The sequence below is a fragment of the Streptococcus sp. CCUG 71758 genome (genome assembly GCF_011714815.1).
Taxonomy (GTDB): Bacteria; Bacillota; Bacilli; order Lactobacillales; family Streptococcaceae; genus Streptococcus; species Streptococcus halitosis.
The window spans coordinates 57313-114983 of the sequence record NZ_RXXO01000004.1; the positions used below are offsets into that span (position 1 = coordinate 57313).

Consider the following 57671-nt stretch of genomic DNA (forward strand, 5'->3'; position numbering starts at 1 on the left):
TACAGAGCTAGACAAATTAATTTTCTTTTCCTATAAATACAAATAAAGAATGAGGAAATTCTGACAAAGAGAAGTTTTTTGTAGATATACGCCTAAATATTCTGAAAATTCGTTTACTTTTTAGAAGATATATGTTATAATTTCCAATAAGCCTAAATTTTTCAAGAGGAGTTATATACATGAAAAAAAGCAGAGTATTGGTTGTAGCAGGGGTTGCCTTATTAGCGACTGGCGTACTAGCTGCCTGCAGTTCTAAATCATCTGATTCAACGGCGCCAAAAAATTATGGTTATATCTATTCAGCTGACCCAGAAACGTTGGATTACCTCATTTCAGGTAAACAAAGTACTAAGATTGCCACTTCAAACGGTATTGATGGTCTCTTCACAAATGACAAATATGGGAATTTGACTCCCGCAGTTGCAGAAGACTGGTCAGTCTCAAAAGATGGTTTGACTTATACTTACAAAATCCGTAAAGGTGTTAAATGGATGACATCTGATGGAGAAGAGTACGCTGAAGTAACAGCTAAAGATTTCGTAAATGGTTTGAAACACGCAGCAGATAAGAAATCCGAAGCTCTATATCTAGCAGAAATTTCTGTTAAAGGATTGTCTGATTATTTGTCTGGAAATTCAAAAGACTTTTCTACGGTAGGTGTGAAGGCAGTTGATGATTATACTCTTGAGTATACCTTGAACCAACCAGAACCATATTGGAACTCTAAGATGGCTTATTCAATCTTCTGGCCATTGAACGAAGATTTTGAAAAATCAAAAGGATCAGATTTTGCCAAAGCAACAGATCCTACGTCCTTGCTTTATAATGGTCCGTTCTTGCTAAAAGGTTTGACTACTAAATCTTCTATCGAATTTGCTAAGAATGAGCAGTACTGGGATAAGGATAATGTTCACCTTGATAAAGTTACCCTTGCTTTCTATGATGGGTCAGACCAAGAGTCCATTGAACGTAACTTTACAAGTGGAGCATACAGCTATGCTCGCCTTTTCCCAACAAGTTCAAACTATTCTAAAGTAGCAGAAAGCTATAAGGATAACATCTTCTACACTCCATCAGGACCAGGGATTGCTGGTTTGGGTGTGAATATTGACCGTCAAGGTTACAAATACACTTCTAAGACAACTGATGAAGAGAAGACTTCTACTAAGAAAGCTCTTCTTAACAAGGATTTCCGTCAGGCTTTGAACTTTGCCTTTGACCGTACTTCTTACTCAGCACAAATCAATGGTAAAGAAGGTGCTCCTCTTGCAGTTCGTAACCTCTTTGTGAAACCAGGTTTTGTCTCTGCAGGTGAAAAAACTTTCGGTGACTTGGTAACTGAAAAGATGGCTACTTATGGTGATGAGTGGAAGAATGTAAACTTTGCGGATGGTCAAGATGGACTCTTCAACGCCGATAAAGCCAAAGCCGAATTTACCAAAGCTAAAACTGCATTGGAAGCAGAAGGTGTGAAATTCCCTATCCACTTGGATATTCCAGTAGACCAAACATCTAAAAACTATATCGCACGTATCCAATCTTTCAAACAATCAGTTGAAACAGTACTTGGCGAAGGCAATGTAATCATTGATATCCAACAAGTTTCTAAAGATGAGTTGAACAATATCACTTACTATGCTGCAAGCGCTGCGGCAGAAGATTGGGATCTCTCAGGAGCAGTTGGGTGGAACCCAGACTACGAAGATCCATCAACTTACCTTGATATCTTAAAAACAACGAATGCTGAACAAACAAAAACATATATGGGTTACGAAGGTGCAGATAACGCTGCGGCTGCTCAAGTTGGTTTGAAAGAATACGATAAGCTAGTTGATGAAGCTGCTAAAGAAACAAGCGATTTGAATGTTCGTTATGAAAAATACGCGGCTGCTCAAGCTTGGTTGACAGATAGCTCACTCTTCTTGCCAGCTATGTCATCAAGTGGTGCTGCACCATTCATTTCTCGTGTTGTACCATTCTCTGCATCATACAGCCAGTCTGGAGATAAGAGCTCAGATGTATACTTCAAGTATATTCAGTTGCAAGACAAGGTTGTAACGAAAGCTGATTACGAACAAGCTCGTGAGAAATGGCTCAAAGAGAAAAAAGAATCAAACGAAAAAGTTCAAAAAGAATTGACGAATCACGTTAAATAAATAACTCTCAAGAGAACTTTCTCTCCATGAGGAGAAGGTTCTTTTGGGATTTTAAAAGGAAACGATATGAAAAAATATATTTTTATGCGTGTCTTGCGCTCATTGTTGTCTATTTTCTTGGTGACAACCTTGACCTACACGATTATCTATACGATGGTTCCTCGAAAACTGATTTTCAAGCAGGATACCAACTACAACAAGATTGCAACGACTCCAGATAAGCGGGATAATTATGAGAATACCGTTTATGAACGTATGGGCTATATTGAGTATTACGATACCAAGGAGTTGCAAGAAAAAGCTAGCACAATGGACTCATCTGTAACAGTAGATGCCAATGACACCAATAAGGCAATCTACGAAAAATACATCAACCAACTCGGTAATGGTTGGACGTTAGGTGTCTTTTCAGAGAGTGGTCAGTTCTATGCTACGCGTGAAATTCCAATTTTTGAACGTGTTTTCAAATTCTATGCGAACTTACTTGATATTGATCATACAAACAAGATTCAAGACCCTGAAAATCCAAACTTGGAACGTTATCTTCGTTTTGAAAATGACCCTGCTATCGGTTGGTCATTGGTTGGTTCAGGTACCAAACATAAATACCTTTTGTATTTCAACAATCAATTCCCGTTTGTACACCAAAACTTTGTGAACATTAACTTGGGTGACTCTTACCCAACTTATGCGAACACGCCAGTGCTTCAAGTTATCACACAAGGTCAAGGACAAACTAAGACATCAGAAGTTCAATTCCCTACTGGTAAAAAGACTTCGTCTGTAGATATTTACTCTCGTACCTACAAATCTCCAAGTCAAGCAGATGCGCGTGAAATAGCTAACTATGGTAAAGACGATCCATATACAGCTACAGAAAGTAACTACCAATATCCATCTATGATTGCAAGTTCAGCTGTTGCTGGTTTGATTGGTTTGATTATTTCTTATGCTATTGCGATTCCTCTTGGATCTGCTATGGCTCGCCACAAGAATACTTGGATTGATAGCTTCTCAACAGGTGTTCTAACCTTCTTGCTTGCCCTTCCAACGATTGCCTTGGTTTATATCGTGCGTTTGATTGGCTCATCTATTGGTCTTCCAGACTCATTCCCTATCCTAGGTGCTGGAGATTGGCGTTCCTATGTCTTGCCAGCAGTCATTCTAGGTTTGCTGGGAGCACCAAGTACAGCAATCTGGATTCGTCGTTACATGATTGACTTGCAATCTCAGGACTTTGTCCGTTTTGCTCGTGCAAAAGGTTTATCTGAAAAAGAAATTTCAAATAAACACGTCTTTAAAAATGCCATGGTTCCTTTGGTTTCAGGTATTCCAGGTGCCGTAATCGGGGTTATTGGTGGTGCAACATTGACAGAAACAGTCTTCGCCTTCCCAGGTATGGGTAAAATGTTGATTGACTCTGTTAAGGCATCAAATAACTCAATGGTAGTTGGTCTCGTCTTCATCTTTACATGTATTTCTATCTTCTCACTCTTTGTAGGAGATATCTGGATGACTATGCTTGACCCACGTATTAAATTGACAGAGAAAGGAGGCAAATAATGTCAACAATTGATAAAGAAAAATTTCAGTTCGTAAAACGTGATGATTTTGCCTCTGAAACGATTGATGCTCCTGCCTATTCATACTGGGGTTCTGTATTTAGACAGTTTTTAAAGAAAAAATCAACAGTCATTATGTTGGGAATATTGGTAGCTATTATTTTGATGAGTTTTATCTATCCGATGTTTTCAGACTTTGACTTTAACGATGTAAGTAAGGTTAATGACTTTAGCGCTCGTTTTATTAAGCCCAATGCCGAACACTGGTTTGGTACGGATAGCAATGGTAAATCCTTGTTTGATGGCGTTTGGTTTGGTGCGCGTAATTCTATCCTCATTTCTGTAATTGCTACTTTTATCAACCTTGTGATTGGGGTTATTGTTGGTGGAATTTGGGGGATTTCAAAATCTGTTGACCGCGTCATGATGGAAGTTTATAACATTATTTCAAACATTCCATCTCTCTTGATTGTTATCGTCTTGACTTACTCAATTGGCGCTGGTTTCTGGAATTTGATCTTCGCTATGAGTGTGACGACTTGGATTGGTATTGCTTATTCAATTCGTATTCAAATCATGCGTTACCGTGACTTGGAATACAACCTTGCTTCTCAAACACTTGGAACACCAACCTTTAAAATCATCGTGAAAAATATCATGCCACAATTGGTATCTGTTATTGTTTCTACGATGACCTTGATGTTGCCAAGCTTTATCTCTTATGAGGCTTTCCTCTCCTTCTTTGGATTGGGGTTGCCTGTAACAGTGCCAAGTTTGGGACGTTTGATCTCAGATTACTCACAAAACGTTACGACCAACGCTTACTTGTTCTGGATTCCGTTGACAACCTTGATCTTGGTATCCCTATCTCTCTTCGTTGTTGGTCAAAACCTAGCGGATGCTAGTGATCCACGTACACATAGATAGGAGTAGACATGACAAAAGAAAGTAATGTAATTTTGACTGCTCGCGATATTGTCGTGGAATTTGACGTTCGTGACAAGGTTCTGACGGCTATCCGAGGAGTTTCTCTGGACCTGATTGAAGGAGAAGTTCTTGCCTTGGTAGGTGAGTCTGGTTCTGGTAAATCTGTATTAACAAAAACCTTTACAGGGATGTTAGAAGATAATGGACGCATTGCCCAAGGAAGTATTGACTATCGTGGACAAGACTTGACAGCCTTGACTTCGAACAAAGAATGGGAGAAAATCCGCGGTGCTAAAATTGCGACCATCTTCCAAGACCCAATGACAAGTTTGGATCCAATTAATACAATCGGTAGCCAAATCACAGAAGTTATCGTTAAACACCAAGGGAAAACAGCTAAGGAAGCCAAAGAAATGGCAATCGACTATATGAACAAGGTCGGAATTCCAGACGCTGAAAAACGTTTTGATGAGTATCCTTTCCAATATTCTGGAGGGATGCGTCAACGTATCGTTATCGCGATTGCCCTTGCATGTCGCCCAGATATTTTGATCTGTGACGAGCCAACGACGGCCCTTGATGTAACCATTCAAGCGCAAATCATTGATTTGCTTAAAACCTTGCAAGATGAGTACCACTTCACCATTATCTTTATCACCCATGACCTTGGTGTGGTAGCAAGTATTGCGGATAAGGTGGCAGTTATGTATGCTGGGGAAATTGTAGAGTATGGAACGGTTGAGGAAGTCTTCTACGACCCACGTCATCCATACACTTGGAGTCTCTTGTCTAGCTTGCCACAGCTCGCTGATGATAAAGGGGAATTGTACTCTATCCCAGGAACACCACCATCTCTTTATACTGAGTTGAAAGGTGATGCCTTTGCCCTTCGTTCAGATTATGCGATGCAAATTGACTTTGAACAGAAAGCGCCTCAGTTTTCAGTCACTGATACTCACTGGGCTAAGACTTGGTTGCTTCATGAGAATGCTCCTAAGGTTGAAAAACCAGAAATCATCGCAGATTTACATGATAAAATTCGTGATAAAATGGGCTTTGCTCATCTAGAAGACTAGGAGGAAGGAAATGTCTGAAAAATTAGTAGAAATTAAAGATTTAGAAATTTCCTTCGGTGAAGGAAGCAAGAAGTTTGTTGCCGTTAAAAACGCTAACTTCTTTATCAACAAGGGAGAAACTTTTTCTCTTGTTGGTGAATCTGGTAGTGGGAAAACGACGATTGGTCGTGCCATTATTGGTTTGAATAATACTAGTAAAGGTGAAATCATCTTTGACGGTCATAAGATCAATGGGAAAAAATCTCACAAGGAATCTTCAGAGTTGATCCGCCGTATCCAGATGATTTTCCAAGACCCTGCAGCCAGTTTAAATGAACGTGCGACGGTTGACTATATCATCTCTGAAGGTCTTTACAACTATCACTTGTTCAAAGATGAAGAAGAGCGAAAAGCAAAAGTTCAAAAGATGATTCATGAAGTCGGTCTTTTAAAAGAGCACTTGACCCGTTACCCACACGAGTTTTCTGGTGGTCAACGTCAACGTATTGGGATTGCTCGTGCTCTTGTGATGGAACCTGATTTCGTTATTGCGGATGAGCCGATTTCAGCCTTGGACGTGTCTGTTCGTGCGCAAGTCTTGAACTTGCTCAAGAAGTTTCAAAAAGAATTGGGCTTGACCTATCTCTTTATCGCGCATGACTTGTCAGTTGTTCGCTTTATCTCAGATCGTATCGCAGTTATCTATAAGGGTGTTATCGTTGAAGTAGCGGAAACAGAGGAGTTGTTTAACAATCCTGTTCATCCGTACACTCAAGCACTTCTATCTGCTGTACCGATTCCAGATCCAATCTTGGAACGTAAGAAGGTCTTGAAAGTCTATGATCCTAGCCAACATGACTATGAGACAGACAAGCCGTCTATGGTGGAAATTCGTCCAGGTCACTATGTTTGGGCCAATCAAGCAGAACTTGCTCGTTACAAGGAAGCTCTTAAAAAATAAACAGATTAAGAGAGGACCGAAAGGTCTTCTCATTTTTAATAGAAAAATTCCCCTTTCACTAGCTTGTAAAAGGGGAGCTTTATTGTGATTAGCGTTTGGACCAGGTACGTTTCATAAAGAGAAGCAAAATGGGATAAATCTCTAGACGACCTGCAATCATTGCAAATGAGAGAAGGATTTTAGAGATGGGGCTAAAGATAGCAAAACTAGAAGTTGTACCTAGAATAGGTCCGATGTTATTGAAACAGCTGAAGACAGCACTGGTAACAACTAGAAAATCATTGTTATCTAGACTGACAATGAAGATAAGTGACAGTAAAATCATCACATAAATGACAAAATATTTTAGGACCTTGTGCTGGGTATCCTTATCAATCACAGTTTTATTGACATGTAGAGTCAATACGCGATGAGGAGATAAGATGGACAAGATCTGATTTTTTGCAATTTTTGAAAGGATGAGCCCTCTGATAACTTTGAGTCCACCTGCGGTTGATCCAGCAGAGCCGCCGATTCCCATGAGGAAGAGGAGGATAAATTGGGAGAAGAGGGGCCAGTTGGTAATATCTCCATAACCAAAACCAGTTGTTGTGATGATATTGGACACCTGGAAGAGGGCCATTTCAAAGCTCTTAGAGACACCTTGGTAGAGATGGAGCGTATTGAGCGTAATCAAGCCGGTAGAAACTAGGACAATGATTACATACGTGCGAAGTTCTTCATCACCAAAGAAAGCCTTAACTCGACGGAGCATGAGGTAGTAGTAGAGATTGAAGTTAACCCCAAAAACCAGAACTCCGATACTAACTAGATAGGTGATGAGTGAGCTGCCGTAGTGGGCAATCCCGTCGTTATAGACGGTGAAGCCTCCGGTTCCTGCCGTTCCCATAGCGATGACAAAGCTATCAAATAGAGGCATACCAGCTAGATAGTAGATGACTACAAAAAGTGAGAAGAGCCCTAAGTAAAGCAGATAGAGGATCTGGGCAGTATTTTTTAGTTTGGATACAACCTTACCGAAGACAGGCCCAGGGACCTCAGCCTTCATCACCTCTAAATGACTATTCTTGGCATTGTCCATAATGGCAAGCGCGAAGACGAGTACCCCCATCCCTCCAATCAAGTGAGTAAAACTTCGCCAGAAGAGGAGGGAACGGCTGAGAACGGAGACATCTGTCAGAATGGTTGCTCCTGTAGTTGTAAAACCAGAACTGATTTCAAACAAGGCATCGATGACACTTGGGATTTGTCCTGAAAAGACAAAGGGAAGCGCTCCAAAGAAAGACCATAGAATCCAACAGAGGGCGACGATTAAGACTCCCTCCTTAGTATAAATTCGCTGATTTTTGGGTTTCCGTAAAATTCCCAAGCTACCAAGAAGTATTAAAATTCCAATTGTTGTAAAGAGAGCTGTAAATACTTGGCTGGATTCTTGGTAATAGATTGCTACACTAACAGGCACTAGGAGGAGAACCGCCTCAATCAAGAGAAGTTTTGAGAGGAGGTAACGAATCATACTTTTATTCATCTTTTACCTCTCAATCAGATCATAAATCTTGGTGATATTTGTCAATAAGGTCGTCACGAGTAACTGATCTCCTACCTCAAGTCTGTCCTCTCCAGTAGGGAAGATTGTTTTTCCTTTTCGGATAATGGCTGCGATGAGAACCCCTTTTTTCAATTTCAACTGTGAAAGAGGTTTGGCAGTCATTTTATTAGCTTCCTTGATTTGGAATTGAAGAGTTTCAATTTGACCGTTTGCTAGATGGTGCATGGCTTGAAGGTCTGAGTATTGAGCGTTTACTCGACCACGGATAAAGTGCATAATGGTATCCACTGCAATGCTTTTTGGTGTGATGATACTTGAAAAATCAGGTGCATGGATAATCTCTAAAAGGCTAGTTCGATTCACCTTGGTGATATTCTTATGGACACCAACACGGTCTAAGAACATAGAGGTAATGATGTTTTCCTCATCAACCCCAGTCAAAGTTGCAACTGCATCATAGTTGGGAGCACTTTCCTCAAGCAAGATATCTTTGGCAGTTCCATCTCCCTGTACGATATAGAGATTTGGAAATTTTTCACTGAAGAGACGAGCTCTCTCAGGATTAATCTCGATAACTTTAGTGTCAATACGGCTATCTTTTAAAATGCCAAGTAGGTAATAAGCAATTTTTCCAGCACCAACGATGAGCAAGCTTTTCACTGCACGTGATTTGAAATAGTTATGGAAGAGCATCATATCCACACGATTCCCAGTAACAAAAATCCTATCTCTGTCCTGAATGGTGATATCACCGCTCGGAATCATAAGTTGATGGTCTCGTTCCATAGCGCAGACAATGATATTGCCAAATTTTTTACGAAAATCTGAGATTGGCATTTGACAGAGACCACTGGAATCTTTGACAACAAACTCCATCAGGTTGACCCGTCCCCCTGAGAACCGCTCAACTGAGAGTGCATTCGGGAAATCAATGATATTTGAGATAGCACGGGCGGCTAGGAGTTCTGGGTTAACGATAAGTGAGAATCCAAGAATATTTTTCTCTTTGAAATAGGCATTGGAGTATTCAGGATTTCGCACTCGAACGATGGTTTCTTTAGCGCCCATTTTTTTAGCAAGTACTGCTGAAATCATATTCACTTCATCGTGTTCCGTTAGAGCAATAAAGATATCACACTCTTGAACGCCGGCTTGCTCTAAGATAGCAAAGTCTGCTCCATTTCCAAGGAGTCCCATGATATCAAAGCGACTGACAATATGATCGAGAACAGCCTCATCTTGTTCGATGAGGACAACGTCGTGTTTTTCTGCAACCAGTGAACGACAGAGGGCGAAACCGACTTTCCCTCCACCAACAAGGACAATTTTCATATAAAAACCCTACTTTTTCATGATGTAACTATCATACCCTTTTTTCGCAAAAAATGCACTTACCAAGCCATTTTAGAGGATAAGAAAAGACTTTTTGTAAGTTTTCAAAGATAAAATTGCTCACCTTTCATAGAAATGTCTATTATATGAAGTGATTTCGCTCATTTAATATCCTTTCTCAGAAAAAGAATGACTAAGTATGGAAATATTATCAAAAAAAGTAAAAAAATCAAGTCATTTCTATTGACAATGATTCTGAAAGTGTTATACTAAGAAAGTAGTTTCGCTGATTTACTTCAAACCTGTTGTGAGGTAAGTTAACGATGCCTTAACCACGCTGTTTGCTGAGCTTGACTCCGGGCAGTGTGGCTATTTTTTTGCAATGATAAAAGGAAGCCAGTCATGACAAATCACATTGTATTATTTGAACCTCAGATTCCACAAAATACAGGTAACATTGCGCGTACTTGCGCTGCGACCAATTCTCCCCTCCATATCATTAAACCAATGGGCTTTCCCATTGATGATCGCAAGATGAAACGGGCTGGTTTGGATTATTGGGATAAGTTAGAAATTCATTTTTATGACAGTTTGGAAGATTTCATGTCTCAGATGAGGGGTAAACTCTATCTGATTTCAAAATTTGCGGAAAAGGTCTATTCTGAAGCAGATTTATCGACGGACGAGGACCATTATTTTCTCTTTGGACGTGAAGACAAGGGCTTGCCTGAGAATTTCATGCGTGAACATCCTGAGAAGGCTCTCCGTATTCCTATGAATGATGAACATGTCCGCAGTCTCAATGTTTCCAATACCGTCTGCATGATTGTATATGAGGCTCTTCGTCAGCAGAATTTTGCAGGTCTTGAGCTTGTTCACACCTATGAAGCAGATAAATTGAAATAATCAAAATGCTTGCACTTGCAAGCGTTTTTTGTTATGATAAAGGGGTCTTCAGGGCTGGGTGTAATTCCCGACCGGCGGTGACTTTAACTAGCTATTTTGGCTTACTCTTCGTTGTCTTGTCTCGATATACTTAAGTATTATCTTCGACTGCGACGCCTAGATTAATCCAAAATATCTTAGTTAAAGAAGTCCGCGAGCGCAAGCTGATGTGGTGCGATTCCACAACCGACAGTATAGTCTGGATGGGAGAAGACGAAAGAATGGCTTTGTCTGTTCTGATGAGTTTATTGATGAATTGCAACCGCTTGCTCAAAAGAGTGAGGGGGAACTTTTGGGATATAAAAAGTGAGAATAGATAGAGGGATCCTTTCCAACTTCTTCTGATTTTATAGAAAATTGGAGGAACCTGTTATGACAAACACACGTCGAATTTCGACCATTGCGATTTTATCAGCCATTTCATTTGTGCTGATGTACTTTGACTTTCCGCTCTTGCCAGCGGCAACCTTCCTCAAGATCGAGTTTAGTATCTTGCCAGTCCTTGTGGGCTTGGTGGTGATGGATTTGCCAGCTGCCCTAGGAATTCTCTTGATGCGCTCACTCTTGAAGTTGCTTCTGAATAGCCAAGGAGTGAACACTTACATTGGCTTGCCAATGAATATCGTAGCCTTGGGAGTTTTTGTCATCGTCTTTGGTTTGATTTGGAAAAAGGAACGCAGCACCCTTCGTTTCCTACTAGCATCTCTAGCGGGAACTTTTGGATTGACTTCTGCGATGTTGGTTCTCAACTATGTCTATGCGGTTCCTTTATACGCGCAGTTTGCCAACTTTGATATTAGAGAAATTATAGGACTTTCTAACTACTTGATGACTATGGTTTTACCTTTTAACCTGATTGAAGGTATCATCTTTGCCGTTTCATTCTGGTTGTTATACCTCCTCTTGAAACCAACCTTAAAACATTATGAGAGATAAACAAACATTTTTAATGAAGGGCAGTTTTGCCCTTTTACTTTTCGTCCTTCTTGGCTATATGGTTAAGTTCTATCCTGAGACACTGGTCGGTTTTGATCAACCGATTCAGACTGCCCTTCGTGGGGACTTGCCAGATTATTTGACAGTTCTGTTCCGTGCCCTTACACATTTGATTGATATCCCAGTGATTATCACCTGGGTTGCCATCGCAGCTGTTATCTTTTATCGTAAGCAGTGGAAGATAGAAAGCTACTTCATGGCGGGCAATCTAGCCTTAGCTGGTCTTTTAATCGTGACCTTTAAAAATATTTACCAGCGCCCACGACCAGCTATCTTACATTTAGTCGAGGAGAAGGGATTTTCCTTCCCAAGTGGCCATTCTCTGGCAGTGACGCTGATGGTAGGGACTTTGATTGTCATCCTCAGTCAACGAATTAAAGATCCAGTCTGGAGAAAAATCGTACAAATCGTGCTAGGTCTCTACCTAGTCAGTGTCTTGGTGTCAAGAGTCTATCTGGGAGTTCACTATCCATCAGATGTCCTTGCCAGTCTCTGTGTGGGCTTGGGAGTCCTGTTTATAGAGTTTCCTTTTTACGATAAGCTCCGCTTCCAATGGCGATTTAAAGGCAAGCAGAAGTGAGATAGGTCTTGCAAGAATGGTAAAAATCTGATAAACTAAGTAGTAATTGAATAGAAATCCGCAAGACTAGTAACTCAAGGGAAGTATATCAGGGAGGAGAGCCGTGACTGCAAGCTCTCTATATGAAAGCTGGGTGAATTCACTTGCGCATGGATTTAGAAATGAAGGTCTGACTTGTCAGATGAAAACGGATGGTACCGCGTGTCAACGCTCCGAGTGGAGTTTTTGGCATGTGGTTTTCTTTTTATCTACGAGGGACTGATGGAGGAATTATGTCAACTATTGAAGAACAATTAAAAGCGCTTCGCGAAGAAACGCTGGCTAGCTTGAAGCAGATTACTGCTGAAAATGAAAAAGAGATGCAAGATTTGCGTGTCTCTGTCCTTGGTAAAAAAGGGTCGCTTACGGAAATCCTCAAAGGGATGAAAGATGTCTCTGCTGACATGCGCCCAATCATCGGGAAACACGTTAATGAAGCGCGTGATGTCTTGACAGCAGCCTTTGAAGAAACAGCTAAGCTCTTGGAAGAAAAGAAAGTCGCAGCTCAACTAGCTAGCGAGAGTATCGATGTGACGCTTCCAGGTCGCCCAGTTGCGACTGGTCACCGTCATGTTCTTACACAAACCAGTGAAGAAATCGAAGATATTTTTATCGGGATGGGTTACCAAGTCGTGGATGGTTTTGAAGTGGAGCAAGACTACTATAACTTCGAGCGTATGAACCTTCCAAAAGATCACCCAGCTCGCGATATGCAGGATACTTTCTACATCACAGAAGAAATCTTACTCCGTACTCACACGTCTCCAGTTCAGGCGCGTGCTATGGACGCCCATGATTTTTCAAAAGGTCCTTTGAAAATGATCTCACCTGGGCGTGTATTCCGTCGTGATACGGACGATGCGACCCACAGTCACCAGTTCCACCAAATCGAAGGTTTGGTTGTTGGGAAAAACATCTCTATGGCTGACCTTCAAGGAACCCTCCAGTTGATTGTACAAAAAATGTTTGGTGAAGAGCGTCAAATCCGTTTGCGTCCATCTTACTTCCCGTTCACAGAGCCTTCTGTTGAGGTTGATGTTTCTTGCTTTAAGTGTGGTGGAGAAGGCTGTAACGTATGTAAGAAAACAGGTTGGATCGAGATTATGGGTGCTGGTATGGTTCACCCACGTGTCCTTGAAATGAGTGGTATTGATGCGACTGTTTACTCTGGCTTTGCCTTTGGTCTTGGTCAAGAGCGTGTAGCTATGCTCCGTTACGGAATCAACGATATCCGTGGATTCTACCAAGGAGATGTCCGCTTCTCAGAACAGTTTAAATAAGATTGAAACCTGAAACACAGTCCTATACAGTCCTAGTCATTTTCTCTCGATGAGAACGGTGAGGACTGACTCGAAGAAAAAGAAAGGAATTGAAAAGGTCTTACTTGGTGAGATCTTACAATCAGAATTATGCTTGTATCTTATAAATGGTTAAAAGAATTGGTGGACATTGATGTGCCATCACAAGAGTTGGCTGAAAAAATGTCAACTACAGGGATTGAGGTCGAAGGTGTCGAATCCCCTGCTGCTAGTCTCTCAAAAATTGTCGTCGGTGAGGTCTTGTCTTGCGAAGATGTACCAGAAACTCACCTCCATGTTTGTCAGGTTAATGTCGGCGAAGAAGAAGCCCGTCAGATCGTTTGTGGTGCCCCAAATGTGCGTGCTGGTATCAAGGTCATGGTGGCTCTTCCAGGAGCTCGTATCGCGGACAATTACAAAATCAAAAAAGGGAAAATCCGTGGCTTAGAGTCTCTCGGAATGATTTGCTCACTTGGTGAATTAGGTATTTCTGACTCAGTTGTGCCAAAGGAATTCGCAGATGGTATCCAAATCTTGCCTCAAGATGCTATTCCTGGGGACGAAGTCTTTTCTTACCTAGACTTGGATGATGAAATTATCGAACTTTCAATCACTCCAAACCGTGCAGATGCTCTATCTATGCGTGGAGTAGCGCACGAAGTGGCAGCTATCTATGACAAGGCAGTTAGCTTTAAGAAATTCAGTTTAACAGAAACAAATGAAAGTGCAGCAGATGCTCTTTCTGTAGGGATTGAAACAGATAAGGCGCCATATTATGCGGCCCGTATCTTGGACAGTGTGACCATCGCACCAAGTCCACAATGGTTGCAAAACCTTCTTATGAACGAAGGCATCCGTCCGATTAACAATGTGGTCGACGTGACCAACTATATCCTACTCTACTTTGGTCAGCCTATGCATGCCTTTGACTTGGATACCTTTGAAGGCAATGACATCCGTGTGCGTGAAGCGCGTGCTGGTGAAAAGTTGGTGACCTTGGACGGTGAAGAACGTGAGTTGGAAACAAATGATTTAGTGATTACTGTCGCTGACAAACCAGTCGCCCTTGCAGGTGTCATGGGTGGAGAGGCTACAGAAATCTCTGAAAAATCTAGTCGTGTTGTGTTAGAAGCTGCTGTTTTCAATGGCACATCCATTCGTAAGACTAGCGGACGCCTTAACCTTCGTTCGGAATCATCTTCTCGTTTTGAAAAAGGGATCAATGTGGCAACAGTCAATGAGGCCTTGGATGCTGCAGCTAGCATGATTGCAGAACTTGCAGGTGCGACGGTGCGTAAGGGCATCGTTTCAGCGGGTGAGCTTGACACTTCAGATGTAGAAGTATCTTCAACTCTTGCCGATGTCAACCGTGTCCTTGGAACAGAACTTTCATACGCTGATGTCGAAGATGTCTTCCGTCGTCTTGGCTTTGGTCTTTCTGGAAATGAAGACAGCTTTACCGTTAGCGTTCCACGTCGTCGTTGGGATATCGCCATCGAAGCGGACCTCTTTGAAGAAATCGCTCGTATCTATGGTTATGACCGTTTGCCAACCAGTCTTCCAAAAGATGATGGTACAGCAGGTGAATTGACTGCAACACAAAAATTGCGTCGCCAAGTCCGTACGATTGCTGAAGGGGCAGGCTTGACAGAAATCATTACCTACGCTCTAACAACTCCTGAAAAAGCAGTTGAGTTCACAGCTCAACCAAGTAACCTTACAGAACTTATGTGGCCAATGACAGTGGATCGCTCCGTTCTTCGTCAAAATATGGTCTCAGGTATCCTTGATACGGTTGCCTACAATGTGGCTCGTAAGAACAAAAACTTGGCTCTTTACGAGATTGGAAAAGTCTTTGAACAAACAGGCAATCCAAAAGAAGATCTACCAAATGAGATCAATAGCTTTGCCTTTGCCTTAACCGGCTTGGTTGCTGAAAAAGATTTCCAAACGGCAGCAGTTCCAGTTGATTTCTTCTATGCTAAGGGAATCCTTGAAGCGCTCTTTACTCGCTTGGGACTAGAAGTGACCTATGCAGCAACAGCTGAGATTGCAAGTCTCCACCCAGGACGTACAGCCGTGATTTCACTCGGCGACCAAGTTCTTGGTTTCCTTGGCCAAGTGCATCCAGTCACTGCCAAGGCTTACGATATTCCAGAGACTTATGTAGCTGAACTGAACCTTTCAGCCATCGAAGCTGCGCTCCAACCTGCTGCCCCATTTGTGGAAATCACGAAATTCCCAGCGGTTAGTCGTGATATTGCTCTACTTCTCAATGCAGAAGTCACTCACCAAGAAGTTGTAGATGCTATCCGAGCTGCCGGCGTGAAACGATTGACAGATATCAAACTCTTTGACGTCTTCTCAGGCGAAAAACTGGGAGTTGGTATGAAGTCAATGGCTTACAGCCTGACCTTCCAAAATCCAGAAGATAGCTTGACGGACGAGGAAGTCGCACGCTACATGGAAAAAATCCAAGCATCACTCGAAGAAAAAGTGAATGCAGAAGTACGTTAACTCATCAATCCATCCTTCGGGGTGGATTTTTAGTTTCAAAAGGACAGTTCAGAAGAGAAAAGCAACAGTTGAGAGAGGAATCATCTCAGAAAGCCTTTAATGAGCTATACTTAAGTTATCACTGAACCGCTTAAAAAACTTAGATTTGGTAGATTTTTACTATAAATAATATCGATAAAAATGGACATAAAATGTTGTAAATGCTATCAAAAAGGAGTATAATAAGTGCAACATATCTCGGAGGTGGAAGATGCTAGAAGTAAGAAATCTAGAGAAAAGTTTCGGTTCCAAGCAAGTCTTGTTTGGTGTCGATTTTCAGGCAAGTCCAGGACGGATTCTGGGCTTGGTAGGAAAAAATGGTGCTGGGAAAACAACGATTTTCCACAGTATGTTAAAATTTTTAGAGTATCAAGGAGAAATCAGTCTGGATGGACAGGAGATTCGTCAGGAGACCTATGCTCGGATTGGCTATCTGCCTGAGGAACGCAGCCTCATGCCTAAGCTAACAGTCCTTGAACAAGTTCGCTATTTGGCGACTCTAAAGGGCATGGATGCTAAGGAGGTCAAGGAAAAACTCCCTCAATGGATGGAAAAATTGGAAGTAAAGGGCAAATTGACCGACAAAATCAAGAGCCTCTCCAAAGGGAATCAGCAGAAAATTCAGCTCATTATCACCCTGATCCATGAGCCAGACTTGATTATCCTGGATGAGCCTTTTAGTGGTTTGGACCCAGTCAATACCGAGTTGCTCAAACAGGTCATCTTGAAAGAGAAAGAGCGTGGTGCAATCATTATCTTTTCTGACCATGTCATGACCAATGTTGAGGAACTTTGCGATGATATTCTGATGATTCGAGATGGGCGTGTGGTCTTGCATGGACCTGTTCAGGATGTCCGTAATCAATATGGGAAAACACGTCTTTTCGTTTCAAGTGAACAAAGCAAGGAAGAACTGGAAAAACTTCCTCACGTCAAACAGGTGAGCTTGACTAAGCAAGGCAGTTGGAAATTAATCCTGGATGATGAGGACGCTGGAAGGGAACTCTTCCCCATCCTCACTCAAGGTCAATATATCGCGACCTTTGACCAACAAGCTCCAACAATCGATGAAATCTTTAAACTAGAATCAGGGGTGGAAGTATGAGAAATATGTGGGTTGTAATGAAGGAAACCTATCTTCGACATGTCAAGTCGTGGAGTTTCTTCTTCATGGTGATTTCGCCGTTCCTCTTTTTAGGATTATCTGTAGGAATCGGCTATCTCCAAGGGTCTTCTATGGCCAAGAATAGCAAGATAGCAGTAGTAACAACTATGCCATCTGTGGAAGAAGGGCTCAAGGGTACCAATGGTATCAACTTTGATTATAAAGATGAAGCCAGTGCTCAAGCTGCTATCAAGGATGAGAAAATCAAGGGATACCTAACCATTGACCAAGAGGACAGCGTTCTCAAGGCCGTCTATCACGGTGAAACTTCTCTTGAAACAGGCATCAAACTAGCAGTAACCAATAAGTTAAACGAACTGCAATACCAACTCAATCGTTCGGCAGCCAATTTGTCTCAAGAACAGGAAAAACGCCTGGCTCAAACTGTTGACTTTACTGAGAAGATTGATGAATCCAAAGAAAATAAAAAGATGGTCCAAACCATTGCGGCTGCGGGGCTTGGTTTCTTCCTTTATATGATCTTGATTACTTATGCTAGTGTCACTGCTCAGGAAGTGGCTAGCGAGAAAGGAACCAAAATCATGGAAGTGGTCTTCTCTAGTATCCGAGCTAGTCATTATTTCTATGCTCGCATGCTGGCTCTGCTTCTTGTGATTTTGACCCATATTGGCATTTACGTCGTGGGTGGGCTGGCTGCGATTCTGCTCTTTAAAGACCTACCAATCTTGGCTCAATCTGGTATTTTAAATCATCTAGGAGATGCCTTCTCGCTCAATACCTTATTGTTTGTATTGGTTAGTCTCTTTATGTATGTTGTTTTGGCAGCCTTCCTAGGTTCTATGGTTTCTCGCCCTGAGGATTCAGGAAAGGCCTTGTCACCACTGATGATCTTGATTATCGCAGGATTCGTTGGAGTGACCGCTCTAGGTGCTGCAGGGGACAATTTAGTTCTGAAAATTGGTTCCTATATTCCTTTCATCTCGACCTTCTTTATGCCATTTCGAGCTATAAATGGGTATGCGAGTGGTCTAGAAGCTTGGATTTCCCTTGCTATAACGGTTGTCTTTGCAGTCACTGCGACAGCCTTTATCGGCCGCATGTATGCTAGTCTAGTCCTTCAAACAGATGATTTGGGAATCTGGAAAACCTTTAAACGTGCCTTAGCTTATAAATAGGAGAGCCTCGCAAAAGCGAGGTTTTTCTAGATGTTAAACACTGAAATCGGCAAAAATATTTTTCATATCTATTGACTTTTAGTAGTAAAATTTGGTATGATAGTAGACGGTATTGTTTACCCCATTTGTAAGGCCCCGGAACCTTTCAAATACCCCGCGGACCGGAACATCCGCCCTGTAAACAAAAACGATATTCATATAGGAGAAATCATGAACAAAACTACATTCATGGCTAAACCAGGCCAAGTAGAACGCAAATGGTACGTTGTTGACGCAACTGATGTACCTCTTGGACGCCTTTCAGCAGTTGTTGCTAGCGTACTTCGCGGAAAAAACAAACCAACATTTACACCACATACTGATACAGGTGACTTCGTAATCGTTATCAATGCTGAAAAAGTTAAATTGACTGGTAAAAAAGCAACTGATAAGATCTACTACACTCACTCAAACCACCCAGGTGGATTAAAATCAATCTCTGCTGGTGAACTTCGTTCTAAAAATGCAGTACGTTTGATCGAAAAATCAGTTAAAGGTATGCTTCCACACAATACTCTTGGCCGCGCTCAAGGTATGAAATTGAAAGTATTCGTTGGAGCTGAGCACACTCACGCTGCACAACAACCAGAAGTTCTTGATATTTCAGGACTTATCTAAGGAAAGGAACAATAAAGTATGTCACAAGCACAATATGCAGGTACTGGACGTCGTAAAAACGCTGTTGCACGCGTTCGCCTTGTTCCAGGAACTGGTAAAATCACTGTTAACAAAAAAGATGTTGAAGAGTACATCCCACACGCTGACCTTCGTCTTGTTATCAACCAACCATTCGCAGTTACTTCAACTGTAGGTTCATACGATGTTTTCGTTAACGTTGTAGGTGGTGGATACGCTGGTCAAGCAGGAGCTATCCGTCACGGTATCGCTCGTGCCCTTCTTCAAGTAGACCCAGACTTCCGCGATTCATTGAAACGCGCAGGACTTCTTACACGTGACTCACGTAAAGTTGAACGTAAGAAACCAGGTCTTAAGAAAGCTCGTAAAGCATCACAATTTAGTAAACGTTAAAACTTATTTACACTTATTGAAAGCATTTCGTATCAAAAATACGGGATGCTTTTTCTGTTCACCCCAAATATTTGAACCTTGAATTTCCGTTAATACGTTCCGTTACGACTGTTGGCTTTAAAATAATTAGCTTTATCGTAAGGCTCATACCCTAAAAAGGCTGATAACTCTGCTTGAAGCAGATCGTTCATAACTGTTTCAAGGAATGAACGAAAAAATTCATCAATATCTTGCTTTTGGGCTAAGAAGTTAAGTAGTTTTGTAGTAAACTGTGTCATAGGAATAAACCTCGTTCCAGTAATGTTTCGTAACTCTACTATAACGGATTTCTTCCTGTTTGTGTTTACACGGCTTATTTTACACTACCAAAAGAACTTTAGCTATTGGGTATACAAGCTAAAGTTCTTGGCTCTATAATTTCTGTAGTGGGTAAAGCCACCATAGGAATTATAGAGCCTTTTCTTTCAACATTTTCTGAAAAAGGAGTATAATGAGGGTGTAAATATGAAATCGCTTTAATAATTTAGAATCGAGGAAAGGATCATGAGTGATTCTAGACAGAAGGGGACTACATTAGGAACCTGTTCCCCTGATCAGGTTTATCAAGTGTTGCAAACAAGTCCTCAAGGGTTAAACTCACAAGAAGTAAAAAAGAGGCAAGCAACTTATGGTCCTAACCAGTTGAAAGAAAGTAAGAAAGAACCTATTTGGTTGACCTTTGTCAAACATTTTACCAGTCTCATGGCCCTCTTATTGTGGGTTGGTGGCTTTATTGCTGTGATTTCCCATAGCTTGGAGTTGGGAATTGCGATTTGGCTGGTCAATATCATTAATGGTCTCTTTAGTTTTATTCAAGAATATAAGGCTAGTCAAGCCACGGCAGCACTGAATAAGCTTCTTCCATCCTATACCCGAGTTCTTCGTGATGGAAAGGAAGATAAAATCCTTGCACAGGACTTGGTGCCAGGTGATTTGGTTTTCATTGAAGAAGGTGACCGTATTTCTGCAGATGGACGTTTGGTTGCTGTGACAGACTTGCAGGTAAATCAGTCTGCCCTCACTGGTGAGTCTAATCCCATTTATAAATCAGACCAAGCAGATTTGACTCCTGATAAGACTGAATTGGAATATGACAATATGGTGTTTGCAGGGACCACAGTTTCCTCTGGGTCAGGACATTTTATAGTATCTGCTATCGGTATGGAAACTGAGTTTGGACAAATTGCAGACTTGACGCAAAACCTAGCTCAGGAAAAGAGCCCACTGCAAAAGGAACTGGACCATTTGACCAAACAGATTTCGGTTATCGCAGTATCTGTAGGTCTCTTCTTTATGATTGCAGCAACACTATTTGTCCATCAGCCTCTTTCTCAAGCTTTCATCTTTGCCTTGGGAATGATTGTTGCCTTTATCCCTGAGGGGTTACTTCCTACAGTTACCCTCTCTCTAGCTATGGCTGTACAACGCATGGCTAAAGAACATGCTTTAGTGAAGAAATTATCTTCTGTTGAGACTCTTGGAGCAACTTCTGTTATTTGCTCAGATAAAACAGGGACCCTAACTCAAAATGCCATGACAGTTAATCATTTATGGACCTTGTCGGGTAATTATGAGGTGACTGGGCTAGGTTATGCACCAGAAGGGCATATTGAGAAGGATGGTGACCCTGTTTCTCTGAAGGGAAATGATCTCCTGAATCGTTTGGTTCGCTTTTCTCACTTGGCTAGTAATGCTCAAGTGGTTGCGCCAAGTGCTGACAATCCCGATTATACGGTCTTGGGAGACCCGACTGAAGCTTGTCTTAATGTTCTTGCAGAAAAAGCAGGTATTGATTTAAATGACAACCACAACTGGGCTCCTCGTATCAAAGAAATTCCCTTTGATTCGGATCGTAAACGAATGACAACGGTACATAGTCTCGAAAAAAGTCTGGATGGCAGTCACCATATTTCCATCACTAAGGGTGCGCCTAAAGAAGTGGTGGAACTTTGCTCAGACTATTATGATGGTCAAGGAGCAATCAAATCTATGACTGCTACAGAACGTCAAGCAATTCTTGCTGCTAACGATCAATTTGCTCGTGACGGCTTGCGTGTTTTAGCTGTCGCTTATCGTCCTTTGGAAAGCGAAGATATTAGAGAAGACAAGTGGGATATGCGGACCCTCGAAGAAGATATGGTCTTTGTGGGACTTGTTGCCATGAGTGACCCTCCACGTCAGGGTGTACGTGAAGCTATTGCAAAATGTCACCGTGCCAGTATTCGTATTATCATGGTCACAGGTGACTATGGTTTGACAGCTCTTAGTATTGCCAAGAAAATCGGAATTGTAAAAGGTAACAATGCACGAGTGATATCAGGGCTTGAACTGGCAGATATGACCGACGAAGAGCTCAAAGTAGCTCTTAAAGGCGAGATTGTTTTTGCTCGTGTGGCTCCTGAACAAAAATATCGTGTAGTCAATGCACTTCAGGAACTTGGTGAAGTTGTTGCTGTTACTGGTGATGGAGTAAATGATGCCCCTGCTCTGAAAAAGGCTGATATCGGGGTAGCTATGGGAATATCTGGAACTGACGTCGCCAAGGAATCTGCCGATATGATTTTAACGGATGATCACTTTGCTTCTATTGTCCATGCTGTTGAAGAGGGACGTGCCGTTTATCGAAATATTCAAAAATTCCTGACCTATATTTTTAATTCCAATACACCGGAAGCTGTACCATCTGCCTTCTTCTTGTTCTCTTTGGGGCGCATTCCTCTTCCTTTAACCGTTATGCAAATTCTAGCTATTGACTTAGGAACAGATATGGTACCTGCTTTGGGATTGGGGGTTGAACCACCTGAAGAAGGAGTGATGGACAAGCCACCAAGACGTTTATCGGACCGCTTACTCAATCGCCAACTATTGCTTAAAGCTTTTGTCTGGTATGGATTGATTGAAGCAACCTTGGCTATGGGTGCTTTCTTCCTTAATTATTGGGTAAATCAAGGAAATTTGAACCATCTGGCTAGTTCAGGACCTCTTTATCGAGAGGCAACAACCATGACTTTGGGAGCTATCATCTTCACGCAGATTGGTATGGCTATGAATAGTCGCAAAGGTAGAGGATCTATTTTCAAAATCAAACCATTTGCAAATAAGATTATTAGTCTGGGGATTATCTTAGAAATCATTCTCTTTATTATCCTGTCCTATGTACCTCTTTTCCACACTCTCTTTAATACAGCTCCGATTGGTTTTGATGATTGGCTCTATTTGCTCGTCTGTCCATTTATCATTATGGCTCTAGAGGAAATAAGGCACCGACTATTTGATTAAGAGTAAGCCGATGGCTTACTTTTTAGGCTCTATAATATTTGTAGTGGGTAAATCCCCTATGGATATTATAGAGCCTATTTTATTGTAGAAAAAAAGTCTCATAAGACCTATAATGAAAAGAGACTAAACAACTCATTAGAAAGAATCATATGGAACAATTACATTTTATCACAAAACTGCTTGATATCAAAGATCCAAACATCAAGATTGTAGATATCATCAATATGGATACACACAAGGAAATCATCGCTAAACTGGACTATGAGGCTCCATCTTGTCCTGATTGCGGAAAGCAAATGAAGAAATATGACTTTCAAAAACTTTCTAAGATTCCTTACCTTGAAACGACTGGTATGCCTACTAGAATTCTTCTTAGAAAGCGTCGTTTTAAGTGCTATCATTGTTCGAAAATGATGGTCGCTGAGACTTCTATCGTCAAGAAGAATCACCAAATCCCTCGTATCATCAACCAAAAGATCGCTCAGAAGCTAATTGAAAAGACTTCTATGACCGATATTGCTCAGCAGATGGCCATTTCAACTTCAACTGTCATTTGAAAGCTCAATGACTTCCACTTTAAGCATGATTTTTCGCATCTTCCTGAGATTATATCGTGGGATGTTGAAACAGTTAGGGAAGTGACTGTTTCAATCGGGAGATGAAGATGAGTTTCATTGCGCAAGATTTTGAAAAGCTCGATATCATCACTGTTCTTGAAGGAAGAACACAAGCTGTCATCCGAAATCACTTTCTTCGCTACAATCGAGCTGTTCGTTGTCAGGTGAAAATCATTACTATGGATATGTTTAGTCCCTACTATGACTTGGCTAAACGACTTCGCTTTCGAATTTCTAGGCTCAGGCTGAAACAGTCTCCCAGACTGTTTCACTCCCAAATGCTAAAATCGTTCTAGATCGCTTTCACCCTTCGTTATTATATTTCTGAACTCAGGCTAAAACAGTCCACTGGACTGTTTTACTCCAACACTTAAACCGTGCTATGAGTCGTGTGCGTGTCCAAATCATGAATCAGTTTGAGCGAAAATCTCATGAATATAAAGCCATCAAACATTACCGGAAGCTCATTCAACAGGATAGCCGTAAATTGAGTGATAAGCGATTTTATCGCTCTAAACATCAAAAAAGAAAGGACGAATTTCGTCCTTTCTCGAGCTTAGCTTTTCTTCAATCTACTACAGTTGACAAAGAGCCAAGTTCTTTTGGTTTGTATAGTTTAATAAAATTAAATAAATCCTCTACTTCTGATGACAGCGTAGCTGATTTGAGATAAGCGTAATAAACTGTAAATGTTATCTGGTCCTCCGGTATTAGAGGGATTTTTATTAAATCATCATCTTTATCAGAAAGTGCGATATCAGCCAGTAAACTAACGCCAATCCCTTTCTTTAAAAGTTCTTTAAGAATGACAATGTCGTCACTCTTGAAGAATATTTCTGCCTTGTTTTGATGCTTTTGATTAAGTAGTTCAAAAGCTTTCAGGTGAACAAAGTGTTCGTCTAAAAGTATAAAGGATTGATCTACTAAATCTTCAAAAGTGAGGGAAAGAGCAGTAGCAAGAGGATGGTTCTTAGATAAAACAACATACAGTTCTTTATGAAAGAGTTCATGTGTCTCTATTGAAGGATGATTGAGTGGTTCAATCAATCCGAGTAAGCTCGCATCTAGTTCACCCTTAAGGAGAAGATTTAATAATTCTACGGATCCACCACGAATAGGACGTACCTTTTTTAAAAAATCAAATTCAGTTTCTTTATTTAAGACAGAGAAAAGATACTGAATGATAATAGGAGGGAATCCTACAGTAGAGCAATGCGCCAAAGAGCGATTAATTTCTTTGCGAGTAGAAATGACCTCAGGTAAAATTAGTTCTGTATGCTTCAGAAGGATTTGTCCTTGATTAGTTAGTTTAAAGGAGCGATGTGAAGGATCATGGTGAATCAATTTGCAATTAAAAGATTCCTCTAAGCGCTTGATGGCATAAGAAATAGATGGTTGGCTGACTTTATGTTGTTTTGCTACTTCCGTATAGGATTGAAGCTGGCAGAGGTCATAAAAATATTGTAGATCTTTTAAATTCATATGGCTCACTTTCATTAGTTGGAGAAGGAAAATAAGTGGAAATCACCAGATAAATACTTTTTATCCGTATCCTACAATTTGACTATACGAGTATTCACCGGTTAAAATGTAAGTGAGTCAGGGATATCAAAGGCTATCTAAGATACTTTCAAAAATGACTAACATCTTTTCTCGTTTATCAATAGGGAGCTGTTTAATCTTCATGTTGATTCTTTTGAGTGAAAGATTGTCGGTCTTATCAGAGGTTGATTCAAGGCTATCAAAATTGAAAAATTCTTCTGGGGTCATCTCTAGGGCGACAATCACTTTTTCAAGACTGTGAATGGTCAGATTCACATTTTGGTTTTCAAGTTGATTGATATACTTAAGCCCGAGCCCCGCTTGTTCCGAAAGTTCTTCCTGGCTCATTTTTTTCTGTGTTCGAAAATATTTCACTTTTTGGGAAATATATTGTTGTAAATAGTTTTTATTCGTCATATAAATAGAATACAAGTTTTGCATGACAAAAAACATCTTAAAAAATACAAAGTACTGTATAACAAACTTATATAATATTTATTTTAATTCGGATTGCCAATTTGTATGATTAGTTTCTTTTACTCGAAACTTTTAGTAAAGAGTGATCATCGAGAGTTTTATGAGTTCAGAACTTTATAAAATATAACAACTTAAAGTGCCATTAACAGTAGTGTTTTAAGTATAAAGAGCTTATTAGAAAATTGTCTTCGTAGACTCATTATAACATATGCGTACACGATTGTATTTTTAAAACAACAAAGTTTTCTAAACAATTCGTTTTAAGTGGTATAATATAAGTAAAAAGGAGGTTGCACTATGACTGCACATGATATTTTAAACAACCCTTTCCTCAATAAAGGTACTGCCTTTACCTTAGAGGAGCGGAAGGAACTAGGTCTTATTGGTTTATTGCCACCTTACGTTCAAACCATCGAGGAGCAAGCAGTGCAAACCTATGCACAAATGCAAACAAAGGTCAATGATCTGGAAAAACGTTTGTTCTTAATGGAAATCTTTAATACAAACCGTACTCTCTTCTATTACCTCTTTTCTCAACATTTGGAAGAATTCAATCCAATTGTATACGACCCAACCATTGCAGATACCATTGAAGGCTATAGTAATCTCTTTGTAGATCCACAATATGCGGGATATCTTGATATCAATCATCCTGAAAATATTGAAGCCACTTTGAAAAATGCTGCTGGTAATCGCGAGATTCGTCTCATTGTTGTAACAGATGCAGAAGGAATCCTTGGAATCGGTGACTGGGGAACAAATGGTGTCGATATTTCTGTTGGGAAATTGATGGTCTACACGGGTGCTGCTGGAATCGATCCTTCTATGGTCCTTCCTTTAGTCATTGATGCAGGGACTAACCGTGAAGAACTTCGTAACAACCCTAATTACTTAGGGAATCGTCACGAACGAGTTCGCGGAGATCGTTACCACGACTTCATTGACCAATTTGTTCAAACAGCAGAACGTCTCTTTCCTAAACTCTACCTTCACTGGGAAGACTTCGGCCGCTTGAATGCTGCCAATATTCTTGAAAAATACCGGAAACAAATTCCAACTTTTAATGATGATATTCAAGGCACAGGAATCGTTACCTTGGGTGGTATCTTTGGTTCACTGGATATTAGTGGTGAAAAATTAACAGATCAAGTTTATCTCTGCTATGGTGGTGGTACTGCGGGTGCAGGAATTGCCTCTCGTGTTTTTCGTGAAATGGTGAGTGAAGGTCTTTCTGAAGAAGAAGCTTATAAACGTTTCTTTATGGTTGATAAACAAGGTCTTCTCTTTGATGACATGGATGACCTAACTCCTGAACAAAAACCGTTTGCTAAGAAACGTGCTGACTTTAGTAACGCAGACAAGTTGACTGACCTGCTTGAAGTAGTGAAGACTGTGAAGCCAACTATTCTTGTAGGAACTTCTACTCAGCCTAATACCTTCACTAAAGAAATAGTAGAGGCTATGTGTGAAAATATAGAGCGTCCGATGATCTTCCCTTTGTCAAATCCAACCAAACTAGCTGAAGCTAGTGCCAAAGATTTGATTGAATGGTCAGATGGAAAAGCTTTTGTCGCAACAGGAATTCCTGCTGATACGGTTTCTTATAAAGGTGTGGACTATGTGATTGGTCAAGCCAATAATGCCTTGATTTACCCAGGTCTTGGTCTAGGTATGCTGGCTTCTGAAGCAAGTCTTTTAACTGATGAAATGATTGGAGCAGCGGCTCATTCATTGAGTGGTATTGTCAATCCAGGCCAACCAGGAGCTCCTGTTTTGCCGCCGTTCAAATATGTAGCAGATGTTTCTATTAAAGTAGCAGAAGCAGTCGCTAAAAAAGCACAAGAGCAAGGTCTTGCGCGTGCTAAGGAAACAGATATGACCAAAGCAGTTCGTGATTTGAAGTGGTATCCAGAGTATAAATAATTCATTGCTGCTGTCTATCCTTCACTAGCGACAGATTTGTATGGGCTGTGGACTTAAGTAATTTAGAAAGGATACCTATGTCACTCTTTTTAACCTCGATTACGAGTATCATTCCGATTATCGCTATCATTGTTTTGGGGTATATTCTTCAGGTGAAGGGATGGTTTGGAGATGCCTTTGGACCTAACCTATCTCGTTTGATCATGAATGTAGCCTTGCCAGCGTCAATCTTTGTGTCGGTGATGAAATACCTAACACTAGATAAACTAATCAGTCTTTCTGGAGGTCTCCTTTATACATTTGTGGCCTTTATCTTGGGCTATATCGTAGCTTATATTGCAGTTGTGGTTTTCAAGGTTCGTCCAGGACGGCGAGGAACCATGATTAATACCTTTGTGAATGCCAATACTATTTTTATTGGTTTACCTTTAAACGTTGCTCTTTTTGGGGATCAGGCTCTTCCTTATTTCTTGATTTACTATATCACCAATACGATTTCCACCTGGACATTGGGCGTGTATTTGATGACGAGCGACAGTAAATCGGGTCAAAGCAAGGAGACAACTAAATTTGACTGGAAGAAATTGCTACCAGCTCCGCTTGTAGGTTTTCTTGTCGCCCTACTATTTTTGATTCTTCGAATTCCTATTCCAGATTTTGCAACGAATACCTTAACCTATGTTGGAAATATCGTCACTCCCTTATCTCTGATTTATATTGGTATTGTTCTTGCTAAGGCAGGCTTGAATACGATTACTTTTGATAAAGATACAATTGTCACCTTGGTGGGACGCTTTATCCTAGCTCCTCTGATCATGCTTCTTGTATTGAAGTTCTTTGCACCAAATATGGCAACAGTAGAATTTAAGACCTTTATGATTCAGTCTGCTACACCAGCTCTGGCTGTTCTTCCGATCCTTGCTAATCAGGGAAAAGGAGATGTGGAGTTCTCTACGAATGTGGTGACTCTAAGTACGGTTCTATTTATCGTTGTTATTCCAATATTACAAACTTTATTAGGATAAGAAGGAAGAGGGGAGGATTGAAAGTTATGCGTTAAGAAATTTCACTATTTTAGATCCATCTATTCCTATTTCTTGAAATAAAAATCGGAAGAAACTCTTCGGACGTTTCCTATCAAGCGCTTTTGAGCTGTCCTAAAAGCCAGACTTTTCAAACCAGGTCTTAAGAAAGCTCGTAAAGCTAGTCAGTTCTCAAAACGTTAATCAATACGATACTATCAACGTTTCAAAGCACTCAAAAGTTTACCTTGTGGGTGCTTTTTTCGTGTTTTTTTTGAAAAGTTTACCTCAAAGTTCACCTTATTTTTACCTTATTGTTTTAGAGACTTTAAAGCAAATTTTCCAACAGCCATTGGAATCACATTAGAAGTGTTAACATAGGTCTTAGTTGTAATCGTATCACTATGGGTTAGCGCTTCAGAAATTTCTTCAAGCGAAACTCCAGCTTGTTTTGCTGGTGTGGCGCTTGAACATTATGCTTATCCATAGTATTTTGTGTTATAATGTAGAAACTATACAGAAAATAAAAGAATCTCTTTAAATTCTGTAAATTTCACTTTGTGTAAACATGAGAAAATGTTGAATGTAGATAATGATGGGAGAGGATTTGTAATGATCAGTTTAGAGATGTTGTCTGAAGAAAATAGTCTAGACGTCTATTCTTTTGAAAAAGAAAATCGAGAGTATTTTGAACGAAATTTACCTCCTAGACCAGCTAACTATTTTGATTTAGAAGGTTTTAAAGAAATTACAAGGGAATTGTTAACGGAACAAAGGAATCGTGCTGTTTACATGCATCTTATTAGAAATTCGCAAGGTGTTATGGTTGGGAGAATCAATTTAAGTGTCTTAGAGAGTGATCGAAATACAGCAGAACTTGGGTATAGGATTGGGGAAAATGTTAACAATTTAGGTTATGCCAGCGAAGCGGTTAAACTCGTTTTAGAAAAAGCCTTCACGACTTATGGTTTCAATAGAATCATTGCAGGAACGGCAACAGGTGATCTAGCCTCTCAGAGGGTGCTTTTAAAAAATGGCTTCACCTTTAGTAGGGTTATAGAAAATGACTTACAAATTCATAATGAGTGGGTTCATACAGCAGTATTTGAGATAAGGAGACCATAATATCATCAATTCCGGTCTATTAACAAGGTTAATGGAGGCATCAATCTTTCCAGACATTTAAGAATTTACTCTTGGATGTCTTTTTTTGTTCAAAATAGATAAGTGTTGCTGTTTAAACTTGATTTTCCCAGTGGACAATCGTCCACTTTTTTTATATAATAAAACTAAACCTAATTGGTTGAATTTCGGAAATGTAAGCTCAATCATCAATTGATCTTTCTAAGGGAGATAATGTCCATTAAAGCATCACACTAGGAGGTGAATCATGTACCAACCAGAAAAACTCAAGGCTCGGAGAAAAGAGCTAAAATTGACACAGAAGGAAATTGCAGAGGAATTAGGGATTAGTTTTCAGGCTTACTCCGCTTGGGAACGCGGGATTAAGGAACCATCCAAGGAGAAGGTTGCTCAACTAGAGAAGATTTTAAAAGTGGAAAAAGGCTATTTTACTCAGATTGAGATCGTCCGTCTCTACAATAGCCTTTCCAAGCAAGGGAAGGACAAGGTTGTGCTTTATGCTCGCAACCTAGCTCAAGAGGAACAAGCCCAGAAGGTTATGGATATGCCAAAACGACTCTACGAATATCGTGTCTATGAACGCATGTCAGCAGGGATCGGGGCTTCGGTCTATGATGATCGGAATTTTGATACGGTTTACTTTAATGAGGAACTAGCCCACGATTTTGCTTCCTGGGTGGCTGGGGACTCCATGGAACCTAAATATCAAAATGGTTCCGTGGCTTTGATTCGAGAGACCGGATTTGATTATGATGGGGCGGTTTATGCAGTGGTTTGCAACAACCAGACCTATATCAAACGGGTCTATCGTGAGGAAGATGGCTTGCGTCTGGTCTCTATCAATCCCAAATACAAGGATATTTTCATCTCCTATGAGGAAGATCCTCGGATTGTGGGGATTATCGTTGGGAATTTTGTGCCGATGGAGGGCTAGCTCATGGGCTACTTTGATTATTCCAGAGAGCCCCAAAGTGATATTGCCTTTGTCGATATGAAATCCTTTTATGCCAGTGTCGAGTGTGTGAAAAGGGGCTTGCATCCGCTGAAGACCTCACTTTGTGTCATGAGTCGCGCGGATAATTCAACTGGCCTTATCCTAGCCTCCTCTCCCATGTTTAAGAAGATTTTTGGCAAGTCCAATGTTGGTCGGGCCTATGATCTGCCCTTTGATATCAAGACCCGCAAATTTTCCTACTATAACGCCAGAAAGCAGGGGTTGCCTACAGATTCAGACTATGTGCGCTATATTGAAGATTGGGCTCAAGTCACCTTGATTGTCCCTCCTCGGATGGACGAGTATATCGCAGTCAATATGGAAATCCAGCGAATCTTTCAAAACTATGGGAGTCCAGAGGATATTTATCCTTACTCTATCGATGAGGGCTTTATTGACCTGACTAGTTCGCTCAACTATTTCATCCCAGACAAGAATCTCTCTCGCAAAGACAAGCTAGATATGCTTTCTGCTCGTATCCAGAGGGATATTTGGAGGCAGACAGGGATCTACTCTACGGTGGGTATGTCCAATGCCAATCCCTTACTGGCCAAGTTGGCTCTGGATAATGAGGCCAAGCACACCCCGACCATGAGGGCCAATTGGTCTTATCAGGATGTGGAAGAGAAAGTCTGGGCCATTTCCGAGATGACGGACTTTTGGGGGATTGGCAGGCGGATGGAGAAACGCTTGCATGCTCTGGGGATTTTTTCCATCAAGGAATTGGCCACCAGCAATCCAGACCAGCTAAAGAAAGCTCTGGGTCAGGCTGGCCTGCGTTTGTGGTTTCATGCTAACGGGATTGATGAAAGCAATGTTCATAAGCCCTATAAAGCCAAGTCCCAGGGATTGGGGAATTCTCAAATCTTGCCGAGAGACTACGTGAAGCTACGGGATATTGAAATTATTCTCCGAGAAATGGCAGAGCAAGTGGCTATTAGATTGAGAAGGGCGGGAAAGAAAACAACCCTTGTCTCTATCTATGTCGGTTTCTCTAAACAGGAGGTTAGGCCGTCTATTCACACACAAATGAAGGTCGAACCTACCAATAATACAGCTGTCTTAACGGATTATGTTTTGAAGCTATTTCATAATAAATACACTTCTGGAGCGGTCAGAAGTGTCGGAGTCAACTATTCAGGATTTGTGGACGAGTCCTTTGGTTTGATCTCTCTTTTTGATGATGTTGACAAGTTAGAAAAAGAAGAAAGGCTCCAGACGGCTATTGACTCCATTCGGGAACAATTTGGCTTCACTTCTCTCTTAAAGGCCAATGCACTGGAAGAAGCCTCTAGGAGTCTTGCCAGAAGCAAGCTGATTGGTGGGCATTCTGCTGGAGGATTAGATGGATTACAATGATTGATCGTTCTTACTTACCTTTTCAATCTGCGCGAGACTATCAAGATCCAGGGATGCAGAAGTGGATGGGCTTTTTCCTCTCAGAGCATACTAGCTCGCTTGGTGAAGAAAAAAATCGTGTTGATTTTTCGACGAATTTGAATTTAGTTGAGAAGCTACGCCTGCTTTCTCAGCTTTATGTTGGTCAATTAAAGGGATGTTTTGTTGTCAAGGAAAGAAAGCAAAAAATGACGATCATCGGTAAAGTGAGCGAATTATCACCTCAAACTCTATCTATTAGGACAAATGAGGGATATAGGCTGGTAGAGATTGTAGATATCCTCGAAATTCGACTGTGGGAGGAGGAAGTTTATGACTAGAAAAGAGCTGTATGAAAACAAACTACAGATGGATTATTTTTCAGATAGTTACATCCGCTTTGAAGAGGATTTCCAAAAATACTCTGCCATGAATGTTCCCTTGACTTTTTTGATCGATGATATCCTACGAACCATGGCAATGAATCAGAAGAACTACTTCGTCTTGAACAAGGAAAATGCCAAGGATGGGCGGGAGCATCGCTTTTATTTTAGGCTAGTGACAGAAAAAGAGTGCCCCAGAAATCGAACCTATGCATATGCTGGACTCAAAAATAGTAGTCAGTAGATCTAGATGTGAGAGAGGGAAGTCCGATCTAGGAAAGATGGCTTATGAGCGTTAGAAAATCTCATGGTATTGGAATTCGAAACGTTATCCTTTATATGTGGAGTTCTTGCAGAAACTTATGATAGGTATTGATGATGAGATAAGAAAAGGGCCACTCTCTTTTTTAGATGAGCGTTTATTTGAAAACGTGGTTGGATTTGAGAACAGCTATCTTCAATGATCATCTCACTTTATAGAGTCATACCAAAACATCCATGTACATTTGTGGATGTTTTTTTATTTTATAGATAGAAAAAGAGAAGACCATTTGGTCTTCTCAACGGGGGAACTGAATAATTAGAAAGAATCAATCAAAGAGGGTTATTAGTCTTTGAAATTCTTTTGGAAGATGAGGAGAGACAAGATTGAAGTAATGGCTGCCAAGTAGAGGAAGGCAGTTGCTTCTTGTTCCCCAGTTGCTGGAAGTTGTCTTTCCTTGTCTTCTTTGACTGTAGTTGTAACAGGAGCTTTTTCATCTTTTGCTGGTGAATTATCTGTTACGACTGGAGCAGGTTTTTCAGTCTCTCTTGGGAGAATATACTCAGGAAGAGTCACAACTGGTGGCGCTTCTGTACCAACTGAGCTTTGTTTGCTACCTACCTCAATCACTCGATCTTGAGCTGGAGTTGCTTCTGTTTGGAGAACCTTGCGATTGTTACCGTTCACTTCAACATACTCGACTAAGAGACCGTCTTTCCCTTCTGATATAACTTGCTCTTTTCCTTTGTCTAATTGTGGGTTTTCGCGACGAATCGTCTTAAACGGTACGACCTTATTGACGATTTCCAAGCTTGGAAGTGTAAAGACAAGGTCTTTAACCCCTTCCTCAGGACTTGAAGAAGTAATTGGTTTCTCAGGTTGCGCTGGAGTTTCCGGTTGAGTCGGATTTTCAGGCTGAGCAGGTTTCTCAGGCTGAACTGGCTTTTCAGGCTGGTCAGGTTTCTCAGGTTGAGCAGGTTGTTCAGGTTGAACTGGATTCTCAGGTTGAGCTGGCTTTTCAGGCTGAGCAGGTTTCTCAGGTTGAGCAGGTTTCTCAGGTTGAACTGGTTTTTCAGGTTGAACTGGTTTTTCAGGTTGAACTGGTTGTTCAGGTTGAACTGGATTCTCAGGTTGAGCTGGCTTTTCAGGCTGAGCAGGTTTCTCAGGTTGAGCAGGTTTCTCAGGTTGAACTGGTTTTTCAGGTTGAACTGGTTTTTCAGGTTGAACTGGTTTTTCAGGTTGAACTGGATTCTCAGGTTGAGTCGGCTTTTCCGGTTGAGCTGGAATTTCCGGTTGAGCAGGTTTTTCAGGTTGAACTGGATTCTCAGGTTGAGCTGGCTTTTCAGGCTGAGCAGGTTTCTCAGGTTCAGCAGGTTTTTCAGGCTGAGCTGCTTCGAGCTTGCTGATTTGTTCGAGAGCAGTTTCTAGCGCTTGATTGACTGCTTCCTGAGTTTTAGCTTCTTGGATTGCAGCAATGGCTTGGTCAGCAATTGCTAACAATTGCTTCTTAGCTTCCTTGTTGGATCCAAGTTCAGCGACTTTTTTCTCGATAGCTTTCGTCAAGCTGTCCATAGCCTTATCGTACTCAATTTCCGGTTGTTTTGGTTGAGCTGGTTGCTCAGGCTGGTCAGGTTTCTCAGGTTCTTCTGGCTGTTCCGGTTGCTCTGGACTAGGCTCCTCTTGGCCTCTTTGATAGTTCTCATCCTTGGATAGGATATCTTGTAGGGCACTGACTGTCAACATGACTTCTTGAACATCCACTGCATCAGCACTGAGTTGGTTTCTCAATTTTTCTAGATTTGCTTGGAAAGCTTGGCGTGCAGTGGCCGTATTTTTCAAGCCTGCTGGGTCAAAGTTGGACAGATCGTCTTTCCATTTAGAGATAGACTGGATGATATCTGCCTTGCTGTAGAGTTCGCTACCTTCGCCACGAGTGATAAATTGGTCCACTTGAATACCGATATTTTGAGACAAATCGTTTCGATCAGGATCTAGTTGAAGTGTGACTGCGTGCAAGTTTTCGTCCAGACCTTTTAAGCTAACCAGAGTTTGATTGCCTTGGCGTTGGGCTGCACGACCGCTAAAGTATTTCTTACCATCAATAGTCGAAGCATTTCCCATGCCATCTTGGTAAGGAACTTCTTTGCCATCTAGGAAGACTTTGTAGACACCATGATTTGGATCAACATAGCCCTTGATATCAAGTCCAGTACCGTAGAAGTAGGCTGTGACAGTTGTCTTTTTCTTTTGCTCGTCAGTTAAGCGACCAAAGGAAGCCCAAGACTCCGTTTTTTGGTACTTGTCTGCCGAATTGGTTTCATGGTGCCAGCCAGGACTGTAATCCAACTGACTAGCTTGGTCATCATAACTTGTTTGGTCCTTGACCAGCAATTCAGCTTTCATCACTTGGATGGTTGCATCGGTAGCGAAACCGAGCAGGGCACCATCAGAAACAGAAGTGAGCTTGGCTTTAAAGTCAAAGATAGAGTCGGCTTGTTCTGTAAAGTCAATCGTTGGGATGGTAACAGTCTTTTCTGTTTCTCCATCTTCAAAAGTCACATCTTGAGTTGTATCTTGGTAAACTTTACCGTGAACCCCAGTTCCAGGTTCTGTGATGAAGCGAACAGTAGCAGTTCCCTTGCTTCCACCAACACGTTTAATTTTAACAGTGACTGGTTTTCCTTTTTCGACTTCGTAGTTGGTAGATTCGAGTTCAAACATTCCCTTGCTATCATTGTTTAGGGTGTAGATCCCTTCTGTAGCAATTGGTTCGCCTGTTTTATTTACAAGAGTAATAGTGTGTTGGCCTGGTGCTAAATCACCTGTCTCAAAGACTTTTTGGCTGCGTTTACGGCTTGCGTTCTTAGTTTGCACATCCGCAACTTTTTGGCCATCAACGTAGACGGACATTTCTCCATGACCTGGGTCGACTGTAGAGACGACATAGGCCTTGGTTCCTGTGAAGGTATAGCTTACTTTGGCATCTTTTTGATTGGTCCACATAGAAGTACCACGAACACCTTCAGATTCATTGTACCAAGTTGTTCCGGCTGTATCTGCCGTTGTGTTTGAGTGGTATTCAAGTCCAAGAGGGTAGCCATCTGTCTTTTCAATGCTGCTTGGTGTCTTGTAGACTGAGAAGTTGGTTAAGATTGGGGTTGCTTGAGCACCGGTGATGGTTACACGGATTTTTTGTGCTTCTACAGGTTTACCTTGAATCAAGCGACGGTAACCAACAGTTGAACCTTCCCCGTAAGTCACCCAGCGTCCGTTGATTTCGACTTCAATCTTGAAACCAGAGATACGTTGACCTTTGGCGATGTCTTCTTTGAGTTCGACAACGTCAAAGCGTCTCTTTTGTCCTAAATCGACTGTGAAACTACCAGTTGTGGCATCATTTGAGAGGGCCCAGCTAGTATCATCTTTACCGTCAGTCAGGTGACTTTCCTTGTAGAGGTGGTTCTGACGAGTAGAACTTGCTGTTACAGTGGCCCCTTTGGCAAAGTCAGTCGCATACATTTGGTCTAGGGTTGCTTTGAATTCCTTCAAGCGAGCTACATCCGCATCTGCGAATTTTCCTTCTTTGTTTGGTGGAATGTTGAGAAGGAGAGGCGTTCCACGACCAACAGACTTGAAGTAGATGTCCATCAACTCTTTGAGTGATTTCGGCTGTTGATTGTCATGGTAGAACCAACCAGAACGGATCGAAACGTCAGCTTCCCCCACAGAGTACATATCACCATCTGGGTCACCATGGTTGAGGTATTCGTTTTTCACATCGTCTGTGATGTTGGCTCTTTTCACTTTATGCCATACAGGGTCACCTGCGATACCACGTTCATTTCCGATCCAGCGAACGCTTGTCGGTTGAGCAGAGAAGATAGCGATATCTCCTTCAGCTTCTTTGATGTATTTGAACCACTCATCAAAAGTATAGGTTACTTTTTGGGCACCGCTACCACGCGCACCGTCCATCCAAACTTCGATGAATTTTCCTTTATTTCCGTATTTTGGATTTCCAAGGATTTCTTTCAGTTGGTTGAGATAGTATTGGTTGTATTCTTTTTCGGTTGCGACATGGTATTTAGGATGGTTGGCATCCCATGGTGACAAGTAAACACCCATATTCATGTCATACTTGCTAGCAGACTTGGAAACTTCTTCGAGAAGGTCACCCTTTCCATCTTTCCATGGACTAGCAGCTACGGTATGGTTGGTGTACTTAGATGGGTAAGCAACGAATCCGTCATGGTGTTTAACAACCATAATGGTTCGTTTGAAGCCCGTTTCCTTCAGAGTACGAATCCACTGGTCAGTATCCAAGTTAGTTGGATTGAAGTATCGAGGGTCTTCTTTCCCATTTCCCCATTCAGAATTGGTATAAGTGTTCATTCCGTAGTGGATGAAGGCCGCCAATTCTTCCTTGTGGTAATCGAGTTGAGCCTTGCTTGGAAGAGGCCCATGATTGCCAATCTCGGTTTCCTTATCTTCTGGATGAGCTACTGGTGGTGTTGGAGTCGTTGGATTAGCTGTATTAGCGACTGGCTCGTATTCAAAGACGACCTCATTCACCCCTTTTTGCTGGATCCTTGCTTCCAAGCTAGCTTTTACTGGACGGTAGCCAGCAATGTCTTTTGCATGGAAGGCGTTGACAAAGGAAACGTCATACTCTTGGCCGCCATTGTTATCAACTGTCGCTTCCGCTAGTTCAGTAGTGGTTCCTTTTTGACGGTAGTAAACTTTGAAGGAGCCTTTGTTGACTTTATAGACCACCTTGATGACACGTGTACCGGCAGGTGCTTTGCTGACAACATTGTGCTCTTCAGCCCAAGTATCTTTTAGCTGTTTATTGACTGCTACGCCATCAATGGATACAATTTCGTATTTGTCTTTATTCTTCTGATAGAAGTCCGTTTTCTCGATTTCTTTTTTGAAATTGTAGTCAAATGGAGAATCAACAGCTGTCTGTTCGATAAAAGTATCGTTATCTTTGACTGGATTTCCTTCTTCGTCTTCGTGTTGAATAACAACACGACCGTATTCAACTCCCTTGGTCAAGGTAGCAATCCCATCTTGGTTGAAGGAATATTCGTTGCTTCCGATAACAGCTGTTTCGTTCCGAAGCATACGCCCCTCATCGGTAAAGTAGTAACGATTTCCGTTATCTCCTTGGTACCAGCCTTTCACACCATATTTGGCAATCATGTCCTTCACCCATTTCAGTTGTTCAGGTGAAAGGACGAGTCCGCCACCAAAGCGATCCTTTTCAGGAACACCATTGTCAACGGTTCCGTGTTGGTGAACACCGAGAACTTTTCCTTGGCTATCTACAATCCCACCACCAGACAAACCAGATACAGAAGTGGTTTGGTAGGTGATACCAGTCGTTCCCTTATCATCATAGGACTCAACAGATCGGATAGTCCCATCTGCCTGGTAAAGCTGACCGGCTAGGATAGGTTGTTTCAGTTCTTTTGAGCTCGAGTCAGTTGGGTAGCCAATCGTACTGATGGCTTCTCCCGGCTGATGCGTCTTGTGATCCGCTAAAGGCGCAAAGGTTGCTGCTTTGTTTGGACTAGCAATCGGAAGAGGAATAGGAGCTTCTACAAGAGCAAGGTCGTTCTTATAGCCTTTTCCAAACTCTTTCTTATTCCAGAAATGGATGTCCTTTTCTCTGAATAAAACCGTAGTTCCAGAAGATGGCAGTGAGTTTTTCTTTTCGCTGTTTGAACCAACGTTATAGTAGAACTGGGCAGATTTCCCACCACGAATGTGACCTTCGCCAGTTTCTTTATTTGCTTCTAGGAAGTTATGAGCAACGGTAAGGATCAGGTTAGGGGCTACAAAGATACCTGAGCCTGAAACGAGGTAGCGTTGCTCCCCTGCATTGTAAGTGCTGTAAACCATAGTAGCAGCAGTAGCAGGTTGTCCCTCGTAGTTGATATGTTTGAGGTCTTGTCCACCGTTAATAATAGCACGGTTTCCGTTATCAGCTTCTTTTGGAGTTTCTTCCTTGTTCTTTAGAATGCTCTTAGTTTCTACTTTTGGACTAGCTTTCTTGTCAACGATAGTAGTCGTATCGAGTTCTTTGACAGGTGTGTCTGGATAGGCACGGTCCTGAATGTATTCAGGTAGCAAATCAGCACTGCTAGTATCGGCAGCAGGTGTTTCTTGTTTTTCAGCTTCTAAACGGCCTTCTTTTTTGACTGGTTCAGCCTTGCTTTCTTCTATATCTGCGACTTGTTCAATTTGCTGATCTAAATTGGACCTTGTGGCAGGAGAGGTTTCGTCCGCACGCACAGTTCCAGAAGCAAAAAATGCCAGTCCGACAATGACAGAGGCCACACCTACAGTCAACTTCCGAATGCTAAATGTTTGCCCTTTTTCAAAAAGGTATCGATTCATAATATACTCCTAGTTTTTAGAAAGGCAGTCAGCTACTGCCCAAGCCCAAGTCTGACTTGGTTACAACTTGATTTAATGAAAAAACTCTCTGATAATTTGTAAGCTACCTTACCTCCTGTTTATAAAGCGCTTTCATTTTGAGGTAAAAAATTTAAAAGGTCATTTCTCCCTTAAAATGACTGAAAACTCTTAATATAACAAATATACTAAATTAATAAAAGAATTGCAATAGCGAAAAAGCAAAAAATAAATATAAATTAAAGAAAATAAGTTACTTTTTAAAGAAAAAAAGCATCCTTTCAAGTCTCAAACTAAATGAAAGGACACGTTTTAAAAAGAAATTAGAGTATCTTTTGGAGAGACTCTTGGATGGTTTGGGGGTCTGTTTTGGAAGAGAAGCGCTCAAGGACTTGCCCATCTCGACCAATGAGAAACTTAGCAAAATTCCATTCGATTCGTTTTCCTAGAGGACCAGATCTCTGGTCTTTTAGCCAAACATAAAGAGGATCTGCTTCCTTGCCGTTGACCTTGATCTTGGCAAAGCGAGGGAAAGTTGTCTGATAGTGTATGCTACAGAAACTATTGATTTCCTCTGCGCTGCCGGGTGCTTGTCCCATAAACTGATTGCAAGGGAAATCCAATATTTCGAAGCCCTGATCTTGATAGCGTTCATAGAGTTCTTGGAGCCCTTGGTACTGGGGCGTTAAACCACATCCAGTAGCAGTGTTGACAATCAAAAGAACTTTGCCACGATAGCTCTCCAGGGGAGTTACTTGGTTGTTTTGGTTCAAAACGGAAAAATCATAAAGTGAAGTCATGAGGGCCTCTTTTCTTTTTCTACATTGTAACAGTTTTTACTTTTTTCGTCGAGTCGGATGGAAGATATTATTGAAGAATAAGCCCTCAATATGATAGAAACCGTTTACAAATAACTTTAAAAATGGTATGATTTAATTAAACCGGTTTACTTAGTTGCTATAAATCTCTAATTTGAGATTTAGTTCCTATTGATTTTACAATATATTTATTGGAGTGTATACATGCAAACAAAAACAAAGAAGCTTATTGTGAGTTTGTCTTCACTTGTTTTATCAGGATTTTTATTAAACCATTATATGACAGTTGGAGCGGAAGAAACGACTACGAATACCATTCAGCAAAGCCAGAAGGAAGTTCAGTATCAGCAAAGGGATACAAAAAATTTAGTTGAAAATGGTGATTTTGGTCAGACGGAGGACGGAAGCAGTCCGTGGACAGGAAGAAAAGCTCAGGGGTGGTCAGCTTGGGTAGACCAGAAGAATAGTTCTGCAGATGCCTCAACTCGAGTCATTGAGGCTAAGGATGGGGCTATCACTATCTTGAGCCATGAGAAATTAAGGGCAGTGGTTCACCGTATGGTTCCTATTGAAGCTAAGAAAAAGTATAAACTGCGTTTCAAGATTAAAACAGATAATAAAGTCGGGATTGCCAAGGTTCGTATCATTGAGGAAAGTGGTAAGGACAAGCAATTGTGGAATTCTGCAACAACGTCAGGAACAAAGGACTGGCAGACCATTGAAGCAGACTATAGCCCGACTTTAGAGGTGGATAAGATCAAGCTGGAGTTGTTCTACGAGACAGGAACAGGCACAGTTTCGTTTAAGGATATTGAGCTTGTAGAAGTAGAGAAGCAACCGTCTAACCCTTCTCAAACAGATAAACAGCTCGAGGAAAAGATTGATTTACCAATTGGGAAAAAACATGTCTTTGCTCTTGCGGACTATACTTATAAGGTAGAAAATCCTGACTTTGCTTCAGTCAAAAATGGAATTTTAGAACCTCTTAAGGAAGGGATAACCAATGTCATTGTCAGTAAAGATGGCAAGGAGGTGAAAAAGATTCCTTTGAAGATTCTAGCCTCTGTTAAGGATGCATACACAGACCGTTTGGATGACTGGAATGGCATCATCGCTGGGAATCAATACTATGATTCTAAAAATGAACAGATGGCCAAATTAAACCAGGAACTGGAAGGAAAGGTGGCTGATAGCCTATCCAGTATTTCAAGTCAGGCGGACCGCACCTATTTGTGGGAAAAATTTTCAAATTATAAAACGTCTGCGAATCTAACTGCCACTTATCGGAAATTGGAGGAGATGGCCAAGCAAGTGACCAATCCTTCTTCTCGTTATTATCAAGATGAAACCGTTATTCGAACAGTTAGGGAGTCCATGGAATGGATGCATAAACATGTCTATAATAGTGAAAAGAGCATCGTTGGGAACTGGTGGGATTATGAAATCGGTACACCTCGTGCCATCAACAATACCTTGTCTCTGATGAAAGAATACTTCTCAGATGAGGAAATAAAAAAATATACAGATGTGATTGAAAAATTTGTGCCAGATCCCGAACATTTCCGAAAGACGACTGATAACCCATTTAAGGCTCTAGGTGGAAACTTAGTGGATATGGGAAGGGTAAAAGTGATAGCTGGTTTACTGCGCAAGGATGACCAAGAAATTTCTTCGACCATTCGTTCGATTGAGCAAGTGTTCAAGTTGGTAGACCAAGGCGAAGGTTTTTATCAGGATGGATCCTATATCGACCACACCAATGTTGCCTATACGGGTGCTTATGGGAATGTCTTGATTGATGGCCTTTCTCAACTGTTGCCAGTCATTCAAAAGACCAAGAGCCCAATCGATAAAGATAAAATGCAAACTATGTACCACTGGATTGATAAATCGTTTGCTCCTTTGCTGGTGAATGGAGAGCTGATGGATATGAGTCGTGGACGCTCTATCAGTCGTGCAAATAGCGAGGGGCATGTGGCCGCAGTAGAAGTACTAAGAGGGATTCACCGGATAGCGGATATGTCTGAAGGAGAAACCAAACAACGGTTGCAGAGTCTTGTGAAGACCATTGTTCAATCAGATAGTTATTATGATGTCTTTAAGAATTTGAAGACTTATAAGGATATCAGTTTGATGCAATCCTTGTTAAGCGATGCTGGAGTCGCAAATACTCCAAGAACAAGTTACCTATCTGCCTTTAACAAGATGGATAAAACAGCCATGTACAATGCAGAGAAAGGGTTTGGATTTGGCTTGTCACTCTTTTCCAGTCGTACCTTGAATTACGAACACATGAACAAGGAAAACAAACGTGGTTGGTATACAAGTGATGGGATGTTCTATCTCTATAATGGTGATTTGAGTCACTATAGCGATGGCTACTGGCCAACAGTTAATCCCTATAAGATGCCTGGTACTACAGAGACAGATGCTAAGAGATTGGATAGTGATACAGGTAAAGTTCTACCGTCTGCTTTCGTTGGAACGAGCAAACTAGATGAGGCCAATGCGACAGCAACCATGGATTTCACTAACTGGAATCAAACACTGACTGCTCATAAGAGCTGGTTTATGCTGAAGGATAAGATCGCCTTTTTAGGAAGCAATATCCAGAACACTTCAACAGATGCTGCTGCAACTACAATTGACCAGAGAAAACTGGAATCAAGTAATCCATATAAAGTCTATGTCAATGATAAAGAAACCTCCTTTACAGAACAAGAAAAGGATTATCCTGAAACCCAAAGTGTCTTTTTAGAATCGTCCAATTCGAAAAAGAATATTGGTTACTTTTTCTTTAAGAAGAGTTCAATCAGTATGAGTAAGGCTGTCCAAAAGGGATCTTGGAAGGATATCAATGAAGGACAGTCAGACAAGGAAGTCGAAAATGAATTTCTTACGATTAGTCAGGCTCATAAGCAAAAAGGAGATTCTTATGGCTATATGCTCATCCCTAACGTGGATCGTGCCACCTTCAATCAAATGGTAAAAGAGTTAGAAAGTAGCCTCATCGAAAATAACGAAACCCTTCAGTCTGTTTATGATGCCAAACAAGGAGTTTGGGGCATTGTGAAATATGATGATTCTGTCTCTACTATTTCCAACCAATTCCAAGTCTTGAAACGTGGAGTCTATACCATTCGAAAAGAAGGGGATAACTATAAGGTTGCCTACTATAATCCTGAAACCCAGGAATCAGCGCCAGATCAGGAAGTCTTTAAAAAGCTAGAACAAGCAGCTCAACCACAAACTCAGGATTCAAAAGAAAAGGAAAAATCTGAAGAGAAAAAGAACCATTCGGATCAAAAAAATCTCCCTCAGACAGGAGAAGATCAGTCAATCTTAGCAAGTCTAGGGCTCTTGCTACTTGGGGTGATTTATCTATTCCGCAGAGGAAAGAACAACTGATTTGCTCATCATCTAGATGAATCACGTGGAACCGTAGAAAATAGAAAAATCCGAAGAAGGTAAAATGTCTTCGGATTTTTCTTTTTAAAAAGGATAAGTGTTAACTTATCCTTTTTCACTTCATTTTATCTGAGTGTAACATACTGTTGGGCAATCTCGCTGATGCGGTCAAAGTCGCCTTGGGAAGCGAGTTTATTGAGTTCGCCACCAATTCCAACGGCGTCTGCACCAGCAGCGAACCATTGAGGAATGTTATTTAGGCCGACTCCTCCGGTTACCATTACGGAAACTTGTGGGATCGGTGCCTTGACTGCAGAGATATATGATGGACTGAGAGCACTACCTGGGAAGAGTTTGATGATTTCACTACCGGCTTCAAGTGCAGTCGTTATCTCTGTGAGGGTAATACAGCCTGGAATGTACGGTGTGCTGTAAAGATTGCACATTTTTGCAGTTTCAGCATGGAAAGATGGAGAAACAACGTAATTTGCTCCGGCTAGAATGGCATCTCTAGCAGTTACGGCATCAAGCACAGTACCTGCACCGATACAAACACTCTGATCGTCCTGATACAAGTCTACAAGTTCCTTGATGATTTGCCCTGCATACTGATTGGTATAGGCAATTTCAATAGCTTTGATACCGCCCTTGATACAAGCAATCGAGGCTTGTAGTCCTTCTTCCTTTGTATTTCCTCGAATGACAGCGACAATTTTTTGTTTTTTTAGTTCAATAATCGTATCTGATTTGGTCATGTAATTCTCCTAACGAATGATATCTTGTGCATTTTCCAGTAATTTTTCAATACTAGCTGCGGGAGTGGAGAGATGGTCTCCTGGAAGAGTACATTTGAGAGTTGCGCTCGCAACTGCAAAGTCAATGCTAGTTTTTAGGGAGGAATGATGGAGTAGTTGGTAAAGGGCACCAGAGATAAAGGCATCCCCGCTACCAACTCGTTGATAGACTGCAGTTTTTAGTTGGACAGACTCTTCAAATCGTTCTCCCAGAGCATAGGCTTGATAGACATTTTTGTCTTGCTCATCACTAGAGCGGAGGGTATGGAAAATGGCCTTGAAACCATAGGCTTCTTTTAATTGTCGCATGCGATTTTCCACCTCTTTTAGGCTGGCTCTGTCTCTTGGGAACATCTCTAGATTTTGGTCATCAATCATGAGAGGATCAATACCAAAGCAATAGTCAGCGAAACGTGCAAACTTAGAAAATTCATACTTGGCTTCTAGGACTGAAATCATCTTTGTTCTCAGATTGAGATCCATTGAAACGATAATCCCTAGGCGCTTGGCTTCTTCCAAGAGTAGGAGAAGGAGCGTACGGACCTCTTGACCGATAGCTACAGTGATTCCACTAAAATGAAAATGGCTAATCCCCTGAAAGAGAGAATCCATATCTAGCATGTTTGGTCGAATCTGGCTGATACTCGTATGTTTGCGGTCGTAGAAAACTTCACTTTGACGACAACCAAAGCCGTTCTCTAAATAGTAGAGGCCGATTCGATCGCCAAGCCGACAGATTGAACTGGTATCGATTTGGTGCTGTTTCAAGAATGTGAGAAAACGATCTCCAATCTCGTTGGCAGGGAGTGCGGTAAAGACTTTTGTTGAGATACCCAGGGCTTGCAAATTACAAGCGATGTTAATTTCTGATCCGCCAAAATAAGTCGAACTGGCAACATGATCGCCGATACTGGTGGCATCTAATGGTGAGATTCGAATTAATGGTTCGCCAAACAGTAATATTTTCGTCATCCATTAGTTCCTTTCTGGTTTAGAATAGCTTTACTTGGCTAATACTTCTTTCAAATAAGCAGCGACTTCATCATCTTGGCAGTTTTCAAAGAAGTATTCTTGGAAGTATTTGCCAGAGATGGTGTCTTTGAGGAAGTCTTGGTCGATTGTTTTAAGGATGGTCATCAAATCATTGTAGGTGATTTGTTTCACCTCGTTTAAGATACGAGCGTTGCGTTGTTCAGGGATTACACGTTCTCTTGGGTAGCCACCGCCCATTTCTTCAGCAAATAAGCGTTCAAACATCAATTTGAGGGTCAGTTCTGCCCCCCAGCCAAATCCTTTGGCATAAGGGATAGACAAGGCGTTACCACCATTGATTTGAGAATAAAGGTAAGCGTCAGTTGGATCCACTGCTAGACCACAGACAACACCAGGGAAACTGTTCAAAGCAAGCATAGCCCCTACACCTGTACCACAGCCGGTAACAACAAAGTCAACTGCTTTTGTATTTAAAAGGATGGCAGCCATTAGGCCGTTTTGTACGTATGTTAATGGATTTTCACCTCCTTCTCCACGCATACCATAGTTAAATAATTGGTAGCCTTTTTTATCTGTTGCTTCTTTCAGACTATCGTAAATAATGTGATTCTTACTAGCTTGACTATTTTCATTGATTAATGCGATTTTCATAAGATCCTCTTTCTATTTTTACTCAGGTTGTTTTCCGATGTAGGCTAAGATACCGCCATCTACATATAGGATGTGGCCATTGACAAAATTGCTGGCATCACTAGCGAGAAAGACAGCAGGGCCCATTAAATCTTCAGGATTTCCCCAACGTGCAGCAGGTGTTTTTGCAATGATGAACTGGTCAAATGGGTGGCGAGAACCATCTTCTTGCAACTCACGAAGAGGTGCTGTTTGAGGAGTGGCAATATAACCCGGTCCGATTCCGTTACATTGGATATTGGCTCCACCGTATTCAGACGCAATGTTGCGGGTCAACATTTTCAAGCCTCCTTTAGCGGCAGCATAAGCGCTAACTGTTTCACGTCCCAGTTCGCTCATCATCGAACAAATATTGATAATCTTTCCATGCCCTTTCTTTATCATAGAAGGAATGACTGCTTTTGAAACGATAAATGGTGCGTTTAAGTCAATATCGATGACCTTACGGAAATCAGCGGCGCTCATTTCGCACATTGGAACGCGGCGGATAATACCAGCGTTATTAACGAGGATGTCAATGACACCAACCTCTTGTTCGATTTGCTTGACCATGGCTTGGATACCGTCCTCGTCTGTCACATCACAGACATACCCATGGGCTTCGATGCCGACTTGACGATAAGCTTCAATCCCTTTATTGACCAGGTCTTGATTGATATCGTTAAAGACAATAGTAGCGCCGGCCTCAGCGTAGGATTTGGCAATAGCAAATCCAATTCCATAAGAAGCGCCGGTGATGAGAGCAATTTTTCCTTTTAAAGAAAACTGCTCAATTGAGAATGATGTATTTGTCATTTGATACTTCCTTTCAAATTTGTTAAGACTTCTCTATAACCAAATTATATTCTAGTAAACCGGTTTTGTCAATGATTAAATATTTTTATTTCTAAAAATCTTTGTTTTTCTAAAAAACGGAAGATTTTGAAATTTCTGTCTATTGCAATGGTTAAATAAACAATGAAAGCGCTAATATTTTTTTAAAAAAACTATTGACAAGATAAAAATAAAGGTTTACAATGGGAAATGTAAAGTAAACCGGTAAACTCAAACAAGGAAGGAGAAAAGATGAAAATTGTACTTGTAGGGCATGGACATTTTGCCACAGGGATTTATAGTTCTTTACAATTGATTGCAGGCAATCAAGAAAATGTGGAGGCGATTGACTTTGTGGAAGGAATGTCAGCAGATGAACTCAAGCAAAAAATCTTACTTGCAATTTCAAATGAAGAAGAGGTTTTAATCCTAAGTGATCTCTTGGGAGGATCGCCATTCAAGGTTTCTTCTACCATAATGGGAGAAAATCCAGCCAAAACAATGAATGTTCTCTCGGGTTTGAACTTAGCCATGTTAATGGAAGCAGTCTTTGCTAGAATGGCTCATAGCTTTGATGAGGTTGTTAATAAATCAGTAGCGGCGGCCCAGGGCGGAGTCGTAAATGGTAAAGAATTGTTTTCAACGGATGCAGAGGCAGAGGAAGAAGATTTCGAATCGGGTATTTAAAGGGTAAAAGAATGATAAAAAAGGTTACGATTGAAGAAATAAAATCGCCTGAGCGCTTCTTAGAAGTACCACTTCTGACGAAAGAAGAAGTTGGCCAGGCAATTGATAAGGTTATTCGGCAGTTAGAACTCAACCTTGACTATTTCAAGGAAGATTTCCCGACGCCAGCTACCTTTGATAATGTCTATCCAATCATGGATAACACGGAATGGACCAATGGTTTCTGGACAGGAGAACTGTGGTTGGCTTATGAATACAGTCAACAGGATGTATTTAAAAACATCGCTCATAAAAATGTTCTTTCTTTCCTGGATCGTGTCAATAAGAGAGTAGAATTGGATCACCATGATCTTGGTTTCTTATACACACCATCTTGTATGGCTGAATATAAGATAAATGGAGATGGAGAGGCCAGAGAGGCAGCCTTGAAAGCTGCAGATAAGTTGATTGAACGCTATCAAGAAAAAGGTGGTTTTATTCAAGCTTGGGGAGACTTGGGCAAGAAAGAGCATTACCGTTTGATTATCGACTGCTTGCTCAACATCCAGCTCTTGTTCTTTGCTTATCAAGAAACAGGCGATCAAAAATACTACGATATTGCAGAAAGTCATTTCTATGCTTCAGCTAATAATGTAATCCGTGATGATGCTTCGTCCTTCCACACCTTCTATTTTGATCCTGAGACAGGTCAACCCCTTAAAGGTGTAACGAGACAAGGGTATAGTGATGATTCATGCTGGGCACGTGGTCAATCATGGGGAGTCTATGGTATTCCTTTGACTTATCGTCACCTGAAAGACGAGTCCTGCTTTGACTTGTTTAAGGGTGTAACCAATTATTTCTTGAATCGTCTTCCAAAAGATCATGTTTCCTATTGGGATTTGATTTTTAATGATGGTAGTGATCAATCACGAGATTCTTCAGCAACAGCTATCGCCGTCTGTGGGATTCATGAAATGCTAAAACATCTCCCAGAGGTGGATGCTGACAAAGATATTTATAAACATGCTATGCATGCCATGCTTCGTTCCTTGATCGAACATTATGCAAATGATCAATTTACCCCTGGTGGGACAAGTCTCCTCCACGGTGTGTACTCATGGCATTCAGGTAAAGGAGTGGATGAAGGCAATATCTGGGGTGACTACTATTACCTAGAAGCTCTAATCCGTTTCTACAAAGACTGGAACCTATATTGGTAGGAGGAGAAATATGACGACGCCAAATATTATTATGACCCGTATCGATGAACGTTTAATTCACGGGCAAGGACAACTTTGGGTAAAATACCTGGGGTGTAATACAGTTATTGTTGCTAATGACGAAGTGAGCACAGATAAGATGCAACAAACTCTGATGAAAACAGTTGTGCCGGACTCAGTTGCCATGCGTTTCTTCCCTTTGCAAAAGGTGATTGATATTATCCACAAGGCGAATCCCGCGCAAACAATCTTTATCGTTGTGAAGGATGTAAAAGATGCTTTAACCTTGGTAGAAGGTGGTGTTCCAATTAAAGAAATCAATATCGGGAACATTCACAATGCCCCTGGTAAAGAGCAGGTGACACGCTCTATCTTCCTAGGTGAAGAGGACAAGGCAGCCCTCAAGGAATTGAACCAAACTTATCAAGTAACATTTAATACGAAAACAACTCCAACAGGAAACGATGGAGCTGTTGAAGTCAACATTCTGGACTATATTTAAAAGAGGAGATCGTTATGTCGATTAATGTATTTCAAGCGATTTTAATTGGATTATGGACAGCTTTCTGTTTTAGTGGAATGCTGTTAGGGATTTACACCAATAGATGTATTGTTTTGTCGTTTGGTGTCGGAATTATTCTAGGTGATTTGCCTACTGCTCTTGCAATGGGAGCTATTGGTGAATTGGCTTATATGGGATTCGGTGTTGGTGCTGGAGGTACGGTTCCACCAAACCCAATCGGACCTGGTATCTTTGGTACCTTGATGGCTATCACTAGTGCTGGTAAAGTCAGTCCAGAAGCGGCTCTTGCCCTCTCTACTCCGATTGCTGTGGCGATTCAATTCTTACAAACTTTCGCCTATACTGTACGTGCTGGTGCGCCTGAAACGGCGATGAAGCACTTGAAAAACCATAATTTGAAGAAATTCAAGTTCACTCTAAATGCAACAATTTGGTTGTTTGCCTTTATCGGCTTTACCTTGGGTTGCTTGGGTGCCCTTTCAATGGATACCTTGTTGAAACTCGTAGACTACATTCCACCAGTATTGCTTACAGGTTTGACAGTTGCTGGTAAAATGCTCCCAGCTATCGGTTTTGCAATGATCTTGTCAGTGATGGCTAAGAAAGAGTTGATTCCGTTTGTCTTGTTGGGATATGTTTGTGCGGCTTATCTAAACATCCCAACAATTGGTATTGCAATTGTAGGTACTATCTTTGCTTTGATTGAATTTTATAACAAGCCAAAAACAGCGAATCATGTGGTAGAGGAGGAAGCACACGATGACTGGATCTAACAAATTAACAAAACGTGATTATCTTAAAACGTCTTTGCGGGCATTCTTTTGTCAAAATGGATTTAACTATAGTAACTATCAAGGGTTGGGATATGCCAATGTGATGTATCCTGCTTTGAAAAAACACTATGGAGAGGATCAGGAAGGTTTCTACCAAGCCTTGGAAGAAAACTGTGAATTCTATAATACCAACCCACACTTCCTGCCTTTTATTACCAGCTTGCATCTTGTAATGTTGGAAAATGGCCGTCCGGCAAAAGAGACACGTAGCATCAAGATGGCCTTGATGGGGCCATTAGCAGGTATTGGGGATTCTCTCTCACAATTCTGTTTAGCTCCATTGTTCTCGACCATCGCAGCTTCGTTTGCTCAAGAAGGCCTGGTTGTCGGTCCAATCTTGTTCTTCCTTGCGATGAATACGATTTTAACAGCGATTAAATTGTCAACTGGTCTGTATGGGTACAAACTGGGAACAACTGTGATTGATAAACTAAGCGAGCAGATGGCAACGATTTCTCGTATTGCCAATATTATCGGTGTAACCGTAATTGCTGGTTTGGCAGCGACATCTGTTAAGATTATGGTGCCGATCACCTTTGCTGCAGGGGAAGTTAAAGCAGACGCTAAACAAAGTATCGTAAGTATTCAGGGAATGCTTGATAAGGTTGCTCCAGCTCTTCTACCAGCCCTATTTACACTTTTAGTTTACTACTTGATCAAAGAAAAGAAATGGACAACATATAAACTCGTTATTTTAACAGTTATCATCGGAATTATCGGAAGCTGGCTTAAGATTCTAGCTTAATGGATACAACATTGTTTTATGGAATAGTGATTGTCTTGGCAGTTAGCCCCCTTTTACTGTCAAGCTTTCAATCTATTCGTCAGCAAAAGTTGCTTCACAAACAGATGGAGCAACGACAAGAGTATTTAGCTTCTTTAAAATCTGGTGATGAAGTGTTGTTATTGTCTGGAATTCATGGAAAAATCATTTCTATCAAAGATGACTTGGTCTCCTTGCAGATTGCAAAAGGTGTGGTCATCTATGTAGAAAAGGAAAGTGTAATGGGAAAGACAAAAGAACTGCTTTTTAAGTAGTTCTTTTTCTGGTAATAGATAATGAAAGAAGAAAGAAGACAATTTTTTGAAAGAATTGATGGGGATCAATATCGTGATTATATCTTGTCCCACTGTTCAAAAGACTATGAGAAAGTCAAGCGTTCCCTTGAACGCTTGATGGACAATCGTTTTATGTTTGATAGTCCTTGGGATATGGAGCCTTGTTCAAAAATCCATCAAATCCAGCCAATGGTATGGTATCAAGTATTTGAAGATGATCCAGAATGGGCTTATATGCTCAATCGACAAGAATATCTCTTGCAGTTTATGATTGGGTATCTGGTAGAAGGAGATAAGGGCTATATTCAAAAGTGCAAGTTCTTTCTATTTGATTGGATTGAGCAGGTGAGAGAGTTTTCTCCTCCATCTTTGATGACTAGAACCTTGGATACGGGTATTCGTTCCTTTACTTGGTTGAAACTACTCTTGCTCCTCTTGAAATTTGACTTGCTAGAGGAGCAAGAACTAGAGAAAATTTTAGTCAGTCTAGAAAAGCAGATTGACTTTATGAAAAGCCACTATCGCGCCAAGTACACCCTTAGTAACTGGGGGATTTTACAAACGATTCCGATACTTGCAATCTATCATTTCTTTTCAGATAAGATGGACCTAGAAGAAGCTTACTATTTTGCTTCAAAGGAGTTGAAACAGCAGATCGAGACGCAGATTTTAGAAGATGGAAGCCAGTTTGAACAGTCGATTCTCTATCATGTAGAGGTTTATAAAGCCTTGCTGGACTTGTGTCTCTTGCTTCCAGACTTGCAAGATAGCTTTCAAGAGCTGCTGGAAAAGATGGCGATTTACATTCAGATGATGACAGGTCTAGATGGACGGACCTTAGCTTTTGGTGATAGTGATTCTACAGAAACGACAGAAATTTTGAGCTTGTCTGCTGTAGTTTTGAACAAGGAAGACCTTCTTAACGGTCTGGATATTAAAGTCGATTTGCTTAGCCTCTTGTTCCTGGGGCGAGAAAAGGTCAAGCGACTGCAGGAATTTGAAAAGAGAGATTGGCAGCCTAAGTTTATGATCTTTGAAGACTCTGGACATGTCTGCATTAAGGCTGAACATCGTTATCTATTTTTCAAAAACGGTCCGCTGGGAAGTGCCCATAGCCATAGTGACGAGAATAGTTTTTGCTTACAGTATCAAGGCCAACCGATTTTCATAGATGCTGGGCGTTATTCTTATCGGGAGATAGATGAACGTTATCTCTTAAAGAGTGCTTGGAGTCATTCAACCTGCATTGTAGATGGGAAAGCTCCGGAAAGAATCACGGGATCCTGGGAATATGAATACTATCCTCACTCCCTGTTTTGTCACCATAAAGAAAGGGAGGGAGTGCATTATATTGAGGGGGCTTATTGGTCAGCAGAACCTGATTTGCCTTATCTTCACAGGAGAAAAATCCTCATGTTGGCAGAGGATGTGTGGCTCTTGGTAGATGACATCAGGTGTCAAGGTCAGCATGAGTCGTTGACTCAGTTTATCCTTGACAAGGATGTGACCTATCAAGATGGGAAAATCAATCAGTTGAAACTATGGAGTGCAGTTGATTTTGATTTGGAAGATACCATTATTTCTCCTAAATACAATGAGCTTGAAAAAAGTAGCAAACTCACGAAACACCAATTCTTTGAGAATCAGATGCTGGATTATACCATCATTGCGCATGAGAGTTTTGAAATCACCCGTCATTCTGTCTACCAGACAGATGGTCATGAAGTAGAAAATGCTCTGGCTTTTGAAGTGAAAAATGACGAAACAGACAAGCTGATTCTGTTATTAAGCGAGGATATTTGTATAGGTGAAAAATTGTGCCTCGTTGACGGAACAAAAATGCGTGGAAAATGTCTAGTATATGATAAAATAAATGAGAGAATGATTCGCTTGCAGTGCTAGAAATAGGCGTTTTGACTAGTGAATATGTTATAATAAGTATTAGTAGGAGGTGTTTTAGATTGGAGAAGAAACTGACCATAAAAGACATTGCAGAAATGGCTCAGACCTCGAAAACAACCGTGTCATTTTACCTAAACGGGAAATATGAAAAAATGTCCCGAGAGACACGTGAAAAGATTGAAAAAGTTATTCATGAAACAAATTACAAACCGAGCATTGTTGCGCGTAGCTTAAACTCCAAACGAACAAAATTAATTGGTGTCTTGATTGGTGATATTACCAACAGTTTCTCAAACCAAATTGTTAAGGGAATTGAGGATATCGCCAGCCAGAATGGCTACCAGGTAATGATAGGAAATAGTAATTACAGCCAAGAGAGTGAGGACAGGTATATTGAAAGCATGCTTCTCTTGGGAGTAGACGGCTTTATTATTCAGCCGACCTCTAATTTCCGAAAATATTCTCGTATTATCGATGAGAAAAAGAAGAAAATGGTCTTTTTTGATAGTCAGCTCTATGAACACCGGACTAGCTGGGTCAAAACCAATAACTATGATGCCGTTTATGACATGACCCAGTCCTGTATCGAAAAAGGTTATGAGCATTTTCTCTTGATTACAGCGGATACGAGTCGTTTGAGTACTCGGATTGAGCGGGCAAGTGGTTTTGTGGATGCTTTAACAGATGCTAATATGCGCCACGCTAGTCTAACCATTGAAGATAAGCATACGAATTTGGAACAAATTAAGGAATTTTTACAAAAAGAAATCAATCCCGATGAAAAAACTCTGGTATTTGTCCCTAACTGTTGGGCCCTACCTCTAGTCTTTACAGTTATCAAAGAGTTGAATTATAACTTGCCACAAGTTGGGTTGATTGGTTTTGACAATACGGAGTGGACTTGCTTTTCTTCTCCAAGTGTTTCGACGTTGGTTCAGCCCGCCTTTGAAGAAGGACAACAGGCTACAAAGATTTTGATTGACCAGATTGAAGGCCGCAATCAAGAAGAAAGGCAACAAGTCTTGGATTGTAGTGTGAGTTGGAAAGAGTCGACTTTCTAAGATGAAAGGGAAATGACTTGCAACCTCTGTTAAGAAATAAAATAATCCCATCTAGCATGAGCTGGATGGGATTATTTGTCTATAAAATGAGAAATTATGGGAGTAATCTCCTAAATCAACTGTTTTCGATCTCCTTCTTTAACTACTTGATAAAAGTTATAGAAGTAGGCCAAACTTGAAATAATGGTTATGACTAGGAATATTGAAAATTTCCATTGGACAGGGTTGGTTAAAAGTTGTGGAAAGGATATAAGGAGGAAGAAGAGGGCAGCGTTGAGGATAGGTACCCGTTTTGATTGCATTTTCTCAAGTCCTTTATTGAGTACAGGAAGAAAGAGGAGTAATAGTATTAAAACTGTATTAGAAACAGCTCCTGAAATAAGAGCGAAGGAAAGGAAAATACTGATAAAAACATGACTGATCAGTAGTCTAGCTAGTGATTTCATAAGGAACCTCCTAGTCGTCTTCTTGGTCTTTCTTGGCCTTTTGAATGCGAAGAGAGACGATAATTTGCATCATCAGTCCAAAAAAGAACGCTCCCAGTATAGTTTTTAAAATATGTTTTGAATTCAGAAGAGAACTGATGAAATTTGGATTTTCACTGGTTAGGGTATCGATGAGTGGCATTATAAAAAATATCGCTATGCCGTAGATCAGACCGGCTTTTAGACCCGGAAAATGTAGCTTTTTACTTTCTTTTTGACTCAGCATTTCGGGATCAATAGCTGTGATGCCCGTTTTCTTGGTTTGAGAGACCACATAGAGGGCAACCATCATCGAAATGCCAAACACCACGAGAGGATAGCCGATAGCGACAATTTGCGGGTATTTATAAGCAAGGACAAAGGGGATGAGGTTGCCAAATATCATCAGATAAAAGAGAACAATAAAGACTTGATTCCCGATACGATCGGCCTCGCGCCGTTTGTGTTCGTCAAGGGGGCCAGAAATACCGTATGTGCGTTTGATAAGTTTGTCAGTGAGAATTTCTTTTTTCATTTGTTTGCTCCTTTTTTAAAAATCGTCTTCCCAAAAGAGGCTATTGAGGTCAGTTTGGAGGCTGCGGGCGAGGTTGAGACAGAGTCCCAAGGTTGGATTGTACTTGTCGTTTTCAATCATGTTGATGGTCTGTCTCGAGACACCGATATCTTTGGCGAGCTCGAGCTGGGAAATGCCCAGTTCCTTGCGGAATTCTTTGACACGATTCATAGGGTCTCCTTTCTGATATGTCACATATATTTGACTATATTATATTCTTTTTGGGATGAGATGTCAATTATATATGACATATTTTTGAGAATTTTTTTCGAAGAAACTTAGCCTTGTCTGACAAGTGCAAGCTGGTCGGATTTGTGGTAAAATAGATAGGATATGACAAAAGAATTTCATCATGTAACGGTCTTGCTTCATGAAACGATTGATATGCTTGACGTAAAACCTGACGGTATCTACGTTGATGCGACTTTGGGCGGAGCAGGCCATAGCGAATATTTATTAAGTAAATTGAGCGAAAAAGGGCATCTCTATGCCTTTGACCAGGACCAGAATGCCATTGATAATGCGCAAAAACGGTTGGCACCCTATATCGAAAAGGGGATGGTAACCTTTATCAAGGATAACTTCCGTCATTTGCAGGCACGTTTGCAGGAGGCTGGTGTCCAGGAAATTGATGGAATTTGTTATGACTTGGGAGTGTCCAGCCCTCAGCTAGATCAGCGTGAGCGTGGCTTTTCTTATAAAAAGGATGCGCCACTGGATATGCGGATGAATCAGGAAGCTAGTTTGACGGCCTATGAAGTGGTCAATCATTATGACTATCATGACTTGGTCCGGATCTTTTTCAAGTATGGTGAAGATAAGTTTTCTAAACAGATTGCTCGTAAGATTGAGCAAGTGCGTGAGGTGAAACCCATTGAGACGACGACGGAGTTGGCAGAGATTATCAAGTCGGCCAAGCCTGCCAAGGAACTCAAGAAAAAGGGACACCCTGCCAAGCAGATTTTCCAGGCTATCCGAATCGAAGTCAATGATGAGCTGGGTGCTGCAGATGAATCCATCCAGCAGGCCATGGACATGCTGGCTTTGGATGGTAGAATCTCGGTCATTACCTTCCATTCGCTGGAAGATCGCTTGACCAAGCAACTATTTAAAGAAGCTTCAACAGTGGAAGTTCCCAAAGGCTTGCCCTTCATTCCAGATGACCTTAAGCCCAAGATGGAATTGGTCTCCCGCAAGCCAATCTTGCCAAGTGCTGAAGAGCTAGAAGCCAACAATCGTTCGCATTCAGCCAAGTTGCGCGTGGCTAGAAAAATTCACAAGTAAGAGGAAAAACATGGCAGAAAGAATCGAAAAAACAAGCCAGTTATTGCAAACGAAGTTTAAAGGTTTTTCACGTGTGGAAAAGGCCTTCTATGTTTCGATTGCTGCAACAATGATTATCCTGGCAATTAGCGTTGTGTTTATGCAGACCAAGCTATTACAAGTTCAGAATGAATTAACCAAGGTCAATGCTCAAATCGAAGAAAAGAAAACCGAGCTAGACGATGCCAAGCAAGAGGTCAATGAATTGATTCGTTCAGAACGTTTGAAAGAAATTGCAAACTCTAAGAATTTGCAGCTGAATAACGAAAATATCCGAGCAACGGAGTAAGAAATGAAACAGTGGAAAGAAAAAATCATCCGTTATGCCGTCCGTAACCGTAAATCTCCAGAAGAAAATCGCCGAAGAGTAGGGAAAAGCCTGAGTTTATTGGCTGTCATACTCTTCGCTGTCTTTTTGGTCAACTTTGCGGTCATTATCGGAACGGGTAAAAAATTTGGTAAGGACTTGGTTCAAGAAGCCAAAAAGGTTCACCAAACAACCAAGACGATTCCAGCCAAACGGGGGACCATCTACGATCGTAATGGAACACCTATTGCTGAGGATGCAACTTCGTATAATATCTATGCCGTTATTGACAAGACCTACAAGTCAGCAACAGGCAAGATTCTCTATGTAGAGGATTCTCAATTTAATAAGGTAGCTGAAATTTTCCATAAGTATCTGGATATGGAGGAGTCCTATGTCAAAGAACAGCTTTCTCAGCCAGATCTAAAACAGGTGTCTTTTGGTACCAAGGGAAATGGGATCACCTATGCCAATATGATGGCTATTAAAAATGACCTCAAAACTGCTGGTGTCGAGGGGGTTGACTTTACAACAAGCCCTAACCGTAGTTATCCCAATGGACAGTTTGCTTCTTCCTTTATTGGTTTAGCGCAACTTCATGAAAATGAGGATGGTACCAAGAGCTTGATTGGAACATCTGGTTTGGAGAGTTCTTTAAATAGCATTCTGGCGGGTACAGATGGGATTATCACCTATGAGAAGGATCGCCTGGGAAATATTGTTCCGGGTACAGATCAAGCTTCCCAACAAACGGTAGATGGAAAGGATGTCTACACAACCCTTTCTAGTCCCTTGCAATCCTTTATGGAAACTCAGATGGATGCCTTCCAGGAAAAGGTAAAAGGCAAGTATATGACGGCTACCTTGGTCAGCGCTAAAACAGGGGAAATCCTGGCTACGACTCAACGACCGACCTTTAACGCAGATACCAAGGATGGCATCACGAAAGACTTTGTCTGGCGTGATATCCTCTATCAAAGTAACTATGAACCAGGCTCCACCATGAAGGTGATGATGTTGGCCTCAGCTATTGATAACAATACCTTCCCTGGTGGGGAATACTTTAACAGTAGTGAATTGAAAATAGCTGATGCGACCATTCGAGACTGGGACGTCAATGAAGGATTGACTAGTGGTGGCACCATGACCTTCTCTCAAGGTTTTGCCCACTCAAGTAATATCGGGATGACCTTGCTTGAGCAAAAGATGGGAGATGCAACCTGGCTTGATTACCTTAACCGCTTTAAGTTTGGGGTGCCAACTCGTTTTGGTCTGACAGATGAGTACACAGGTCAATTACCTGCGGATAACATTGTCAATATTGCCATGAGTGCATTTGGACAAGGGATCTCTGTCACCCAGACCCAGATGCTTCGTGCCTTTACAGCCATTGCCAATGATGGGGTCATGTTAG

General features: G+C 41.2%; 47 protein-coding genes, 3 pseudogenes and 1 riboswitch (1 of these 51 running past the window's edge). Of the genes and pseudogenes, 35 read left to right on the top strand and 15 right to left on the bottom strand.

Annotated features, from left to right (window positions below; genetic code table 11):
• The first annotated feature begins 179 nt into the window (after nucleotides 1-179).
• The 5 genes from EKB01_RS07665 to EKB01_RS07685 all read left to right on the top strand — a co-directional run bounded on the left by EKB01_RS07665 (nucleotide 180) and on the right by EKB01_RS07685 (nucleotide 6661).
• Entirely contained in the window at nucleotides 180-2156 is a 1977-nt protein-coding gene (locus tag EKB01_RS07665; RefSeq protein WP_033585521.1) for a peptide ABC transporter substrate-binding protein, read from the top strand.
• A 66-nt stretch (nucleotides 2157-2222) separates the two neighbouring features.
• On the top strand, nucleotides 2223-3719 hold the full coding sequence (locus EKB01_RS07670) for an ABC transporter permease (protein ID WP_000759887.1): 1497 nt from the start codon (nucleotides 2223-2225) through the stop codon (nucleotides 3717-3719).
• Nucleotides 3719-4645, top strand: a complete 927-nt coding sequence (gene oppC / locus EKB01_RS07675; RefSeq protein WP_000103693.1) for an oligopeptide ABC transporter permease OppC — start codon at nucleotides 3719-3721, stop codon at nucleotides 4643-4645. The genes EKB01_RS07670 and oppC overlap by 1 nt, the downstream gene beginning before the upstream one ends.
• A gap of 8 nt (nucleotides 4646-4653) precedes the next feature.
• On the top strand, nucleotides 4654-5721 hold the full coding sequence (locus EKB01_RS07680; RefSeq protein ID WP_167266397.1) for an ABC transporter ATP-binding protein: 1068 nt from the start codon (nucleotides 4654-4656) through the stop codon (nucleotides 5719-5721).
• A gap of 10 nt (nucleotides 5722-5731) precedes the next feature.
• Nucleotides 5732-6661: an ATP-binding cassette domain-containing protein gene (locus tag EKB01_RS07685; RefSeq protein ID WP_167266400.1), complete on the top strand. Its 930-nt coding sequence runs from the start codon at nucleotides 5732-5734 to the stop codon at nucleotides 6659-6661.
• Nucleotides 6662-6749: 88 nt separating this feature from the next.
• On the opposite strand, the gene EKB01_RS07690 is transcribed toward EKB01_RS07685, so the two are convergent.
• Both EKB01_RS07690 and trkA read right to left on the bottom strand, forming a co-directional pair.
• Complete coding sequence (locus EKB01_RS07690; RefSeq protein ID WP_033585524.1) at nucleotides 6750-8189, bottom strand: TrkH family potassium uptake protein; 1440 nt, start codon at nucleotides 8187-8189, stop codon at nucleotides 6750-6752.
• 3 nt (nucleotides 8190-8192) lie between these two features.
• Nucleotides 8193-9542: a Trk system potassium transporter TrkA gene (gene trkA / locus EKB01_RS07695; RefSeq protein WP_033585525.1), complete on the bottom strand. Its 1350-nt coding sequence runs from the start codon at nucleotides 9540-9542 to the stop codon at nucleotides 8193-8195.
• A gap of 402 nt (nucleotides 9543-9944) precedes the next feature.
• On the opposite strand from trkA, the gene EKB01_RS07700 reads away from it, so the two are divergent.
• The 9 genes from EKB01_RS07700 (at nucleotide 9945) to rpsI (ending at nucleotide 19325) form a co-directional block, all read left to right on the top strand.
• A complete protein-coding gene (locus EKB01_RS07700) occupies nucleotides 9945-10448 on the top strand; it encodes a tRNA (cytidine(34)-2'-O)-methyltransferase (RefSeq protein ID WP_167266402.1) in 504 nt (167 codons plus the stop codon).
• A 40-nt stretch (nucleotides 10449-10488) separates the two neighbouring features.
• Nucleotides 10489-10706: riboswitch (FMN riboswitch) on the top strand.
• A 153-nt stretch (nucleotides 10707-10859) separates the two neighbouring features.
• Entirely contained in the window at nucleotides 10860-11423 is a 564-nt protein-coding gene (locus EKB01_RS07705; protein ID WP_042768262.1) for an ECF transporter S component, read from the top strand.
• Complete coding sequence (locus EKB01_RS07710) at nucleotides 11413-12063, top strand: phosphatase PAP2 family protein (protein ID WP_167266405.1); 651 nt, start codon at nucleotides 11413-11415, stop codon at nucleotides 12061-12063. The genes EKB01_RS07705 and EKB01_RS07710 overlap by 11 nt, the downstream gene beginning before the upstream one ends.
• Before the next feature lie 272 nt (nucleotides 12064-12335).
• Nucleotides 12336-13382 (top strand): phenylalanine--tRNA ligase subunit alpha, encoded by a 1047-nt coding sequence (pheS, locus tag EKB01_RS07715; RefSeq protein WP_167266408.1) that lies wholly within the window; start codon nucleotides 12336-12338, stop codon nucleotides 13380-13382.
• 129 nt (nucleotides 13383-13511) lie between these two features.
• Nucleotides 13512-15917: a phenylalanine--tRNA ligase subunit beta gene (gene pheT / locus EKB01_RS07720; RefSeq protein ID WP_167266410.1), complete on the top strand. Its 2406-nt coding sequence runs from the start codon at nucleotides 13512-13514 to the stop codon at nucleotides 15915-15917.
• 250 nt (nucleotides 15918-16167) lie between these two features.
• The gene (locus tag EKB01_RS07725) at nucleotides 16168-17061 is read left to right on the top strand and encodes an ABC transporter ATP-binding protein (RefSeq protein WP_000895271.1); all 894 of its coding nucleotides are present in this window, start codon (nucleotides 16168-16170) and stop codon (nucleotides 17059-17061) included.
• Nucleotides 17058-18257: an ABC transporter permease gene (locus EKB01_RS07730; RefSeq protein ID WP_167266413.1), complete on the top strand. Its 1200-nt coding sequence runs from the start codon at nucleotides 17058-17060 to the stop codon at nucleotides 18255-18257. The genes EKB01_RS07725 and EKB01_RS07730 overlap by 4 nt, the downstream gene beginning before the upstream one ends.
• 210 nt (nucleotides 18258-18467) lie before the next feature.
• A complete protein-coding gene (rplM, locus tag EKB01_RS07735) occupies nucleotides 18468-18914 on the top strand; it encodes a 50S ribosomal protein L13 (protein ID WP_002876943.1) in 447 nt (148 codons plus the stop codon).
• A gap of 18 nt (nucleotides 18915-18932) precedes the next feature.
• On the top strand, nucleotides 18933-19325 hold the full coding sequence (gene rpsI / locus EKB01_RS07740; protein ID WP_000075969.1) for a 30S ribosomal protein S9: 393 nt from the start codon (nucleotides 18933-18935) through the stop codon (nucleotides 19323-19325).
• Between the two features lie 92 nt (nucleotides 19326-19417).
• Here the strand turns inward: rpsI and EKB01_RS07745 are convergent.
• Nucleotides 19418-19603 (bottom strand): annotated as a pseudogene (locus EKB01_RS07745) (transposase); the annotation flags it as partial.
• Nucleotides 19604-19868: 265 nt separating this feature from the next.
• Here EKB01_RS07745 and EKB01_RS07750 point away from each other — a divergent pair.
• Together EKB01_RS07750 and EKB01_RS07755 are read left to right on the top strand one after the other, a co-directional pair.
• The gene (locus EKB01_RS07750) at nucleotides 19869-22643 is read left to right on the top strand and encodes a cation-transporting P-type ATPase (RefSeq protein WP_167266416.1); all 2775 of its coding nucleotides are present in this window, start codon (nucleotides 19869-19871) and stop codon (nucleotides 22641-22643) included.
• 149 nt (nucleotides 22644-22792) lie between these two features.
• A pseudogene (locus tag EKB01_RS07755) lies at nucleotides 22793-23771 on the top strand (transposase); the annotation flags it as partial.
• Nucleotides 23772-23827: 56 nt separating this feature from the next.
• Here the strand turns inward: EKB01_RS07755 and EKB01_RS07760 are convergent.
• Entirely contained in the window at nucleotides 23828-24742 is a 915-nt protein-coding gene (locus EKB01_RS07760; RefSeq protein ID WP_084853052.1) for a LysR family transcriptional regulator, read from the bottom strand.
• A 126-nt stretch (nucleotides 24743-24868) separates the two neighbouring features.
• Nucleotides 24869-25219, bottom strand: coding sequence for a helix-turn-helix transcriptional regulator (locus tag EKB01_RS07765; RefSeq protein WP_167266418.1), 351 nt, complete (start codon nucleotides 25217-25219; stop codon nucleotides 24869-24871).
• A gap of 357 nt (nucleotides 25220-25576) precedes the next feature.
• Here EKB01_RS07765 and EKB01_RS07770 point away from each other — a divergent pair, with 357 nt between their 5' ends.
• Together EKB01_RS07770 and EKB01_RS07775 are read left to right on the top strand one after the other, a co-directional pair.
• Nucleotides 25577-27202: a malolactic enzyme gene (locus EKB01_RS07770; protein ID WP_167266421.1), complete on the top strand. Its 1626-nt coding sequence runs from the start codon at nucleotides 25577-25579 to the stop codon at nucleotides 27200-27202.
• 77 nt (nucleotides 27203-27279) lie between these two features.
• Nucleotides 27280-28227 (top strand): AEC family transporter, encoded by a 948-nt coding sequence (locus EKB01_RS07775; protein WP_045616434.1) that lies wholly within the window; start codon nucleotides 27280-27282, stop codon nucleotides 28225-28227.
• 308 nt (nucleotides 28228-28535) lie between these two features.
• Here the strand turns inward: EKB01_RS07775 and EKB01_RS07780 are convergent.
• Nucleotides 28536-28688 (bottom strand): annotated as a pseudogene (locus tag EKB01_RS07780) (site-specific integrase); the annotation flags it as partial.
• Nucleotides 28689-28836: 148 nt separating this feature from the next.
• Between EKB01_RS07780 and EKB01_RS07785 the strand changes: the two are divergent.
• From EKB01_RS07785 to EKB01_RS07805, 5 genes are all read left to right on the top strand, one after another.
• Nucleotides 28837-29349 carry a GNAT family N-acetyltransferase gene (locus EKB01_RS07785; protein ID WP_167266424.1) on the top strand — a complete coding sequence of 171 codons (513 nt, stop codon included), beginning with the start codon at nucleotides 28837-28839 and terminating at the stop codon, nucleotides 29347-29349.
• Between the two features lie 265 nt (nucleotides 29350-29614).
• Nucleotides 29615-30301 (top strand): XRE family transcriptional regulator, encoded by a 687-nt coding sequence (locus EKB01_RS07790; RefSeq protein ID WP_167266426.1) that lies wholly within the window; start codon nucleotides 29615-29617, stop codon nucleotides 30299-30301.
• A 3-nt stretch (nucleotides 30302-30304) separates the two neighbouring features.
• Nucleotides 30305-31720, top strand: coding sequence for a Y-family DNA polymerase (locus EKB01_RS07795; RefSeq protein WP_167266429.1), 1416 nt, complete (start codon nucleotides 30305-30307; stop codon nucleotides 31718-31720).
• Nucleotides 31717-32079 (top strand): hypothetical protein, encoded by a 363-nt coding sequence (locus EKB01_RS07800; RefSeq protein ID WP_000567210.1) that lies wholly within the window; start codon nucleotides 31717-31719, stop codon nucleotides 32077-32079. Before EKB01_RS07795 ends, EKB01_RS07800 begins: the two co-directional genes overlap by 4 nt.
• Nucleotides 32072-32365, top strand: coding sequence for a DUF5960 family protein (locus EKB01_RS07805; RefSeq protein ID WP_000196996.1), 294 nt, complete (start codon nucleotides 32072-32074; stop codon nucleotides 32363-32365). Before EKB01_RS07800 ends, EKB01_RS07805 begins: the two co-directional genes overlap by 8 nt.
• Nucleotides 32366-32728: 363 nt before the next feature.
• On the opposite strand, the gene EKB01_RS07810 is transcribed toward EKB01_RS07805, so the two are convergent.
• Together EKB01_RS07810 and EKB01_RS07815 are read right to left on the bottom strand one after the other, a co-directional pair.
• Nucleotides 32729-38788 (bottom strand): alpha-L-fucosidase, encoded by a 6060-nt coding sequence (locus EKB01_RS07810; protein WP_167266431.1) that lies wholly within the window; start codon nucleotides 38786-38788, stop codon nucleotides 32729-32731.
• Nucleotides 38789-39129: 341 nt separating this feature from the next.
• Nucleotides 39130-39606, bottom strand: a complete 477-nt coding sequence (locus EKB01_RS07815) for a glutathione peroxidase (RefSeq protein ID WP_167266434.1) — start codon at nucleotides 39604-39606, stop codon at nucleotides 39130-39132.
• 222 nt (nucleotides 39607-39828) lie between these two features.
• Between EKB01_RS07815 and EKB01_RS07820 the strand changes: the two genes are divergently transcribed.
• On the top strand, nucleotides 39829-43032 hold the full coding sequence (locus tag EKB01_RS07820) for an LPXTG-anchored hyaluronate lyase (protein ID WP_167266437.1): 3204 nt from the start codon (nucleotides 39829-39831) through the stop codon (nucleotides 43030-43032).
• 125 nt (nucleotides 43033-43157) lie between these two features.
• Here the strand turns inward: EKB01_RS07820 and EKB01_RS07825 are convergent, their stop codons facing one another.
• The 4 genes from EKB01_RS07825 to EKB01_RS07840 are packed head-to-tail and all read right to left on the bottom strand — an operon-like array spanning nucleotide 43158 to nucleotide 46304.
• Entirely contained in the window at nucleotides 43158-43787 is a 630-nt protein-coding gene (locus tag EKB01_RS07825) for a bifunctional 4-hydroxy-2-oxoglutarate aldolase/2-dehydro-3-deoxy-phosphogluconate aldolase (RefSeq protein ID WP_000167290.1), read from the bottom strand.
• A 9-nt stretch (nucleotides 43788-43796) separates the two neighbouring features.
• The gene (locus EKB01_RS07830) at nucleotides 43797-44798 is read right to left on the bottom strand and encodes a sugar kinase (protein ID WP_000161494.1); all 1002 of its coding nucleotides are present in this window, start codon (nucleotides 44796-44798) and stop codon (nucleotides 43797-43799) included.
• A gap of 30 nt (nucleotides 44799-44828) precedes the next feature.
• Nucleotides 44829-45470 (bottom strand): RpiB/LacA/LacB family sugar-phosphate isomerase, encoded by a 642-nt coding sequence (locus tag EKB01_RS07835; RefSeq protein WP_000684788.1) that lies wholly within the window; start codon nucleotides 45468-45470, stop codon nucleotides 44829-44831.
• A gap of 18 nt (nucleotides 45471-45488) precedes the next feature.
• Complete coding sequence (locus EKB01_RS07840; protein WP_000185882.1) at nucleotides 45489-46304, bottom strand: gluconate 5-dehydrogenase; 816 nt, start codon at nucleotides 46302-46304, stop codon at nucleotides 45489-45491.
• A 270-nt stretch (nucleotides 46305-46574) separates the two neighbouring features.
• Between EKB01_RS07840 and EKB01_RS07845 the strand changes: the two genes are divergently transcribed.
• From EKB01_RS07845 to EKB01_RS07880, 8 genes are read left to right on the top strand one after another with little or no spacing between them, the layout of a single operon-like run.
• On the top strand, nucleotides 46575-47009 hold the full coding sequence (locus EKB01_RS07845; RefSeq protein WP_007519198.1) for a PTS sugar transporter subunit IIA: 435 nt from the start codon (nucleotides 46575-46577) through the stop codon (nucleotides 47007-47009).
• 11 nt (nucleotides 47010-47020) lie between these two features.
• Nucleotides 47021-48211 (top strand): glycoside hydrolase family 88 protein, encoded by a 1191-nt coding sequence (locus tag EKB01_RS07850; RefSeq protein WP_009730650.1) that lies wholly within the window; start codon nucleotides 47021-47023, stop codon nucleotides 48209-48211.
• A 10-nt stretch (nucleotides 48212-48221) separates the two neighbouring features.
• Nucleotides 48222-48713: a PTS system mannose/fructose/N-acetylgalactosamine-transporter subunit IIB gene (locus tag EKB01_RS07855; RefSeq protein WP_167266440.1), complete on the top strand. Its 492-nt coding sequence runs from the start codon at nucleotides 48222-48224 to the stop codon at nucleotides 48711-48713.
• 14 nt (nucleotides 48714-48727) lie between these two features.
• Nucleotides 48728-49507, top strand: coding sequence for a PTS mannose/fructose/sorbose/N-acetylgalactosamine transporter subunit IIC (locus EKB01_RS07860; protein ID WP_000026611.1), 780 nt, complete (start codon nucleotides 48728-48730; stop codon nucleotides 49505-49507).
• Nucleotides 49494-50312, top strand: coding sequence for a PTS system mannose/fructose/sorbose family transporter subunit IID (locus tag EKB01_RS07865; protein WP_000148013.1), 819 nt, complete (start codon nucleotides 49494-49496; stop codon nucleotides 50310-50312). Before EKB01_RS07860 ends, EKB01_RS07865 begins: the two co-directional genes overlap by 14 nt.
• Nucleotides 50312-50605, top strand: a complete 294-nt coding sequence (locus EKB01_RS07870; protein WP_000381743.1) for a preprotein translocase subunit YajC — start codon at nucleotides 50312-50314, stop codon at nucleotides 50603-50605. The genes EKB01_RS07865 and EKB01_RS07870 overlap by 1 nt, the downstream gene beginning before the upstream one ends.
• A gap of 21 nt (nucleotides 50606-50626) precedes the next feature.
• A complete protein-coding gene (locus EKB01_RS07875; protein WP_167266443.1) occupies nucleotides 50627-52528 on the top strand; it encodes an alginate lyase family protein in 1902 nt (633 codons plus the stop codon).
• A gap of 59 nt (nucleotides 52529-52587) precedes the next feature.
• Entirely contained in the window at nucleotides 52588-53589 is a 1002-nt protein-coding gene (locus tag EKB01_RS07880) for a LacI family DNA-binding transcriptional regulator (protein WP_000412460.1), read from the top strand.
• Between the two features lie 110 nt (nucleotides 53590-53699).
• On the opposite strand, the gene EKB01_RS07885 is transcribed toward EKB01_RS07880, so the two are convergent.
• The 3 genes from EKB01_RS07885 to EKB01_RS07895 are packed head-to-tail and all read right to left on the bottom strand — an operon-like array spanning nucleotide 53700 to nucleotide 54798.
• Entirely contained in the window at nucleotides 53700-54035 is a 336-nt protein-coding gene (locus tag EKB01_RS07885) for a hypothetical protein (protein ID WP_167266445.1), read from the bottom strand.
• Nucleotides 54036-54045: 10 nt separating this feature from the next.
• Nucleotides 54046-54588 (bottom strand): DUF3278 domain-containing protein, encoded by a 543-nt coding sequence (locus EKB01_RS07890; protein WP_167266448.1) that lies wholly within the window; start codon nucleotides 54586-54588, stop codon nucleotides 54046-54048.
• 15 nt (nucleotides 54589-54603) lie between these two features.
• Nucleotides 54604-54798 carry a helix-turn-helix transcriptional regulator gene (locus EKB01_RS07895; RefSeq protein ID WP_167266451.1) on the bottom strand — a complete coding sequence of 65 codons (195 nt, stop codon included), beginning with the start codon at nucleotides 54796-54798 and terminating at the stop codon, nucleotides 54604-54606.
• 162 nt (nucleotides 54799-54960) lie between these two features.
• On the opposite strand from EKB01_RS07895, the gene rsmH reads away from it, so the two are divergent.
• The 3 genes in view from rsmH to pbp2X are tightly spaced (at most 10 nt apart) and all read left to right on the top strand, a layout consistent with a single transcriptional unit that may run on beyond the window.
• On the top strand, nucleotides 54961-55911 hold the full coding sequence (rsmH, locus tag EKB01_RS07900; protein ID WP_033585827.1) for a 16S rRNA (cytosine(1402)-N(4))-methyltransferase RsmH: 951 nt from the start codon (nucleotides 54961-54963) through the stop codon (nucleotides 55909-55911).
• Nucleotides 55912-55921: 10 nt separating this feature from the next.
• Nucleotides 55922-56239 (top strand): cell division protein FtsL, encoded by a 318-nt coding sequence (ftsL, locus tag EKB01_RS07905; RefSeq protein ID WP_000840796.1) that lies wholly within the window; start codon nucleotides 55922-55924, stop codon nucleotides 56237-56239.
• Nucleotides 56240-56242: 3 nt separating this feature from the next.
• Nucleotides 56243-57671, top strand: partial view of a penicillin-binding protein PBP2X gene (gene pbp2X / locus EKB01_RS07910; protein ID WP_167266453.1) — the 5' portion only. 827 nt of this gene lie beyond the right edge of the window; 1429 of the gene's 2256 nt are visible here — the first part of the coding sequence; its start codon is at nucleotides 56243-56245; the stop codon falls past the right edge of the window.

Bases quoted from the DNA above. Each gene is read 5' to 3' on its own strand.
- EKB01_RS07690 (WP_033585524.1), bottom strand. From the start codon at position 8,189: ATGAATAAAAGTATGATTCGTTACCTCCTCTCAAAACTTCTCTTGATT.
- EKB01_RS07680 (WP_167266397.1), top strand. From the start codon at position 4,654: ATGACAAAAGAAAGTAATGTAATTTTGACTGCTCGCGATATTGTCGTG.
- EKB01_RS07830 (WP_000161494.1), bottom strand. From the start codon at position 44,798: ATGACGAAAATATTACTGTTTGGCGAACCATTAATTCGAATCTCACCA.
- EKB01_RS07875 (WP_167266443.1), top strand. From the start codon at position 50,627: ATGAAAGAAGAAAGAAGACAATTTTTTGAAAGAATTGATGGGGATCAA.
- rplM (WP_002876943.1), top strand. From the start codon at position 18,468: ATGAACAAAACTACATTCATGGCTAAACCAGGCCAAGTAGAACGCAAA.
- EKB01_RS07850 (WP_009730650.1), top strand. From the start codon at position 47,021: ATGATAAAAAAGGTTACGATTGAAGAAATAAAATCGCCTGAGCGCTTC.
- EKB01_RS07795 (WP_167266429.1), top strand. From the start codon at position 30,305: ATGGGCTACTTTGATTATTCCAGAGAGCCCCAAAGTGATATTGCCTTT.
- EKB01_RS07765 (WP_167266418.1), bottom strand. From the start codon at position 25,219: ATGACGAATAAAAACTATTTACAACAATATATTTCCCAAAAAGTGAAA.
- EKB01_RS07820 (WP_167266437.1), top strand. From the start codon at position 39,829: ATGCAAACAAAAACAAAGAAGCTTATTGTGAGTTTGTCTTCACTTGTT.
- EKB01_RS07665 (WP_033585521.1), top strand. From the start codon at position 180: ATGAAAAAAAGCAGAGTATTGGTTGTAGCAGGGGTTGCCTTATTAGCG.
- EKB01_RS07815 (WP_167266434.1), bottom strand. From the start codon at position 39,606: ATGACTTCACTTTATGATTTTTCCGTTTTGAACCAAAACAACCAAGTA.
- EKB01_RS07705 (WP_042768262.1), top strand. From the start codon at position 10,860: ATGACAAACACACGTCGAATTTCGACCATTGCGATTTTATCAGCCATT.
- rsmH (WP_033585827.1), top strand. From the start codon at position 54,961: ATGACAAAAGAATTTCATCATGTAACGGTCTTGCTTCATGAAACGATT.
- EKB01_RS07670 (WP_000759887.1), top strand. From the start codon at position 2,223: ATGAAAAAATATATTTTTATGCGTGTCTTGCGCTCATTGTTGTCTATT.
- EKB01_RS07785 (WP_167266424.1), top strand. From the start codon at position 28,837: ATGATCAGTTTAGAGATGTTGTCTGAAGAAAATAGTCTAGACGTCTAT.
- EKB01_RS07800 (WP_000567210.1), top strand. From the start codon at position 31,717: ATGATTGATCGTTCTTACTTACCTTTTCAATCTGCGCGAGACTATCAA.
- EKB01_RS07710 (WP_167266405.1), top strand. From the start codon at position 11,413: ATGAGAGATAAACAAACATTTTTAATGAAGGGCAGTTTTGCCCTTTTA.
- EKB01_RS07845 (WP_007519198.1), top strand. From the start codon at position 46,575: ATGAAAATTGTACTTGTAGGGCATGGACATTTTGCCACAGGGATTTAT.
- EKB01_RS07835 (WP_000684788.1), bottom strand. From the start codon at position 45,470: ATGAAAATCGCATTAATCAATGAAAATAGTCAAGCTAGTAAGAATCAC.
- oppC (WP_000103693.1), top strand. From the start codon at position 3,719: ATGTCAACAATTGATAAAGAAAAATTTCAGTTCGTAAAACGTGATGAT.
- ftsL (WP_000840796.1), top strand. From the start codon at position 55,922: ATGGCAGAAAGAATCGAAAAAACAAGCCAGTTATTGCAAACGAAGTTT.
- EKB01_RS07700 (WP_167266402.1), top strand. From the start codon at position 9,945: ATGACAAATCACATTGTATTATTTGAACCTCAGATTCCACAAAATACA.
- trkA (WP_033585525.1), bottom strand. From the start codon at position 9,542: ATGAAAATTGTCCTTGTTGGTGGAGGGAAAGTCGGTTTCGCCCTCTGT.
- pheT (WP_167266410.1), top strand. From the start codon at position 13,512: ATGCTTGTATCTTATAAATGGTTAAAAGAATTGGTGGACATTGATGTG.
- EKB01_RS07825 (WP_000167290.1), bottom strand. From the start codon at position 43,787: ATGACCAAATCAGATACGATTATTGAACTAAAAAAACAAAAAATTGTC.
- EKB01_RS07770 (WP_167266421.1), top strand. From the start codon at position 25,577: ATGACTGCACATGATATTTTAAACAACCCTTTCCTCAATAAAGGTACT.
- EKB01_RS07725 (WP_000895271.1), top strand. From the start codon at position 16,168: ATGCTAGAAGTAAGAAATCTAGAGAAAAGTTTCGGTTCCAAGCAAGTC.
- EKB01_RS07865 (WP_000148013.1), top strand. From the start codon at position 49,494: ATGACTGGATCTAACAAATTAACAAAACGTGATTATCTTAAAACGTCT.
- EKB01_RS07870 (WP_000381743.1), top strand. From the start codon at position 50,312: ATGGATACAACATTGTTTTATGGAATAGTGATTGTCTTGGCAGTTAGC.
- EKB01_RS07855 (WP_167266440.1), top strand. From the start codon at position 48,222: ATGACGACGCCAAATATTATTATGACCCGTATCGATGAACGTTTAATT.
- EKB01_RS07860 (WP_000026611.1), top strand. From the start codon at position 48,728: ATGTCGATTAATGTATTTCAAGCGATTTTAATTGGATTATGGACAGCT.
- EKB01_RS07775 (WP_045616434.1), top strand. From the start codon at position 27,280: ATGTCACTCTTTTTAACCTCGATTACGAGTATCATTCCGATTATCGCT.
- EKB01_RS07840 (WP_000185882.1), bottom strand. From the start codon at position 46,304: ATGACAAATACATCATTCTCAATTGAGCAGTTTTCTTTAAAAGGAAAA.
- EKB01_RS07685 (WP_167266400.1), top strand. From the start codon at position 5,732: ATGTCTGAAAAATTAGTAGAAATTAAAGATTTAGAAATTTCCTTCGGT.
- EKB01_RS07805 (WP_000196996.1), top strand. From the start codon at position 32,072: ATGACTAGAAAAGAGCTGTATGAAAACAAACTACAGATGGATTATTTT.
- EKB01_RS07885 (WP_167266445.1), bottom strand. From the start codon at position 54,035: ATGAAATCACTAGCTAGACTACTGATCAGTCATGTTTTTATCAGTATT.
- EKB01_RS07730 (WP_167266413.1), top strand. From the start codon at position 17,058: ATGAGAAATATGTGGGTTGTAATGAAGGAAACCTATCTTCGACATGTC.
- EKB01_RS07890 (WP_167266448.1), bottom strand. From the start codon at position 54,588: ATGAAAAAAGAAATTCTCACTGACAAACTTATCAAACGCACATACGGT.
- EKB01_RS07810 (WP_167266431.1), bottom strand. From the start codon at position 38,788: ATGAATCGATACCTTTTTGAAAAAGGGCAAACATTTAGCATTCGGAAG.
- EKB01_RS07750 (WP_167266416.1), top strand. From the start codon at position 19,869: ATGAGTGATTCTAGACAGAAGGGGACTACATTAGGAACCTGTTCCCCT.
- EKB01_RS07760 (WP_084853052.1), bottom strand. From the start codon at position 24,742: ATGAATTTAAAAGATCTACAATATTTTTATGACCTCTGCCAGCTTCAA.
- pheS (WP_167266408.1), top strand. From the start codon at position 12,336: ATGTCAACTATTGAAGAACAATTAAAAGCGCTTCGCGAAGAAACGCTG.
- rpsI (WP_000075969.1), top strand. From the start codon at position 18,933: ATGTCACAAGCACAATATGCAGGTACTGGACGTCGTAAAAACGCTGTT.
- EKB01_RS07790 (WP_167266426.1), top strand. From the start codon at position 29,615: ATGTACCAACCAGAAAAACTCAAGGCTCGGAGAAAAGAGCTAAAATTG.
- EKB01_RS07895 (WP_167266451.1), bottom strand. From the start codon at position 54,798: ATGAATCGTGTCAAAGAATTCCGCAAGGAACTGGGCATTTCCCAGCTC.